This is a genomic window from Bacillus sp. IT-79MI2, from assembly GCF_949768135.1.
Classification (GTDB): domain Bacteria; phylum Bacillota; class Bacilli; order Bacillales; family Bacillaceae_G; genus Bacillus_A; species Bacillus_A pseudomycoides.
Genome location: NZ_CATKPV010000022.1, coordinates 115,344 through 168,037, shown reverse-complemented (window position 1 = coordinate 168,037; position 52,694 = coordinate 115,344). Strand labels below are relative to the sequence as shown.

Sequence of the window (52,694 nt, the reverse complement as noted above, 5' to 3'; positions counted from 1 at the left end):
ATGCTGCTGAACCCCTATCATAAGAGTTCTCTTTTTGATTCTAAAAATTCACACAATATTCAAATGTCATCCCTAAAAATGTTAATATCTGTTATATAATAAAAATGTCCTAGTAGTCTTAAGAAATAGTGATCCCTAGTTTTTCTGATAAGATAGTTTGTTTTGCCCTTCAGTTTACATTATCTTAAAAAGAACTTGTATTTTTTTACAAGTTCTTTTTGTTTCACTACAAAAATAAAAGTATACATTTTAAATCTATTGATAATAATATACAAAATTATGGATATTATAGCCGTTTTTCCCTATACTTAACTATAAAGGAGTGAACATGAATGAAATTTAAGATTAAACAAAATCCTATTCATATGATGATATTTCTATTAACTATTTTCATTTTTATTGCTATGCTTTTCATACAAGGCACTAATAATATTTACCTAAGTTGTATGATTTTGTTAAACATAATCAATTTTTTATTTATTTACAGATCCACTTATAAAATTACTGACAAATCATTAATTATCAAATATTATTTTACAAATACTGAAATACCTTTTGAAGATATCCAGCATATCAAATACCATGGAAAATCATTGAACTCAAAAAATTGGTCAAGACAACGATTAGAAATTATGTATGGATTATTTAATACTTTAACAGTATGTGTACCAAAAAAAGAAGAAGAATTCATTAATTTATTAACAAATAAATGCCCTAACATAAAAATAATAGACAAACCCATTAATCAATAAAAATAATGGCTTGTCTATTATTTTTATATTAAATCTAGAAAATCACGAATGTAAACTTTTAAATAGAAATTTACTTCCAAATACCACAAAAAAGACAGCTTTAAATGAATAAGCTATCTTTTTCATTTCATCTAAGTTTCACTAATTTGTTGGTTTTAAAAACTTAAATACTAATAATAAAAAGCTAAATAAAATAAAAACTTGAGCATCTTGACTAGGATTGCCATTATAACTATCTTGTATCTCAGTAATTAATTCATGTGCTTTCATTTATCTCATCTCCGTTTGTATATTTAATTTATTAAAACAACAAATTTTGTAACAAAAAAGCAACTATATTATATATCTAATCTATCCAATTCAAATATCGTAACTAAACCTATCATTATACCCTTTTTGTATTTTTCTTTGTAACTTAATATTATAATTATAATATACAAACTGGAAATATCCATAAAATCTACCTTAAATTAACCTTAAATAATTAGACTTTTTTATCATTCATGAATGTAAACTTTTTAATATTTGTTTACTTTCACTTCAAAGCGTAACACCACACATCCATCAACTTAATATTTTGAAGTACCCAAAAAAAAAATTTCATCTCACCACAGTTATCTATAAAAATTCAGTTCATTTTTTTGTTTTAGGAAACAATTAATTTCCAATACATGTCTTAATGCGAAAATGTGATATTTCGTGACCTTACCCTCCATATGCAATATTTCATATGATATAAGCTAGTTTTATTGCTATAATGGAATAGGTAAACTCTACAGCATTTTTCGATGTACGGAAAAGCTAATGAAAATGAAAGTTTCAGTAGGTAAAAAGGGAAAAGAATGTTTATCATTCTTTTCCCTCTTTGTCTTTTCGTGCACCTCACATATCTATCGTAAGGGAGTACTTGTATACGATTATTTACTACATTCCTTTTCTTCATATCTCTTTACAACCCGATAAAATGTCGGACTTGTCATATTACATCTTCTCATCGCTTCTAATGCTGAAATGTCACCTTTTTTCCACTCCTCATAAGCAACAATAAATTCATCTGTAATTTTTGTTTTAGGTCTTCCTAAATGTTTTCCTTGTTTTTTGGCTAACTCAATTCCTTCACGTTGACGAGTTTTTATCTTTGTTCGTTCTTCTTCAGCAAGCCAGGACAAAATTTGTAACACAAGATCGGTAATAAAGTTTTCCAAACTAAGCTGCACTTTCGGAAAAGAAAACGAGGAGAATCACAGATGAGATATTTTAAAGGAAAACAATACAAAAAAGATATTATTTTAGTAGCTGTCGGCTACTACTGCCGTTTTTCTCTAAGCTATCGTGATGTATCTGAAATCTTAAAAGAACGTGGTGTTTCAGTTCATCCTACAACCATCATGCGCTGGGTTCATGAATATGGTAACTTGATCTATCAAATATGGAAGAAGAAAAAGAAGCACGTACACTTATCTTGGAAACTAGATGAAACCTATATAAAAGTCAAAGGAAAATGGTTACGTTGTTATTAATGATAAAGGAGATGTTGTGACAGTTGTTCCTGCAAAGAAAAAACAATAAAAACTATTGTATTCTAGCATTATAACTATAACATTTTGGTGCAGAAAGTAGGTTGGAAAATTGGATATTAAATATGATAAATATGAGTTATTAGAAATATTTGAGAGTGAACCTGAAGATTTTATTATTCCTGGTGCTGCAGTATATAAATATAGTAAAGTGGATGATTTAGGATTTGAGTTAGTAATGATTATGTCAGTCTATGAAAATACTGTTAATTTAAAAATGCTCTATAAAGACAGACGTATATTTGATACTAATATGGAGTCTGTAGAACGAGTCTATTCTTATAATGATACGCTTCATATTCAATGTACAGAAGAAAAAAAGGCAATTGAAGTGAGATTCAAGCCTCACTTTGCAATTAATATTAGAGAATTCTAATCACAAAACCGTAGGACTTATCAATTCCTACGGTTTTTATTATTGAATATTTTTCCAAAGTGGTCCCTCATACCCTGAATCGTTTCCGTACCCCTATTACGATTTATTAGTAATTTTTCCTGTTTCTGTTGATAAATATAAAAACACTGCCTAGCACACTTAATGAAAGAACAAAATATAACAATAAATCAGGTAGAAATTCTGAAGAAACAATATCTATCGATTGAAAAACAATAATGGCAATGATACCTAAATATAGGATGTTGTACAACACATTATTTGTTTTATATTGAATTTCTCTCCCTCTTTCGTCGTTTCCTTCATCACTTGATTGAAATTTTATTACATACATCTGACTGATGAATAATAAAACAAATAAGAAAATTTTTAACCACAACATATGTATCACTCCTCCTGATAATCGAACACGTCAGTTATTGGCTTTTCAAATGCATTTGCGATTTTAATGGCAAGAATTAGAGAAGGGTTATATTTATTCTTTTCAAGAGTAGCGATAGTTTGTCGACTAACACCCACCCTTTTTGCCAGTTCTTCTTGAGTCCAACCTTTTTCTGCTCGACAAACTACAATTTTATTATGTAACAATAGCAACACCTCTTGAAAAGATTGTAATTTATTTCTTACAATTCGTAAAGTATTTTTGACAAAATATTTTTTACAATTAAAAATACGCACAAAAAATATACCTTTATACAAAGGGGCAAAGCTTCGCATCTTTTTTATAAACATCGCAACTTTATTTTAAATCCACAACACCCCTTTTAAGGGGGCCTTTGTTCCATCCGTAAAAGTATACTTTTATAGACATATCAAGTGTTCTTTACGTCTTTGAATACGTAGTAATGAAAAATGAACCAAAAGGTGTACCTTTACGAACGAAAAAAGCTCCTTCCACGATTGGTGAAAGGAGTTGTCATATTTTGAAAGGGTATTTTAATTTTAATATATATGGTAAAAAACTTGTATTGATAAAGTATACCTTTAGGAACAAAATAAAAAGAAGAATCAATATTGATTCTTCTTCTTAAAGTTTTTTATGTTACGATATGGGATATATAGGTGAAATAAGGTTCAATTAACAATTAGAGCATTATTGTTAAATTTATGGATAAAAAAGGGTTACCCAAATGTTTGTTTCACTGACTTTTAGATCGTACCCTTTTACATTTAAAATGTAATTTTGAGCCCTATAATGCGTTTTATTTCAAATTCCTATATTTAGTTGTAGTAAGTTGTTATCCTTCTACGTGAAATATTCTAATTTTGCATTTGGAAAAAACTTCTTCATATAGGCATACAGATAAGTTTTTAGATCCTCTTCTTCTTCTTTTTGGTAAATATATTTTCCAATTCCATATTTCCCCCATTTATATCTTCTTTTCTCTTCATCTAATTCTAATTTTGTCATGGGATAGTTTTTTTCAATCACTCTCTTAGCAGGCTTTGTAAAACGATGTTGAATAAATTCAAACGTGATATCATCCCGTGCATCAAGGGGTAATTCGGCATCAAGACGTTCAAACATATGATAGTATCCATCCTGCCAACCTTCATGAAGATAAATTGGAGCTACAATGAATCCGAGTGGATACCCTGCTCTTGCTACTTTTCCTGCTGCCTCAATCCGTTTAGCTAGGGGAGAGGTACCTGGCTCAAAATTTTTAATAACATAATCAGCATTTACACTAAACCGAAATCTTGTTTTTCCGTTATGTTTTGCATCAAGTAAATGATCAACATGATGAAATTTCGTAACAAATCTTAGTTTTCCATAATCGGACTTTCCGAAATGTTCAATTGCACGCTTAAGGGTATGAGTTAAATGATCAATCCCTACAATATCGGATGTACAGGAGGCTTCAAACCTTGTCAGTTCAGGTGCACGTGTTTCTATATATTTGTCGGCAGCTTCTAGAATTTCGTCGACATTTACATAGGTGCGGATATAAGGCTTACTTCCCATCGTTGTTTGTAGATAGCAATAATGACAATGCCCCATACAGCCTGTTGCGAAGGGAATAGCATACTCTGCTGAAGGCTTTGATGTATCAAACTTTAGTGTTTTTCTAATACCGACGACAAGAGTAGATTTTGCTACACGGTACTTTTGAAAATCGTTTTCTCCTGGAAGATCTCTCACTTGATTATGGGAAGTGGTATATCGAATCTCGACATCCATATTTGCAAATTTTTCTTGAAGCTCTCTTCCTAATGGATAATCTAATGCTTTGGGTTCAAAGTATACAAGCTTGGGTATAAATGGACTATTCATTCTAATATCCCCTCTGAAGCATCTCCATAATAGTAATTGTAGGCTTGGTTTGCCTCTTCTTCTGAAGAATAAACAGCCATCTCATTTGATAGTGGATAATAAGTTTCATAAAGAAATAAAGCTAATTCATTTGGATTCACAGGGTTATTTACAACTGCTGCTGCTTGTATATTTGCAACATCCTGGGTGTGGGGATTTCGGTAAAAAACATAGACAATATCTCCAGCATTATAAGTTTTACTTTCGTTAGAAAATTCCATTTCATCACCTTTTCTTTTTATAAAATCTACAGAAAAAAGTTATTCATTACTAAAATTTTGTCTTTAGTGCGTAAATTTATGTTTTCTTTATTATGGAAAAGTTAAATGTACTAATAATATTTTTTAAAAACTAATCAGTACAAATAGTTTTCTAACAATTTAATAGGACTTCGCATATTGATTCGAATCACTTGCTCCGCCATAGAAGATAGGGTACAAGGTATATTATTTTCTAACCACCAAGAGATAACACCAATATAAGCTGCATAAATATAACTTACTATTATTTCCTAAATCATCTCACATATTTTCTAGAAAGGATGACATACTATGTATGTGCTATTACATTAATAGTTCAATTTATTGTTCATTCAATTGGCAGATAATACATGTGTTTATCTTCCAAATTCTTTTCATAAGCTTTTTATTTTTTAAAACTTTAGTGTTTGGAGGTTATAAAAATGAATTTTCCATATTCTAAAAAAGAAGAGAATAGCAATTCTAAAAACTTAAAATCTAATACTTTACAAACCGGTCTTCAACCAGTGGAGCAAGCAATGAATGGATTGTACGGAATGCCAGAAACTGATATTGAAGACAAAGAACATCAAGAAAACGGAAGCTTGAAGAATACTTAGCATTTCAATATTAATTTTATTTTGAATACATATTTCTTTTCCAATAAAAAATCAAGGGGAATCAAAATTCCCTTGGTTTTTTCAATTGTATTATGTTATGAAGCTTTAGGATTTTGCTCACACAAATGATCTGCATATCAAAGATGAATTGATGTGCTGAGCAAGTCCCTTTAGCATTATGAAGGGACTTTTTTAAGTTTATACATACTTGAGGTTCCGCCACATCAACATCAAGTTAAAAAATTGGTTATTTTGAGAAGTTAGCTCATTTTTTTGTTTTGGGGGTGTTTACTTTTCTTAAGTTGATTGGCATGGGCTGAATCCTTATCATAAGAGTTCTCTTTTTGATTCTAAAAATTAACACAATATTCAAATATCATCCCTAAAAATGTTAATATCTGTTATATAATAAAGGTGTCCTAGTAGTCTTAAGACATAGTGATCCCTAGTTTTTCTGATAAGATAGTTTGTTTTGCCCTTCAGTTTACATTATCTTAAAAAGAACTTGTATTTTTTACAAGTTCTTTTTGTTTCACTACAAAAATGAAAGTAAACTTTGAAATAAAAGTTTACTTTCGGTTTTTAAACATTTATAACTAATTTTGTAATAAATTTCTCAATATAGATATAGCTGCTATATATAGTTTTTATATCAAAAATTTAAAAAAATATAATATTATAAGAATTAAGATGGTTTTTGCCTTTTTTTCTCCTTGTGCTAAAGATAAGATCGTGTTCCCCAATCTTATCTTTTTATTTGTAGATTTTTGATACCAAAAAAGGAATCCTTATAATATAATAAGGATTCTGCAACAGGAAATAACAAAAATGTAAATAATAAAAAGAATTACTTATATTATATTACATATAGTATATAATATTGGGAAATTTCCACATAAATCCAGTATGCATTATGTAGAAATTGTAGAAATGGCTTGTTTATAGACCAATTGTTGCTTGCCATGAACCAGCATAAGGACAGAAAATCTATCTATTGCAATTGAATTCATCTCAAGAAATTAACTGGCGGCCCCTCATACCCAGAATCGTTTCCGTACCACATCCATCAACTTAAGAATTTTATAACGCTCCCCAAAACAAAAAATTGTACATTTTCACCTGGAGATGCCAATTTTCTCGTTTTGGGTATTTGCCTTTCTTAGCTTGATAGCGATGGGGTGCTACCCCTAGTAAGAGTTTCTTATATAAAAATCCCTACAAATGTTGTAGGGATTTATGTCTGAGCAAGTTTGTTACATTCTATTAAATATTAAAAAAAGCTTGTTTTATCCAACTGCATTCATGAGTACAATTCTCCAACCATCCGGATCTTCTATCGTCGTTCCCTTCTCTATCCAATACGGATTTTCCAGCTCAACTTCATGATAGCCCATTTTATTTAACCGATTCGTTATTTTTTCAATTTCATCTTTATTAGGCATATAAAAAACTAGTAAATTATCTTTTGTCGGCGCAGGACATGGACTTCCATTAACATGCCTTGTGAACTCTAAATGATACTCTTCATCAGGTAATCCAAACATGACCCCGTCGTATCCTTCATGATTTTGAAACTCCCCTATACGGTTTAAACCCAATCCTGTTTCATAAAAACCTATAACTTCTTCAAATTTATCTGTTGGTCTTGCAAATCTAAACTGAACCCAATTCTTCATGCAATTCCCTCCTTTTAAATTTAAAAAGCCTTACAATAGCTATTATATGTTAGAGATATCCAGATTAAAATCCATCATTCAGGGGAGAGCTATTTAAGATGAAAGACGTATAAATTAATAAACAGTAGGACTTTGGTATGAATTTTATTGGAATTTGATTATATGAATATGGACTTAAAGGTATAGATTAACTCGCTACAATTTTCTTTTTTTGATGTGGTGCCCCATACCCATCAAAAAAAGAAAAATAAACGCCTCCCAAACGAGAAAATGAGCTGACTTTTTAAAGTAACTACCTGCAGAGAAAGAAAATTTTCATTTAGGGGGTATATTAAAACCTTAGCTTTATGGCGATGTGACGGCACCTCATATAGTCGTTTGACAACTTTACATATTTAAATAATTTTCGTTAGCGGAAGTTATTTAAGATTCTAACTTTTTCTTTCTTGTATGTAATTCAGTAATATATCTCGCTCTTTTTCAAATAGCATTTTAAGTTTACATAATATAATTATGGTTTATTATATTGTTTATCTAAATAGCACGTTCGCTCTTCACTTGTTAAAAACTGAAACCATCTCTGCCTAAACTTAATTCGCGCTGCATCTGCGTATACATGTGCTTCTATTCTCAAAGCTTCCGGAATTGGTCTTGGTTGTTGACTTTCTACTACCACTTAATCTTCTTGAAGAACTTTCAAACTATACCGGCTAAAATATGTAGGAACGGAATTTTTCCCGCAAAATTTCTACCTGCTAATCCAAAATTTATTGTTTCTTCTTCATCGTATGTACATTTATAGTGTGAAAATTCAAACTTTAATAGACGCAAATAAAAGAAGAAACCTATATTGTTTCTCCTTTTCCATAAAATATTCTATTTTATAACCAAATTATATTATGAGAGTTTGTTTAATAGTTGATTCAAATCTTGCTTTGTTTTCGTCGCTAATGATTTTATTCGTTTCACATCTATTTTTTCTTTTTCAGCTGCAACAATTAAAGGATACATGCTTTGTCCAATTGTTTTATAATCAGTTGGATGAGTCGCTTCTAACTCTTTTTCGATTACATCCCATTTTTCATTTATTTGCTTCCCTAGTTTATTCACTGTATCTAACTTAGGGTTTGCAGCTAATTGTTTATCCAAACTGTCAATAAGTTGCGCAACTGCTTTCACATTCGTTTTCACAGCCACGCCTTTATTTGTATCCTTATTTGTATCTTTCGTTGCAGTTTTTCCATTAGTAGCCTGGTCTGTTGTTTTTGTACTTGTTTCTTTTTCTTTCGTTTTCTCATTTGTTGTTTTCGCACTACTCTCAGTTCCAGATGATTCTTTGGAATTCTTTTGATCTTTCTCTGTTTTTTCGTTAGTAGATGTGTTTGTTTCTTTCTCATCGTTTTTCATTGTAGATGTTTCATCAGCATTCGTTGTTTTCGCTTCTTCCTGCGCGTTCGTTTGTTCCTTTTTCACTTGATCTTTTTCTGTGGAGGTATTACAAGCTGTAATGGAGAGCATTGTACCAATTGCTAGTGATGCAATTGTTATTTTTTTCATTTTCATAAAAAGCCTCCTATATTTACATTTTTATCCTCCCCTTTACGATTCTATTTATCCATAAAAATCCCTTTTTGTTCTAACCATCATCTTTCCGACAGGAATCTTCATATTTATACGACACTTAACTATGAATCTAATTTTAAAATCCGCGTTTTTTCTACTCTATATAACATGCTTTATACGATACTTTCTCCAATAAAAATCGGAGGATGTATTGACCTATAAAGAACCACAAAAAATAACCCATATATTTACAATTGTGTTTTCACTATCAGAAGTCCCCATTTTCTGACAATACATTTATTTTACACAGAAAATAAATTCATAAAATATTTCTCACTTCGTATTATTTCTCAATATTTTTGTTTACATAATATAATTATAGATTATTAATAAAATCCACCATTCGAATGAATGACCTGTCCTGTTATCCATTTTGCTTCTTCACTTACTAAAAACGGTATTAAACGTGCTACATCCACCGACTCTCCTATTCTTCCAGCAGGAAATCTGGTTACTAAATGTTGTTGCATTTCTTCTGTCATCCACCCTGTATTGGTTGGTCCTGGATCAACAGCGTTTACAGTAATCCCCTTCTTCATTGCAACTGGTGCTACTGAAGTAGTAAAAGCTTCAATCGCTCCTTTCGTTGCTATATAAGCAAGTTCATTCGGCATTGGTCCAAGCGATTGTCCAGAGGTAAGATTGACAATACTTCCACTCGTTTCAAACGTATAATTTTTAATAAATAATGTACTTAATAGCATCGTAGCGCGCACATTTACCGTATAATGTCTATCTAACTGTTCTACATCTAACCCTTCAACATTTGTATCTGTAGAATACGCAGCATTGTTAATCAGAATAGACGGTTCTCCTAATCGTTCTGATACCATATATAATAAACGGTTAGGGGAATAAGACTGCGCTAAATTCACCTCAGCCATTTCACAGAGAACGCCATAATTTTCAATTTCTCTTTTCAATAAAAATGGTTCTTCATCATTCATACTCCATGGCATTGCCTTATCATACCTAGGCCAGTACGTGAAAAAAATATCAATGCCATTTTGAGCAAGTGCCTTACAAATCGCTGCCCCAATTCCATTTAAACGTGTCGCTCCTGTAACAATTGCTATTTTCGTCACTTGTTTCTCCCCCTATTTTGCAAAGTAAAATATACCTTCTAGTAAATTAGAATCATGCGTAATATTCCTTACAAATAAATCCCCTGCATGAATACAGAGGATTTATCGTTTTTTATTTAATATTTGCTAGAATGCGCTCTGCTCCTAATTGTAAACTGCGTGTTACTATTACATTTATAATAGTAAATACGATTAATAGAATGCTAAACATTCCCCACATACCGATTCCAAAGAAGTAGTATAATCCAACAACCCCGCCTACGATTACTAGATCCATCGCAATATTTGCAAGGAAATTCCACAGAGTTGTATACCTGCTTTTAAACAACTTCTGCTCTGAATCCCAATGTATATCCGCCGTTTGAGCGTCCCAACGTGTACCGATTAAATTCGTTAACCAAAGGCCATTTGCACTTAGTAAAAACCATAACAACATAAAGAGTGGTGAAACACCGGCAACAATTGTCATGATAAGACCAAACACAGCTAAAATTGTTATATTTATAAGCCATGCTGTAAAGACTTTTGCAAAAAATATATCTGCTGCCTTTACTGGTAAATAACGATTAACAAACCACGAGCTTCCATCCCTTGAAAAAGACGTTGTAGCAATGACATTACTTCCCATTAAGAATAGTCCTGCACAAAAACCTATGCCAAGAGCTAGACCAGACCATTCTGGCTCTTTTATAAATTTTGTTAACCACTTTAAGTTTCCCTCTTGTACGAAAAGAATAAAGAATAACATAATTGGCATCACGAAAGTTTGCACAATACAATTTATAAAAAATTGTGGTGTTCGGAATAAAATTTTGAACTCTTTTTTTACATAAGCCTTTATATGTGAACTTTGTACAGTCGATTTTTTTAAGTTCTCTGCTGAGATAGCCTCTTTTTTTGCAGTACTCGTCGAAAGTCCGATAACTCCTTTTAAATATGTACGCTGCGCAACATAGAAGAACAACCCAAAAAACGCTAAGGAAATCGCTGCAAAAATCACAACGTATATAATTCCTTTCCAAGAGGCATTTTCTATTAATCCCATTGCACCAAAGTATGTTGTTGGAAAATAATTTGTCATTTGAACGAACAGAGACGATTGGTTATCAGCAAAGTAATTTGCAACCATATCCCCTGATACTGCACTTTTGTTTCTCCACTGAATAAATACATTAATACCTACGACGAATAATAGAGTTAATATTCCGATAAATATATTACTGCGATCTTTATTCTTGGCTATATTTGTATAACGCATAATAACTGTCATTAAGAGTGATGCGAGTACTAATGGAATAACAGGGAAAAATATGTAAATTAATAGTGCATATACATAGTATGTAATAAATGCACCACTTTGCAAACCGTAAACAATAAAGAGTGGAAATAAAATAAAAGATCCCATTACATATTGTGTAATTAATACCGTAATGAATTTCGCCGTAATAATTTGTGATGGTTGTAGTGGTAAAGGTAATAGGGTTTCAACATCATTATTATAATAAAATACAGTTAAAATATTCGTAATACTAATTACAAATACCCATATGCTCGCAACAGCTAATCCCATTCCGATTATCGATGTTTCCTGACCAATTGATTTCATTCCAACATACATTCCATATGTAAGTGGACCAATAAATATAAATCCAGCAAATAGTAGGGCTAAAAATGAAAATGCATACGCCCACCTTTTCTTTTTATCCGTTATAATTTCTGCATAATTTAATTTCAATAATACTTTTGTTAATGTCCAAATTTTATTCATTTCCAGTCATCTCCAAGAACATTTTCTCAAGTGATTCATTGGATTTAAAATGATCTCTCATTTCATTTAAATTTCCTTGGAACTGCAAATTCCCCTTATTAATGATAGCTACGCGATCGCATAATTTCTCAGCTACTTCTAATACGTGTGTAGAGAAAAACACCGTTTTCCCTTTATCTGCATGCTCTCTCATCATCTGTTTTAAAATATATGCTGATTTGGGATCCAGTCCTGTCATCGGTTCATCTAAAATCCATACATCTGGATCATGAAGAAGAACACCGATAATAATAATTTTCTGTCTCATTCCGTGTGAATAGCTCTGAATTTGGTCAGACAAGGCATTATAAAGATCAAATCTCTCTGCTAAAAATTGAATTTTTTCCTGTCTAATTGCATTCGGCACCTCATACATATCAGCCATAAAATTCAAATACTCTATCCCTTTTAATCGCAGAAACATATCTGGACTATCCGGAACATAACCAAATGTTTTCTTTGCCTCCATAGGCTCTTTCATCACATCTTTTCCGTTGATCGAAATTGTTCCTTTATCTATTGCATGAATACCTGTTACCATCTTAATTGTTGTTGATTTCCCAGCACCGTTCGGCCCTAAAAATCCAAAAATTTCTCCACTAGGTACTGTTAAACTTAAATCTTTCACAGCATAGGAAGAACCATTATAACTTTTTGATACATTTACAATCTCAATCATTTTATCCAATCCTTTCCTCATTTACCAATAAACTATATCCCTATTATAGCATATTTTTATTTTTAGATTTTTGTATTTTTTTAGATTAAATATACTCTCACAAAATCTTTTTATAACTTATCTGTGCATTCAGAAAAAGGAATTCACTATTATTCCTATAGTAAGTATATATATTCATTTTGATTTTCCGACATGTAAATCACGGCTATGAAAATAAAAAGGAATCCCCACTCATTTTCTCCATTTGGTTTCACATGGCATGGGGCTAAAAAGACACTGACCGCTTCTATGCAAAGGCGGACGCTCTCTCCCACCTAAAAGGAAAGTTTTATATCGATGTTTCAATCTATATATAGTTCCTTAACCATTAAAATATATATATAAACCTAGACCAACAATTAAAACAACTGCTAACAAAAGGTAAATCATTGTAAGCCTTGTAATATTCCCTTTCGTTGATTTACTATAATTTTCATCTCCATTTTTCCCGACTACTATTGTTCCAACAACAATTACTGCCACAATCAATAAAACAATTAACATCCACTTAATCATGTGTTCCATTTCCCCCTTCCTCTTGCAACTATTTTATAATATTTTTACTATTTATAACTTTTAAATATTAACATTTTTCTGAACTTTAATTATATATATTATTCACTTTTCATTTACCTATTTGTTTTACTTATTCTTACGTTTGGATTCTCTATTTATTTGTACAACAAACCAATTGATGAAATGGAAGATGCGCCATGGCATTCACAACAAAAATAAAAGAATACCACGCCCATTCACATATGACCCCAGACGATTTAGCAAAGCTTATTGGTGTTCGACGCGAAACCATTAGTCATTTGGAAAAGAGAAAATATACCCCTTCTTTACAATTGGCTTATGATATTGCAAAAGCATTGAACGCTTCTATTGAGAAAATATTCATTTTTGATGAAGTATAGTAAATCCCCCTCTCTACTATGACGTAGAAAGCGGGATTTTTGTGAAATTTGCACCTATTGTTGAGAATAGCCCAGTGTAGCTAAAAGAATTCATTAAAAAACCCTTAGTTCCCCGTCTTTCCTACAATCCTTATAATATCGGTTAAATCACGAATTTCATATGTTGGTTTAATGCCTATATTATTTTCCTTGCAACACGGGTTGAACCAGCACGTATCAATCCCGTAATTTATTCCTCCTTGAATATCGGAAGTTAACGAGTCACCGATAATTAATACGCTCTCTTTATCTGTAATCTGCAGCTTTGAAAATGCATAATCAAAAATCCCTCGCACTGGTTTTTGAAATCCCGCCTCTTCCGAAATGATAATATGCTCAAAAGTATCACAGAGAGGCGACCCCTTGATTCTAGATTTCTGCACATCTGTGAACCCATTCGTGATAATAGCTAACCGACAATCAGCAAGCGTATTACACAAGTCTACAGCTCCTGATACCATATGTATTTCCGTCCCTAAATAGCCAAGATATATACTGTTGAATATATCAGCATTTATTTCAAGCTTATGAGCTAGAAATAATCTCCTAAATCTCTCCACTCCCAATTCAGATAAAGTTAGAATCCCCTGCTCTAAATCCCTCCATAATACTCTGTTAATCTCTTTATAGCTGTCTTCATAATCCACCAATCCCGTAGGTAATCCGAAATCTACAAACGTTTTATTTAATGCCTTTTTTTCAGACATACTAAAATCAAATAATGTATCATCCACATCGAATAAGATAACTTTATATTTCATAGGTACCTCCATTACTCACTACTGCTCTAGTTTGAATATATATTTCAATTTCTGTTCATAATCAGAACGTCTATAAACCTACCTATATTTTTTCTCTCTCTTCTACTACATGTTGTGTAGCTGACCCTGGATTTCCCCTTCGAAATTCAGTTCTTTTAATACAGCTTTGTTCATTTATTCTGTCTCATTCTTCATTTAATAAAAATCTTATATTATATACATAATACAGGATTTCCCATCAAAACAATTTACATGTTACTTCTCTTCTAGTAACAATGTTTTCATATTTTCTAGTTGTTCTTTTGTAAAGCCAAGTCCTTTTTCAGCATAGATTTCAATACTGCCAAATTTATGGGTAATTTCATCAATTGCTGCCTGTAAATACTCTGCACGAGCTTCAAACATAGCCCCTAATATCTCTTTACTTTCCTCATTTTGTAACTTTGCACCTAAAAAGGCCATCATTTTTTGATTTAACTTTTCACGGAATCCGTTACTTAATAAATAATCTTGCATCACCGTTTTTTCTGGGACACCAAGAAGAAGTAATAATAAAGCAGAACCAAACCCTGTTCGATCTTTACCAGCTGTACAATGATTAACTAGCGGTAAATTTTCCGGATCTTGAACTAGCTGTAGAAAGCGTACAAATGCTTCATTACCCTCTACAAAGCCTTTATTCATTTCCACTAAATATTCACCTGGTTTTCCAAGCATCGATAAATCTCCGACTTGGAAAAACTCATTAATATTTAAATCTTTTGCTATATCTTGCATGACTGGTAAACAAACTTGACGAACACCAGTGATACTTGGGTTTGGTTTATGCTTTACTTCAAAATCTGTTCGGTAATCACATACTAGTTTTAAGCCAGACTGTTGTAAATAAGCAATATCCCATTCTGTTAATCCTGCTAATTCCTCTGAACGATATAAATTGCCCCACTTTACTTTGTGGCCATCACTTGTTTCATAACCACCTAAATCACGGAAATTAAATGCTCCTTGTAGTGATAACCTACGTTCAGCTACAGTAACTACTTGTCCATTACTTGCTACTAATCGAAAATAAGGACGTGCTTTAGGGCTTGGATCTTCTATCGTACAAGAAGATGCTTTTGATACTCTTAATAAAAATTGTCCATTTTCCTCAATCTTTTCTGATGAAGTACTCCAATAAATAGCAACTTCCTCTACTTCATCTTCCCATAATATGTGTAACTTATTATCTAGATTTCGTTCTACACTTGCTTGTAACCAGCTTTTATGTTGTTTCATAATTTCACCAATGCTTTCTCTATATAATCCGTTAAATCAAGCAATACTCTATTCTATTGTATTACAAATATACTAGTTCTGTCGTGACTATATTTATGACACTCCCTTGTCTTTCTTAGAAATTAAGAAAAGATTTCTTGTACTTTTAAGAATGTTGTAGTTGGAATACCACGAAATACATAGGCAATCTGCTCGTCACCTAAATCTTGATATACGACTGTGCCACGCTGAGGATGTGTATAAAATTCTAGTCCATTTATCATTTGCATTGAACTGTAGTTTTTAATCCATGAAGATGCTGGATAGTAATTACGCTTCACATGGCGACACGCCCAAAGTGCATATAGTTGTTCTTTTACATCCCAGTACACATATTGCATTTCATTATTTCCTAAACCAATAGATTCGATTCGCCAAGAATTTGAGACTGTAATTGGTAAAGAGTTATATTGTATTTCATTTGGTGAAAACCACTTACTACATCTGCTTATTTCACCACCATTTGGTACTCTTGCTTGAAAACTTAATTGATGAAACGGTTTATTGATTTGTTTTTTTGCCTTCTCTAAATCTAATGGTTGCAAACCTTCCAAGAACTTTTCCATTTCTTGTTGTTGCACAAACCCTTCATCAATCGAAATTTCAATCTGCGTTTTCCATTTAGATATGGCATAACTAACTTTCCCTTTATAATTCAGCCCCCTCCAATATACAAGACCATTATACTGAAAGCATTCACCTTGTGCTTGATACATACAACTATCAGGAAATGTTGGCTCCATAATATCTAGAAAAAACTCTTTTACTCGAAATACTCCTGTTCGTGTAAAAACTTGAAACCGAAGTGTTTCCCATTTCTCTCCTTCCCTGCGCTCCGATACATTTTCAATATGCCATCCATCAAATAGCACAACTGGGTATAGCGTAATTATATGTTTAAGTTTTTGTTTTAACATAATAGCCCCCTCCTTCTTGACTACTTCGGGAGATGTTATTATTTATCCTTGCATGAGCAGGATTGTCTGCGAATATATAGAATACTAGGAAGCAAGGTGTTATTAAGGCCAGAGGAGGGACATCCTTGGATATCGTTACATTGCAACAACAACTCGATCTCATTCAACAAAATGACTATACGCAGATTCAGAACATCGATCTGAATGAGTTAAGTTCTCATATGATTGGGCATATTGGAACGACCGATAGCTATGTACGTGATCAATTAATATATAAATGCTTTGCACATTTTATTCAAAATGAATTCCTATCTCATGATAACTTGGAGACTTTGTTAACAACCTGTCTAGGCGATGATTACTTATATCAAGAAATCTCCTCTCCAAATACAGATGATGTTTTTACTCGTTCCTATACCACTTTATTAATAGGATTAATTATACAGTTCGATAATTCTCACTCATTCTTATCACAAGAAACCGTGCAAAAAGTAAAAGAAAAGCTTATTACATATATGAATCTTGAAACAGATTATCGTGGATATGTACAAGATAAAGGCTGGGCTCATAGTGTTGCCCATGCAGCCGATGCCTTTAACGAACTCGTGCACAGCGCACATATTAGCTGTTCCTGTTATGAAGAAATTGCGCATTGCATATTAAATAAAATTTTCATTTACTCTGCCTTATATCATAATAATGAAGATGAAAGAATTGTAACCCCCCTCCTATCTATGCTTTATTATGATTTCTCAAGAGAGCAACTTTTTTCAATTATTTATAAAAAAATAAAACGTTTACCACAATTCAAAAAAAGGCTCTCTTGTCATGAATACTGTATATTATGCGCAAATTTAAAAACTTTTTTACGAACCTTATTTTTCAGAACAAAAATAGACCCAAACCTTTCTTCTGTAGCAAATCGAGCAGAAAAAATGTTAAGAGAATTACATAAGTATTGCTAATTCTAAAGGAGAAAAGAAAATGGGATATATCGAAGACATGCGGAAGCTCGTAGGTAATCACCCGCTTATACTAATTGGTTCACACGTTATTATTGTAAATGAGAAAAATGAGATATTACTTCAACTCCGCACTGATTTTAATATGTGGGGCATTATTGGTGGTGCTCTTGAATATGGAGAAACATTAGAAGAAGCTGCAAACCGAGAAGTATTGGAAGAAACAGGACTTATCATAAAAGATTTAGAACTCTTTCACACCTTTTCAGGACCAAACTTGTTTCAAGTATATCCAAACGGCGATCAAGTATATGGTGTCATGGTTGTTTATATTTGCCGTAATTATGAAGGTGATTTGCAATGTGACCCTAATGAATCAAAAGAATTACGTTTTTTCCCATTGCATACACTCCCACATAATATTGGCGCTGTACCTAAAATGATTATTGATCAATTTCAACAATCATATGCAGCGAAAACAGAAAAATAAGGGAACGCTTATCGTTCCCTCTCATATCCAATCCGCTTTTTAATTTCAGCTAAATTCACCTTCGCGATTTCTCTCGCACGCTTCGCACCTTTTTCTAAAGCTTCATACAATAAGTGAGGCTCATTCATATATCTCTCATACTTCTCTCTCGGTTCTTCTAATTCACGGTTTACAACGTAAAATAGTTCTTTCTTCACTTCCCCCCATCCAATACCTTCTCTATATCGCTCTTGCATACTTCGTATTTCTTCCTCTGTTGCAAATTCCTTATATATCATAAATAATGTCTCAGGTTCTTTCGGTTCATGAGGTAGTGAAGAATCTGTTTTAATTTTAAAAATTAACTTTTTAAGCTTTTCAGGTTCTGCAAATAGCGGAATCACATTCCCATAACTTTTACTCATCTTTCGTCCATCAAGCCCTGGTAAAATGGCTCCTTCTTCTTGGATAATATACTCTGGAAGCCTAAAGGTCTCTCCAAATGTATGATTAAAATACGTCGCAATATCCCGAGCGATTTCAATGTGTTGAATTTGATCTTTTCCAACAGGCACATGACTAGATTGAAATAACAATATATCTGCAGCCATTAAAATTGGATACGTATACAATCCCATATTGACACCTGTATCAATATCAACACCTATTTCTTTATTTTGTTCTATCTTTGCTTTATACGCATGAGCTCGATTCATAAGGCCTTTTGGAGTCAGACAAGCTAAAATCCATGCTAGTTCTAAAATTCCCGGAACTTCAGTTTGTCGATAAAAGATAACTTCTTCTCCAAGCCCTAATGATAACCACGTTGCAGCTACCTCTTTTGTATAATCACGAAAAAGCTTAGGATCTTGTACAGCGTTTAATGCATGGTAATCCGCTATAAAATACAGTGCTTTCCCTTCTTGTTTTTTAGACATGTTTAATGCAGGTTTAATCGCCCCGATATAATTTCCTAAATGCGGGTGGCCAGTTGGCTTAATCCCTGTTAACATTATTTTCTCACTCACACTAGCTCCTCCTTTCCAAAATAAAAGAGCCCCTCATCCTAGAAAAGGACGAGAGACTCCCGCGGTACCACCTTTATTAGCTATAGTCATAGCTCACTTGATGCTTCTTTAACGCGAAGCAAATCGTCTTAGCCTACTCATTTCAGCTAGAAGCTCCCGAGCCCATTCCATATTTATCCCCTACTGATTCCCACCAACCATCAGCTCTCTGTGAAGTTCTAAATATGTACTCTTCTCTATCATCACTTTTTGTTTATTTCTTACATTTTATCACATTTATTTTTCTTACAAACATAAATATTCTGTTTTCTGAAGAAGGAATTTTACCTTTTTTTGTTTAATTATATATAGGTTTGCAGAAAAGGATTCTACAACTTTGGAGGAATTATCATGGTAAAATATATTTCGAAAAACCAGATTTCAAAAAATCCCCTTGCCTACATTATGCTTATGAATCTGGAAAAACTGGTGGTACAACACTTGCAGTCTTAAATGCAGCTAATGAAATTGCAGATGCACTATATTTTAAAAATGAAATTTCATTTTTTGATATTGAAAAAACAATTTATTCTACACTCTAGGCACATCACAACATTGCAAATCCAGATTTAGAAACAGTATTAGACGCCGATCGTTGAGCTCGTGAATATGCAAACGAATTATTAATTAGAAAATGAAAAAAGAGCTAAAACAGAATGCGTCTGTTTTAGCTTTTTTTTTACGTGTTCAATTTAATAAATCTATAGCCATGTGTAACAAGTACCTTTAAAATCGCATATCCAGGAATCGCTAAAATGATACCCATCATCCCAAATAGATTTCCTGCTGTTAAAATAATAAAAATGATTGTAATTGGATGAATATCTAATTTTTTCCCCATTACTTGTGGTGAAATAAACTTTCCTTCTGCCAATTGAACAACCATCATAACAATGATTACCTTTAAGACCATTGCTGGCGAGTCAATAAAAGCAATAATTAAAGCAGGTGTAATTGCAATAATCGGCCCTACATACGGTACAACGTTTACAATCATCGCTAAAACTGCAAGTAACACGGCATATTTAATCCCAATAATTAAATAACCAATTAACAACATAATACCAATAAATAGGCTAACAATAATTTGCCCTCTAATATATGAGCTGATGGCGTAATGCATATCATCTAATATAAGCTTAGCTGAAGATCGTCTTTGTTCTGGAATAAATCTCAAAAAGTATCTTGGTAATTGTTCACCGTCTTTTAAGAGATAGAACAATATAAAAGGAACCATTACAAATGTAAGAACTACTTCTGTAAGTGTACTTAAGAACCCAGTTACATTCCCTGTCACTGATGATAGTGAATTTGTAAAATTTATTGTAGAATCTTTTACAATACTACCTACATCAATATTTAAGCTATCTTGAACCTTTCCAATTATATTACTTTCTCCAAATCTACGTGCTGCCCTTTCAATTTCATGACCGAAATATGGCAAGTTATCTATTAATGCATTTACTTGATCTTTAATAATCGGAATAACTGTTACAACAAGAAAAACAAACAACCCGGTTACAAGTATGTATATAGAAGCAATGGAAATGATTCTAGAAACACCTTTTCTTTCTAAAAGCGAAACAAATGGATGTAAAATATAAAATAGTACACCAGCTAACAACACTGGAAAAAAGATTGTTTTTAAAAAGACAATGAACGGTGTAAATACAAACGAAATTTTTGTTAGTAATAATATATTCACAAATAGTAAGGCAAATCCAAGTAGCACCGCTAAATAATTTTGCTCTTTAAAAAACTTTTTCAGTTTATCTCTCTTTCGTAAATTTATTTTCTCCAAATATACCACCTCTCTAAGTATGAAAAACCCTTAAAAAGGGCTTTATGAGACAATCAGTAATATATTTCTATTTACATGTAGCTTTTACTACAAATGATACACTTAAAGCCGATACAATTGCACCTAATAAACCAATAATAATATTACCAAACATGCCATGAAGAAATCCCTTCCCTTATCTGTTGCAATACTTATAATAGCCCCAACGAAAAATGTGATAATCCATCCCATTTTCCGTTCTCTTTTTCTATTAAGATGTTGATTTATAATTAAATATAAAAGGAGATTTACTACAATAACACGAAATTATGTACATACATTGTATCCAAAAAAACTAAATTCTGTCAAACAACATGGAGATTATAAGTATATTAAAATATCTTTTTTTCATTCTAAATTAGGATTTTAGCACTATTCGATGTGAATTGTATCTTATTTCAAGACAAAAACCAACCTACGTTCCCTCTTTCAGAAAGGAGATCAACAAATGATTTTTAAAATGAATCCTGCTTCTATTGAAGTTGCATCCGCTATTTTAGCAATCCAAATTCCTGCTTATCAGGTGGAAGCAAAATACATTAACAGTGTAGCAATCCCACGTTTATATGATACTGTGAAAGACATTCAAAATTGTAATGAGACATTTTATGGATACATCTTTGAAAATAAACTAATAGGTTTTATTTCTTTTGTAAATGAAGGAACAATTATTGATATCCATCGCCTAGTTGTATCACCCGACTATTTCCATAGAAGAATTGCAACAAAGTTACTCCTTCATTTATTTAGCGCATCCCCTGATACAAGTAAATATATTGTACAAACAGGGAAAGCAAACACCCCTGCCCTTTCTCTATATAAAAAACACGGCTTTGTTGAAGTAAACGACATTGTAGTACCCGACGGAATCGTCCTTACTCAATTAGAAAAAGACAGAAAAAAATAAATAGTTTGACTTATTTGTTTTATTATGCTATTTTTTACTTTATAAAACCTTTTGCTTAATCCAAATTTTGGAACGGGGGAACCATTTATGTAGCCTATGCTACTTGGGGCGAATCTTTTTTAAGTAGGGGAACTCTCACTTCCCGAGTCCGACAGCTAACCTCGTAAGCGTAATGGGAGAGGGAAGGTGCTTTTTACCTATGTTACACAGTATCCCTCCTTAACTATAAAGTGTATGGAATCGTTATCACAAAAAACTATATTTATAGTAAAGGAGACTTGTACAATGTTACGTTTATCAGATCATGAAATAAAAATGATGGAGCAACGCCTCCGATTGGAGCAACAGCGTACGTATCAAGCAAACAAAATTGTAGATAGTTTACATCACAAATACTTTTTTCAACATATTTTTCAGCCGAAAAGATAAATTAACATGCTAAAATTGCTAATAGGTAAAGGTAGAAACGTTGTAAATAAAAAAACTTTACTAAGTTAGCCCTTTTATGTTCTTTCTTTAAGTGAAAAAACATTATTCGATTTATTCAAAAAAAACAAAACTTCATTACCATGTGTAATGAAGTTTTGTTTGCTACTGAATCACTTAGAACATACGTCCTTTTAGTGCTCATATAATTTCTCTTTCTTACTAAGCTTCCTTATTACAATTATATAGGCGCAAAACAAAGCACACTTTATAAACAAGAGACTGCAAAGTTTGTAACATACGACCCTATGCTGCAGTTACTGAATTTCCTTTCTGCTCTCTCCTATTCTTTTTCTTATACCACCACATATATATTCCAGTAAACATTAAAATAGATGGAGTAAGTCCACCGATTACATATAAGACTTTTGTAAATATTCCACCAAATGTCCCTGTATGTAACGGAAGATGCCAAGTTTGATAGGTAAGTCCACGATCTACATTGGGATCCATCTTTGCGATTACTTTTCCACTATACTGGTCCATCCACACCTTTACATTCCCGTTTCCTGGATCATACGAACGGCTCATACGAATTTCGATAGCCCCTTCTGCCTTTCCTTGTTTCACCTTCTCCGGAATTCTCACTTGCATAATTGTTCCTTCTGGCACTTCTTTTTCAGCTGTATGTAATAATCGATCAAGAGGAAGCTTTCCACCTGAAAGGGGTTTAGAAATTAGCTGTTCTTTCGCTGGCATCACAGTAGCCTTTGCACCAAACCATCCAAAAATAGTTTTATCATACACAAAAAGACCACCCGTTAACGAAACGATAAGTAAAAATGGAACAGAAACAGCACCAATAACTCTATGTAGATCAAATTGCTTTACATATTGATTCCTGCTTTGACGAATAATAAATCCACGCATCCATTTTCTGATTCCAGGCCACCATAAATATAACCCTGATAAAATAATAAAAAAGAAAATAAATCCAATTATACCTACAATCTCTTTCCCCTTAAAATCATTAAGAAGTAAATGATAATGAAGTTCACCTACTTGATTAAAAAATGCTTTTTCTCCTAATTCTCCATTAATTTTACCGCTACCTGGATCAATATAAATTTCTTGTTTTTCTTTTCCTTCTTTCACTCGAAATAAGTAAACACCTTGGGCACTTGGTTCATCAGGTGTATACACACGTTGAATATCACCTTTTGGGTGTTCTGCTGCTATAGTTTGAATTGCTTTCTCATAAGTAACCTTTTCCCCTTCTGTTACTCTGTATAAATCAGGATGTAATATACGATTTAGCTCGTGTTCAAAAACAAGTAAACTTCCTGTCAATCCAATTAGTACAATAAACATCCCAGCTATCATACTAAGGTATAGATGAATCTTCCTAATCACCTTTCGTACTTTCATACATATCCCCCTTAATTTATGAAAATCAAATTAATATTAAAGAGAATAATTATCATTGTCAATAACGAAAAGTTAGTTTACTTTTTCTTTTTAACCAGTTACATATTTCTTCAAAAATGAGTAATCCATAAATAGACAAATAAAGAAAGAGAAAATTGAAATATACATTCCGTTTCTCTCTTTCTTTGTTTAGCTAACAATTTGATAATGTATCAATCTATAAGTACTGTTTTAGAAATAATTCTTCATTAGCTCACTCATCCAATTCGGAACACGAACATTCTCTCTCACATCAAATGCAGCAATATATGGTTTTACATCTAAAATAGCTGTTTGATCATTAGCATCTAACCCTTTTACTGTAATAATATTGTTTTTAATTTCTAATATTTCAACAGTAGTAATTCCAATTGGATTCGGACGATACTTTGTCCTTTGTGCAAAACATCCCTTTTCATCAAAGTCACTTAATCCTCTTGGTCTTCTAATCCATGATTTGTCGTTTTCTTCCTGAAAATCATTCATATAGAAAATAATAGTGGCATGAGAATATTCATCAAGGCCAATTAATCCTTCAATATATTCTGGGTATATCCTAATATTAGAAATAACATTTCCCCAATTACTATATACTTTTTCATCGATAGAAGAATGTACCTCTCCAATTTTCACCATATTAATATTACTCATTATTTACACCTTCTTTTTTATACAGTAACTTATTTTCTTGCTTTAACAATTAAAGTCGTCGGTAACATTCACATCATATAACCTGAGCGTCCTTTTCTCTTCGCCCGATAATTTTTCACTTTCGCAATCGTACCACACGCTCTCCCATCTTTACCTCCAGCATACATACCACACCAACGTTTACTCCCATTACGAGAATAATCATAAAAAACCCAGCGGCAATCTGGACATGCTTTTAACCGGCTCCATCTCTTTTGATCAATAGCAACCAAAATACTTTGTAAAATCATCGTATACAAATTTTCTTCTCCAATTGGTTCATATGCAACAGAATCCATATTCTCTGTCACACATACTCGAAACGGATACTTTCCAAACCATTCTTGTAGTGTCCCTTTCTCCTCAACCACGAAACGAATTCCATCTCTAAATTGCTTCAGCTCATCCAACGTACCAAAAGAGAGTTCCTCATCAAAATGGTTTCTCATAAATTGAAGTACATCATCTATTGTATTAAGCTCATCTACCTGCTTCCTTGTATCATTTGGAATTCTCCATGTATTTAAAAAATTTCTTACAACTTCTAATTGTCCTGGTGCCTCTTGGCCGTGACTCAAATTCATTCACCATCTTTCTAAAATTTACTTTTTTCTGACTTTATGTATAATTATAATATAAAACAGTTAACCATTAAAAATTTTTAACGGTTACATTCCAGGAGGGATTTTATGAAAAACTTTTCAATACCCATACGTTTTATACTCATTTCTTCCTTTTTCATGGCATTTGGATACTTTGCTGTGTATGCCTTTCTCGCTATTTATTTATCAAGTTTTTTATACTTTTCTGCCATGCAAGTAGGAACAATTTTAACAATTATGACTATCACATCACGAGTTATCCCTTTATTTTCTGGTATCATTGCCGACAAAGTAGGCTATATGATTATGATGATATCTGGTTTACTATTAAGAGGCATTGGCTTTATTTGTTTAGGGATATTTTCAGAGTTTCATACTATTTCAATTTCTGCTTCACTAATTGGGTTCGGAACTGCATTTTATGAACCCGCTGCACGCGCTGTATTTGCCTCACAACCTGCTCGTATCCGAAAAGATTTATTTACATACTTAAATCTCGCTTTTAACAGCGGAGCTATTATCGGCCCAATTGCTGGCAGCCTGTTACTCATATGGAATCCTTTGTATCCATTTATACTTACTGGATCACTCATGTTATTATTTGCTGTCCTTTTTTATCCTCTTAGAAGTCACTTTCAAGTCTCTACGGAAAATGTACAGCTCTTATCTGGATTTAAAGCCGTTATTGAAAATAAACATTTTCTCTCATTCTCAGGCATCATGATTTTCTTTTACATTATGTTCACTCAACTTACTGTTGCTCTTCCTCTTCATATGACCAACATCAGTCATAATGAAAAATTAGGAGGAATTGTTATTACAATGAATGCTATTACAGGCGTTTTATTTATGATTGCTTTTAGGAAAATCTTTCACAAATACACTACACTATCGATTGTAAAATATGGCGTTCTATTAATGGGAATTTCTTTTTTACTAATCCCCTTATTTCAAGATCCGTATTGGCTATTTGTTTGTGTTATTTTATTTACAATTGGTGAAACACTTGTATTACCTAATGCTGACATTACAATCGCGAATTACAGTAATGAATCTTATACAGCTACATATTTTGGTTTTTACCAGCTATCTCTCGCTGCCGGATTTATGATTGGAAACTATACAGGAACATGGCTTACATCACAGATGCAAGAGACATATACACCTTGGTTTATTTTGGGAACACTTGGTGTTATAGGTTTTATTTTGCTTCATATTTTAAAAAATATGGAGCAAAAACACGAAAAAGAGATGATTCATACAGGATTATAAACGTATATAATGCAATGAAAAGCACCGTCCAGTCTATTGAACGGTGCTTTTCATAAAAAATTATAATTTTTTAACATTTTAGAATTAGTCAATTTAACACCTTTACGTTCTACGGTTTGTGAACAAACCATTTTGTAGCCTCCAAGTTCAAAAAATGGCTTAGCTGTAATACTTGCTTCTGTATCAATTTCTAAAAGATTTAATTTCTTCGTCTCAGATTCAAGCATATCAACTAAAGCTGTGGCTATACCTTGTCCTTGATAATCTTTATGAACATACAGTCTATCTAAGTGTCCATTATGCAGTGAACTTTATTTCAAATCCATAATAATATCCAGTATAAAAAACACCTTTTAGTAAAACTAAAAGATGTTTTTTTGTGAAACCATTAATGAATATCATGTTTTTTGAAATTACCGCCTTTTACTTCTGCTACGTCATATACGGTAATAAAGGCATTTTCATCAATTTCATGAATGAGTTCTTTCATTTTACTTTCTTCTAAACGGTTAATGACACAAGTGATTTCTTTAAATTGTTCCTTTGAATAACCGCCGTAAACTTCATTATACGTTGCACTTCGACCTAAGCGATCTCGAATTGTTTCTACCATTAATTCAGGTTCCTTTGTGATAATTTTAAAGGTTTTAGAACCACTTAAACCTACTTCAACGATGTGAATTACTTTAGAGGCAATAAAGTAAGCAATTGCCGAAAGAATAGCTCCTTGAAGACCAAATACTGTTGAGACAAAAATAAAGACAAACATGTTTAAAAATAAGATGAGATCACTTGTCCCAAAAGGTAATTTTCGAGAAAGTAATACGGCTAACATATCAATTCCATCTAATGCGCCACCATTACGCAATGCTAACCCCATACCAAAGCCGATGATAATCCCACCAACAACGGTAATTAACAATGTATCACCTTGAATAATAGTTGGTACTTGGTGCATAAGGACAGTACCGATTGCTAGTGAAGCAATACCGATAACCGAATAAACAGCAAAACTTTTACCAATTTGCTTATATCCTAACCAAACAAAAGGGATATTAATGACTGCAATTAGAATTCCTAATGGTAATCCAAATAGTTCTGAGCTAACGATACTTAAGCCCGTCACACCACCATCTGATACGTTGTTTGGGATTAATACTGATTCTAGTCCATACGCTGTTATAAATGCCCCAATAATAATCATTAATGCTCGTAAAACGATTTTTAGTTTATGGGGCTTGTTCTTTTTGATTGTACTCATATAATTTCCTCGCTTCAAACTTTTTTCCTTTTCATTACTACACATTTTTTAATCAGTTAAACTCATTCCTAATAACTATTCTAACACATTTCCATCAGAATATTTCTTGAAGTATTTTGCCTCTTTAAGTAATTTTTTTCACAATCTCTTCTAAAATGTAAAAAAGATATCCAATTTTCTTTTAAGCTGTTATTCAACAAAGTGGCCCGATTGTGGAATTACAGAACGGGCATATTATTAAATCAATCCTATTATTTGTATGTTGGATAAACTCATTAATTTCCTCCTCAGATATCTACAATTCAGTTTTAATTGCAATTAAACCGAAGAACTCAGTTTTTTGCAGAGGTTATTATCAAGTGAAATAGTATTATGTTGGTTTGAAATAAAGTTTGGTCAAAAATACCCCGCAAGCCAGCATTATGCAATAAATAAAAAGCATTCATTTTGAAAAAAGATTTAATCAAAACACGCTCTTAATATTTTCAGTTGGTTCACTCTTTTATAAAAAAGTCTGATCATTCCCTATCTATGTTGCTTCACAATCGCGCCCTTTAATGGAATAACTATCTTAAAATCACTTAATTCTTAATTAACTATAGATTTAGTTGAATAAGAAAACATAGTTATAGTTTGGTTAGTTAATTTTGTCCCTTTGAACCTGTCCAATTTGACGTCATCACATGTTATTTATCTATATTGGAAATAACTGCTCCAGTCATGGCATCAATGTACTGGATGGAGGTCCTGGAATGACAATCACACGCTTGATAAACAAGGATATAGGATTCTGTTTCACTATCATAATTTTTGTTCCAAGCTAATTCAAAATCCAAATGATTGATAAATATTTCACTTGCTTCTTTTTTAGAAATAACCGGTTCAACAGGGATTTGGCTCAATTGTTCCATATCAAAACGCGGTCCACTATAATGATCAACCTGTCCTGTTTGACGATTAACAACAACCATAACTAATTCAAGTTGAATTGGTATACCATGACCGTTATGCATATGGAATGTAAATGATTCTTTCATTGAAGAATCATCCTCTTCTTCCTCGTTTTCTCGAACAATCAGTTGTAGATATCGATAATAATCTGGAACAATCATTTGTAAAAACGCAATGGCTTTTTGATAACATGCCTCACGACTAAGTTTAAGATCGCCACTTCGTTCATTAAACCACATAAAGCTTCTGATTTTACCAGTTTTCTTTGAAATGAAGGCTTTAACTGTATCTTCTGACTGTCTTTTGAAAAAGCCATTTATAGATAAATCTCCTTCCTTCATCTCCCAGTCCCGATCACGCCACACTATGCCCGTTTCTTCTCCCATATCTACTTCACGAATGACTTCCATCCTCTCGGTAATACCAATGATATCTTCAATAGATAAATCTTTTCGTAAGGTCGTACTCGAAGGAGGAGTAAGCAAGACATATGTTTGCGGAGCGTCTTCGTCATGTATAATCGTTAACGTTGGTTTCAAAACGCCAGCTTTATATTTCATAAAAAATTGCTCAGGTTCGTACACAAGACGGAGTCCATCTACTGCTACATCATGAGTAGCAGTATACAACTTTGCAATTGTCAGTTGAAAATTAAGTCTATTTTGTACGTGTTCAACCAGTTTTTCTTTTGAAATCAACGTTTTCGGAATATCAGGAATCCTTTTCACACCTTCATATGTAAAGTTAACAATATTCCCCGCGAGGTCTATATCAATATAACAACCAGCATGTTCTAACGGTAAGTCCATTACGATTTGTTCATAGTAAAAACGGTCTGCACAAGTAATTTCTTTTGTTTTATAGTATGTTAAATCTTTTAATGCTTCAGGATAATGGCTAAGTAAGAATTGTTCGGCACATTCTCTTTTTTCCTCTATATTTAAAGGCATCACATCTGAATTTTTATCGTTATTATCAATTGATAAACCAGTCAAATTACCAGATAAATCCAGGTTAATAGTAATACCCTCATCTTGTTCTTCGTTTGTCCATGAAAACATAGCCTCCCCTTCTCCATTCTCTCGCTCAACATACTCCTCTATGAGAGGTTGAAAATGACTAGGAATTTGGACCATCGATATTGCACGTTTCTTTAATTCTTCTCTTAGCAAGCAAGCCACCTCTGTATTTTTGATATTTCTTTCTCTTTCTCCACTATTTTAATTTTACATTACTTAAAAGAATTGATATACTTTCTTGCATTTTTCTGCTTCTTTGAATAACGTCAGTATAATAACTACTTCGAAACCTTTTCAAAAAATCCCTGCATATTCCACAAAATGGCCCTATAATAGAATAATAAAAATAGAGAAACAGATACAACTTAGCTTATTTTTCTTCAAGTAACGCCCCCGTTGCTTGAAGAAAGTATAAAAATTTAAGGTATTACACCTGAAAAATCCCCTTTTAACACTTCTTTTTCATTCTGATTTTTACATAAAAAAGATGCAATAATAACTGTTCTATTATTTTCTTGCCTTTCGTATTTTTCAATTTTCACTTCACAACTTATTGTATCCCCCGAAAATACAGGTCTTAAAAACTCAAAATTCATAGTACGAGCCAGTACGTTATGATCCCCACCAACTTTTGTTGGTAAAGTTGCCGTTTATAAACCTTGAACTACAAGTCTACCCTGTTCATCTGGGGTTATATGATGAATCCCTTCATCACCTGAAAGCTCTGTAAATAATTCAACATCCCTTACTGTAAAAGTCCGTTCAAATGTAATTATATCTCCTACTTTTAATGGCATATGAATCTCCTTCTGAAGGTTTTATACTGTACACTTAATAATAATCAGAATATTACAACAATACCAAACGATATTCAATAACCCATCCGTTAGTGAAAAAGCGTCTCTGCATGCAGACGGTAGCCTGTTAGTTATACAAGCACGTACTTAAATTTTTCTAAGGGAAATACTAAATATTGAGGTGAGTTCAGTTCATTCTATTGAAGTCTTATCTTGTTGTGAGAAAATCTTGAGGTTTCCAATCTATCGGCTTTATGCTCTTATTCATCCATTTCTTTTGTGCTGCTTGGTATGGGATGGCAGCGATTAAATGATTATTGTGCCAGCTTACTGCTCCGGAACGAATCATTTCATCGAGTAGTATTTGAATAAATTCTTCTAGCTGAAGCTGGAAAGAGTAGCGTGCAAAATCTTGGAACCAACCACACTTTAGTAGGTAGTTATCGATTTCTTCTTTTGCCAATCCGTTTTTAAGGATTAATGTGAATGAAAAAATCCTCTTGCAGGCATGCCATGAAACTTTTTCTGGCATCCTGAGCCACTTTTCAAACCGTTCCCTTGCTGCATCAATAGCAGCGAGAGGATTCTCCATTTGAGGTCCATGTCCTGAATATGCCTGTTGAATCCGGAGCATGGACAATCCTTCCAAACTTTCAATAGATCGTTGGATGGATGCCACACCCTCTCGAAAAATATTTAACCATCGATATCATTTTTGTGAAAAAGATCTCCGCAAATTAATATCTCTTCTACAGGTTCATATAAAGAAATATGCCCTAATGTATGTCCTGGTGTGTACAAGAACTTTCAAGGTTCTACTTCCTGTATTAATCTCATCGTTATCTGAGAGCTTTGTATCGACTCGATAAGGTTCTACAGGCTGCTCTAACCATTCTGCACTACAGGCTTCAGGGTCACAAGAATTAATTAAATCGGCGTCCCATTTATGAGCAGCAATCGTAACAGCATAATTTTTTTGAAGATGATAATTGCCTCCTACATGGTCACTATGCTAGTGCGTGTTTACAATAAGATGTAACTCTTCTGGAGAAACGCCTGTTTCTTTAATTAATTGCTCTGTCTCTTTCGCATCACTTCTGCATAACGATCTTCCATTATCGGGCGTATTTCTTATAAAAGAATTGCGTCTTTATTAAGAATCAAAAACCATGAGTGATTTCAATAGCAGCTGTCTCCACGGGAGGAAAGACCTCGATAACGATGTGAGAAACTAAGACATCAATGTTATAGTCAGTATTTTTAGGAAAAAAACAAGTCTAGAGTTCCCTTTTTTATAGGAAGCTCGAGCATTCGACCCACTGATAAAGGGAAACCCAAAGGGCATACTAAGATTATATTTAAAATGGGAGGATATAAATTTGAGTACAATAGAGAATGCATTATCTATCTTCGCCTTAGGCGGCTTGAATGAAATCGGGAAAAATATGTATGCAATCGAATATTCAAACGATATCGTGATTATCGACTGTGGCAATAAGTTTCCAGATGAAAGTTTATTAGGAATTGATTTGATTATCCCTGATATAGCTTACTTAGTAGAAAATAAAGATAAAGTCAGGGCTTTAATTGTCACACATGGACATGAAGATCATATCGGGGGGATCCCGTTCTTCTTAAAAAAATTGAATGTACCCGTTTATGCCACACGCTTCACACTAGGATTAATTGAAATCAAATTAAAAGAACATAAACTTCTAAGAGAAAGCGAACTTGTTGAAATCAACTCAAACTCAAACTTGACAATCGGAGAAATGAGTGTAAGCTTTTTCAAAGTGACCCATAGTATTCCTGATTGCTTGGGAATGGTCTTTCACACACCAGAGGGTAATATTGTACATACGGGGGACTTCAAGTTCGATTTAACCCCTGCGAATAATGAGAATTCGGATATTCATAAAATGGCTGAAATCGGCAAAGAAGGAGTCTTGCTTCTATTGTCTGAGAGTACCAATGCAGAACGTCCTGGTTTGACCCCATCGGAACAAATGGTAGGTGAACATGTGGAAGCAGCTTTCATGAAAGCCGAACGCAAAGTTATTCTTTCTACCTTTGCTTCAAATATTAGTCGCGTTCAGCAAGTCGTGAATGCAGCGCAAAAAACAAATCGAAAACTTGCGTTGCTTGGACGAAGTATGGTTAAGGTCGTAGCGGTTGCTATGGAACGTGGTTATTTAACAGTTCCATATGGAATGTTAATTGACCCACATGAAATCAATGAAATGGCTCCTGAAAGGGTGGCTATTTTATGCACGGGGAGTCAAGGAGAACCATTGGCTGCTCTTGCTCGCCTGTCCACTGGAAACTTTCGCGGTGTCGACATTTTACCTGAAGATACGGTTATCTTTGCAGCAGGTCCAATACCCGGGAATGAACGAAATGTCACGAGTATCGTAGACAACTTATTTGCACTTGGAGCCAAAGTGATTTATGGATCAGGAAGTACATCCGGAATGCATGTTTCTGGCCATGGTTATCAAGAAGATTTAAAACTAATGCTTACATTAATGAAACCAAAATATTTTATTCCCATTCACGGTGAATTTAGAATGCTACACCATCACCGTTTGTTAGGTGAATCCGTTGGAGTAGAGCAAGGAAACACGTTTATCATCAATAATGGCGATGTCGTCGATATTGAACATACCATTGCCCGTCAGACCCGGAAAATACCGGTTGGGAATACCTACGTAGACGGGGGGGATGTCGATAATATTGGGGAAGTTGTGTTACGAGACCGCAAACAACTTTCAGAGGATGGGATGCTCATGATTGTTTTAACTATGAGCAAAGCGGAAGGAAAACTGATTTCTGAACCCGATACCATTTCTCGTGGATTTGTGGATAGAGATTTCTCGGAACTCCGAAGAGACGTTAATCGACTTACTATAAAAACTGTTAACGAGCTACAAGAAGCAAATAGAAACCAATGGAATGTAATAAAAAAACAAATAAAAAAATCAATACGACAATATGTATATACACATACTAAGAAAAAGCCAATGATTGTTCCTATACTTATTGAAATCTAATAGGGGGAAAGTTTCAAAAAAATGAATTAATTGATCTTCAACAATTGGGCGCAATTCTTGTCCTGTTATAAAAATGTTTTAGACCGAACATCGTTGGTCTGATTAGATTTCTCTATTCTTATTTTTCTAATTTAATAAAATAAAGATTTAGACTGCGGACTAAGTTTCATTTCGTGAAAAAAGTTTTTATTAAAATAAAGTATTAGACTGAATAGCAGATATGCGATTTTTATACGAGAAATATGTAAAGTGACAATAAAATTATTTAATTTTAAAACCTCAAACACGCATAACCCCATGCTGATTTTAGGATGGGGTTAAAATAAAATTGTTTAATTTTTTTAAGGTCTTGAATTTTATGTTGGATGTCCTCTAATTTAAGAACAGTGAAATCATATATGTCACGGCACTTTGCTTCATTGCGATCGACACCCCCTAGCAATTTGTCAATTTCATTTAAGGTAAATCCCAATTCCTGCGTCCGTTTTATGAAATTCAAATGATCGACCGTTTGTAGGGAATACACTCGGTATCCTTTTTCGGTACGATTAGGCTCTGGAATTAAGCCTAATCGTTCATAGAATCGAATGGTCTCCTTGTTAACGCCACACTTTTCAGCCAGTTCTCCAATACGATATTGCATCTATCTCACCTCATATAAAGTATAAACCCTGTACCATAGTACAGGGTCAAGGGAAGTATTATTTACTATATTATCGATCTACTTTCTTAAAATAAACTGTCATTTTTCAATAAGCCTTACTCAACAATATGGCCCAATTGTTGAACAAGAAAAAATCCTGCATATTCACACAGGATTTTTAATCAAACTTTATTATAAATGATCAATCTTTATTATAAATAATCGAACTTTGTTTTAAATAATCTATCTTTTTTATAAAACAACATAAACGATATTTAATGCTTGTTACGGGACTTTGTTTTTGATAATGAGTTTCGGAACTGGTTTTTGACCATCTTTCTGTTAGTTTCGTTAGAACTCAATAAAGTTCCTTAAACGTCCGTTTTTGACTCCTATTGTTAAATCCTTGTTATATGTAAACGACAAATAGACCTAAAGATATAATAAAATTGATTTTTTAGGTCTATTTGTCGTTTACGTTAATAAAAGAAAAAACGGGCTTGTTAGACAACCCGTTTTTTCTTTTAGCTCTTTTTTCTTTTCGGTAAGTCAGGAGCCTTCTTTATCGTGTCAACAACATGCATGACCGCGAAATATGGATGTTTTAAAATCATTTTCGGTCCGCTCTTCTTCATAACATCCTTAACGAAATCTTTCATATCTGGTTTATAACAATGAATTTTGCAATTTTGACATGCTGGCTTCTTCTCTTGAAATGGACATTTTGATAAACGAAAATAAGCATACTCTTTTAACTTCTGACATTCTTCACATATAGTATCTTGTTCATGTTCGTTTTTACAATACATATCAATCATAATGCTAATTGTTTTCTCTTCACGTTCAATTCGATTCATGGCTAGCGCCTCCCGTTCCAAAGTCTCTCCGCTTTGATTGTAAGACTTTTTTAGAGGGTTTCCATGAATTTTTATTGACAGTTTTTCTAATGTTTATCTCTTTCCTACGAATTATTAATGGAGAATGTCCCTACCAATCATAACCAACAGTAAAAGCGAACGCATTAAGATTTAAATAAACATCTTTCTTTTTCTTACGAGCTTCGGATGCTTAAACCACTGGAACAACAAGCGTCCACTCGATTCTTCCACGCTATTGATTGATCTGTTTTGACATGGAACTGATTCTATTGGTAGGTGGGGACAGTTTGACGCTTACGAACCATGACAAATGGAAAACATTCTTTTCCCGTGCTCAAAATAAACAACTCATTCTATCTGGTCGTAAAGATGCGAAACACGAAAATTTTGTATTCCAGTATGTGATCGAGAAACAGGAATTATGGATGACGACAAGTACAGGAAAACCGGTTATGTTTCCAGCGGTTACGTTCCCGTATGGACAAGAAATCATTGAAGAAGTGATCATAACTCAATTACAGTGTAAAAATAAGAAAAAAAACGGTAAACCGATTGCGTGGTCTGTGGAAGACCATGGTGAATATTACATTGCAAAATGTTTAGTCGATGTACCGGAAAATCCAAACACAAATTATAGTAAAGCAGATGGTGTTATTGGTGTAGATTGCAATCTTGAGCATTTTGCGTGGGCAAATGTAACAAAGGATGGAAATTATAAAGGAAGTGGTTCCCTCCATTTTTCGATTCTAGGTAAATCCACCGGACAAATCACAAAGATCATCGAAGTGGAAGCCATTCGCTTAGTTGACTTAGCGAAGCGGTATAATAAGCCGAAAGAAGCCTTACAGATCGAGCGATTAGACGTATTTGAAAGTGAAAAGAAAAAGCTAAGAAAATTGTTTGCATAAAGAAAAAAGAACACCTTGTCTCAGTCTCTTACACTTGTTACCAGAGTAGATAACAAGTCTAGGAACTGGATGCATGACAAAGTGTTCTACACCTCGATATAAGAAAAAAGTAGCTGTACCTGTTTTCCACGGAAGATAGAATAGGTCGTCTTACATAAGGACACTACGGAATTTCTATATCGTTGTATCCTCTTTGTTGAACGAGAGGAAGTGTTTTGAAATAGTAGAATCCCCCGCCTCAAGCTCGTGTAGAGGTAGGTGGGGGTAGTTCAATGAACTGTTTAACTTCCTTAAATGCCCTTGTTCCTACATCCAAAGAATTAACTGTAAACTAGTTCTTTTTGGCTTAGATCAAGCGTCTGCGCTGTTGAAGTATGAATCTCTTGGAAAATCTCTGGGTTTTCCGCTAGTGACACGCCATAAGAAGGAATCATTTCTTTTATTTTCAGTTCCCACTCTTTCATACGTTGTGGGAAGCATTTTTCTAATACCTCAAGCATAACGTGAACAGCAGTAGAAGCACCCGGAGAAGCGCCGAGCAATGCAGCTATCGAGCCATCAGCGGCACTAACAACTTCCGTACCAAATTGAAGTGTTCCTTTACCACCGGCATCAGTATCTTTGATAACTTGCACACGTTGGCCCGCTACCACTATACCCCAATCCTCGCTTTTGGCGTTCGGAATAAACTCGCGTAATTCTTCCATGCGCTTTTCATTCGATAACATAACTTGCTGGATCAAGTATTTTGTCAATGACATCTCTTTTACGCCTGCCGCCATCATAGTGAGGACATTATTTGGTTTTACGGAACCTATCAAATCAAAATTCGAACCAGTTTTTAAGAACTTTGGTGAGAAGCCGGCAAACGGTCCAAACAGCAATGTTTTTTTGTTGTCAATATATCTTGTATCAAGATGCGGAACAGACATTGGCGGAGCACCAACCTTAGCCTTACCGTATACTTTCGCATGATGCTGCGCTGCAACTTCCGGATTGTTACATACCATAAATAATCCGCTTACCGGGAACCCTCCAATATGTTTTGACTCAGGAATACCGGTTTTTTGTAGTAAAGGCAGACTTCCGCCCCCACCGCCGATAAAGACGAATTTTGCAGTATGGTATTCGATTTTACCACTATCCATATCATGCACTTTCACTTCCCATGATCCGTCGCTAGCACGTTTAATATTCTCGACACTATGTTTGTAGTTTATTTCGACATTTTTACTCTGCAAGTGGTCAAACAACATACGTGTTAAAGCACCAAAGTTGACATCCGTTCCAGAATCGATTTTTGTTGCCGCTATTGGCTCATTCGATGTACGCCCTTCCATAATAAGCGGCATCCACTCCTTCAGCTTTTCATGGTCATCAGAAAATTCCATCCCTTGAAACAGCGGACTATTTGAAAGCGCTTCAAAACGTTTTTTCAAAAACGTTACATTTTTTTCCCCTTGTACCATACTCATATGAGGTATTGGCATGATAAAGTCTTGCGGATTACGAATCAGATTACTATTTACAAGATAAGACCAAAATTGTCTTGAAAGCTGAAACTGTTCATTAATTTTGATAGCTTTGCGAATATCTATAGATCCATCAGATTTTTCGGATGTATAGTTCAGTTCACAAAGTGCAGCGTGGCCCGTTCCCGCATTATTCCATTCGTTAGAACTTTCTTCTCCTGCGTTTGCGAGTTTCTCGAACACTTTGATTTCCCATTCAGGTGCTAACTCTTTCAGTAATGATCCCAAAGTCGCGCTCATGATTCCGGCACCAATTAAGATAACGTCTGTTTTTTGCTGCATGTTGCTCATGATAATCTCTCCATCCCCTATATTAGCAAAAAAGAGTAGGTGCATCTGCTTAAAGGTCGCAAAAAGCAAAGCGTCGCCTAGACCCCTCTACCTAGGAACCTATCTCTCCTGCCTCAAATATAACCATCTCATACTCTATTATAATAATTAATAGACTAAAATATCTAGTATTATCTGATAATTATTAACTATTCAAGAGAGAATATAGATTTTTTACAAAAATAAATTCTACTTTTCTACATAAAAAGGTGGAATTTATTGATTTTTTATTAGACTTAAAGAAGTGAATGTTTTTCGTTACTTATTCCGGAAAAATCCTCGTTAGTTCAACAAAAACCAGTTTCTCTTCAAGTGCAACTATGTTTATCTTATATCCTTTATACTCTTCTTAGTTCACTGATTTAGTGATAAAATCATAAACTTTTTTCAAGTTTGTCTTAAAATATGTAGTAAAGTACCAGTCTTGATAAGCTTTTGATACTAAAATATCATCAATACTTTTTTACTTTGAACGTTTTCTGCCACCAATGCAATAATATCTTTTATGTAACCTTTCACCTTTGGATAAAATATATTTATAGCATTACAAACCATATAATCCACGATAAAGAAAAACTATATAAGGTTACACATTATATATCTATTGGTACATCATTTATCTAAAGTGATGTACTTTTTTCTTTTATAAACCTCTTTATTCGCCTTCTTATGATTTCCTATTTCAGAACATATTCATTATAATAAGAGAGAAAAAGCTTTTTCCAATTCTTCCAAAACCTCTGTGTAATGTCGAATCCCAGGGTATTGTTGTGGAGAAAGTGCTTTTGACTTTATTGGAAAATCATGAATGAATTCCAGGTCCTTATACTCCTTTAAATGCAGTTGATTCAATGCAGTTAGAACGTCACTTTTGTTTTCACTCCATACTCGAAAGGTTTTAAAACTTGTCACAAAAATTTCATTATAGGATGTACCATCTTCAGTCGCAATTCCAAATTGGAGAAATCCATCATTTGTAAGTTCAAATTTATATTCTTTGAAAAGATTCATGATTCGGTCAGATTCAGTAAAGCGACTAAGAACGGGCTCTTCCCCTTTCATTCCTACAATTCCATAAGCTATCCCTTCTTTAATCATTGTATTAACTAATGTTACAAACAAGTGCCAAATTCTATCAGCATCAATATTGATTTCGGTAAAATACTGAAACTTTCCACCTTCAATCTCTCTCATCTTGTATCCTTCCACAATGTTCGCTCTCGCCCGTTTTTGTTGTATAGTATCGTAATCATCCCCACTTGGATAATCAATTCGATCTGGTATTCGATCTGGTATTTGTAAGCCTAACGGTAATTTATACACGTTTTTCCCTCCTCGTCTTCAATAAATATCATTATGTTGGAATAAAATGGTTTATAGATCCTTAATATATTCTCTTTTGGTAATTCAAATCCCTTCTCCAATTAACTGATCATATTCTTTCATACATCTTCGCATATGCGATTTTCAGCTGTTCCCGCGATTCCTTATCTTCTTGATCACTGTAACGAAAAAATGATGTCTAGAACAAAATATCTCTTGAGTATTTAAAAATAAAAGATGACGATGCGAAACAAATATCAAATTTATTTAAAACTTTCTTTTTCAGCTATTCTATCAACAAGTCACCCTTCCATACTACAACCATTTATGTTGTAGTGGCAAATAAGCTCTTTTGTGGCAAAAAAAAGAATAGATCACTCAGATTGCTTCTGCCTGCATCTATCCTTTTCTTTTTATACAATGTGTAACACTATTAAATTCAGAAGAAATTAGCTATTTTTTTATGAAGCATGATCTTTCTTCTTCATTAATGCTCGTTTTTTCATCGCTTTTGTTAAGTAGCCACCTTTGAAAGAACGAATCTCATAGGAAGACATAAACGCCTTCGGTGCAATTCGATTAATAATTTCCAATAGCTCTTTCTCACGAGAGCGCTTCGCAACGATATCTAGGCGGTAACGGATAGAATTAATCCCTTCTCCCTCAAATACAGTTACGCCAAACCCAGCATGTCTTAATTCATCTACCAACTCATTACAACGATCTAGTAAACTAACTTGGTATGTAATATACCCAATTGCCAATTTATTTTCTATATAACCGCCTAATAAAAGTCCGGCACTAAAACCGATCACATAGGCTATAATATTCATCCAATTTGATAAATCTTGAAATACAATTCCTAAACTTACAATATAGATTGCACCTTCTAGTAATCCCACACCAGCAGCGGATCTTGTTTGATTCTTTACAAGCAAAATCGTCCTGATCGTTAAAACTGGAACATAAATAATTTGAAGTACAAAAATAAGTAGCGCTTGTAACATTTGCATCCACCTCTTTCAAAAAGTCTTTTGTCATAATAACATATATAACCTTTAGAAAGCGATGGGTTTTCTAAATTTTTTTATTTTCCCATGAAAAAATAAGAAAATAAAAAAAGAACCGTTTTCGGTTCCCTTTTATCTTCTTATTTTGAATCCTGTGTAACCCTTTTTCTTTTTTCCTCTTCTTCTCTTACTAACTGCATATTCGCATACGCTAAATTCGCAATCATTAAAAAGTGACCACCTAAAATGCCCGTACCAAATGCCCACATTTCCATTTCATGTTCAATTTCATACATAATGATCGCACCTAGTATCGCAGCTGCAAAACGATTTAAAATTCCTAATCCAGGCGCACGTTGTTTTAATACAATACTTTTCCCAATCTTTTCAACTCGTCTGGCTAACAACCAAAGACAGTATGCACTTACAGCTAATCCGATCCCGAATCCAGTAACTTGCTTTGAAAAAGGCGTTATCGTCCATAGAAGTAGTAAACCACTAAAAATCATATATAATTGTAGTTTGTATACTCGTAACGCAACTTCAATCAAAATATCCGCTCCTTGTTTCAAGTTTTGCGATAGGTAAAAAAGAAAGCAGCAACCTACACAGTTGCTGCTTTCTCTTGTTGATGATCAATTTTTCGAATTTCAATGCGTTTAATTTGATATGCATCTTTTTCAAGAACTTTAAACTCATATCCCTCTGCTTCGACACATTGTCCCTCTTCAATTTCATGATTCTGCATCATAATCCATCCACCAATTGTATCCACATCTTCTTCCTCAATGTGTAGGCCAAATAAATCTTTCACTTCTGTAATTAACACTTTTCCATCAACAATTTTATGATGTTCATTTACGTGTTGAATTGGTGGATGTTCATCTTCATCATATTCATCACGAATTTCGCCGACGATTTCTTCCAATATATCTTCAAGCGTTACGATTCCGGCTGTACCTCCGTACTCATCATATAATACAGCCATTGGAATTCGCTTTTTCTGCATTTGCAGAAGTAAATCATGAATTGGAGTTGTTTCCATCACTTCAATAATCGGACGCATATACGTACGAATAGATGATAAATCTTCTGTATCGCCTTTCATATATCGAATAAAAAAGTCTTTTACGTTGACCATACCGATAATATCATCTTTATCTTCTCCAAAGATTGGATAACGTGTGTATCGTTCGCTTTGGATAATTTTCATGTGTTCTTCTACTGAATCTTCGAGATAGAAACCGACGATTTCTGTCCGTGGTACCATAATCTCTTTCGCAATGCGATTATCAAATTCAAAGATATTATTTACATACTTATATTCTGCTTGATTAATTTCTCCACTTTCATAGCTCTCTGAAAGAATCAGACGTAACTCTTCTTCCGTATGTGCTACTTCATGTTCAGAAGCTGGTTTCAAACCGAATAAGCCAGTTACGACACGCGCTGAACTATTTAGTATCCAAATAAAAGGATACATCACTTTGTAGAACATCATTAAAGGTCCAGCAAATAATAAAGTTACTCTTTCAGCCTTTTGAATTGCCATTGTTTTCGGAGCTAATTCCCCTACTACAACGTGCAAATACGTCATTGTCATAAATGCAAGGCCAAAAGTCAATACTTGTGAAATAGAAGGGTTTAAGTTCCATTTCTCAAATAATGGATGCAATAGCTTTTCTATTGTCGGTTCACCTAACCAACCAAGTCCCATTGCCGTTACTGTAATTCCTAACTGACAAGCAGATAAATATTCATCTAAATTTGTTGTTACCTTTTTTGCTGCTAACGCACCGCGTTTTCCTTCCGCAACAAGCTGATCTATACGACTTGAACGTACCTTAACAATCGCAAACTCTGCTGCTACGAAAAATCCAGTAAATGCGATTAAAAACGCAACCATGACTAAATTAAATATTTCCAATGAATCCCCTTAGTAAAAAAACTAAGGTGTTCACCTCCTGTATACTTATAATGTTTTCTTATTCTCTGTTTCTTTAGAAAACATAGCCCTATACAGAAATTAAAAGAGTTGGATCCAACTTTAACTATAAAAATAGTATCAGTGTTTGTATTAAAGCTGTCGTTTGACCCGATAAAGATTTCGATATTTTTTCACGTTGTGAATCTGTTAACCCATCTAACAGAGGTTTCAACTGTGTTAGCTCTGTTTCTAATCGATGGATGTGGTTTGTCACTTCATTCACTTGTTTCGAAACGTGTTCATTGATACCGAGCAGCTTCTTCCTCTCCTCGATCCTCTCTTTAATCTCACAAAGCGGCATATGCATTTCCTTGCATTTCTCAATAAATTGTAATGTTTCAAATGCTGTTTCATCGTAATAGCGATAATTAGATTGAGATCGCTCCGCTTTTAAGATACCTAGATTCGTATAATAATCAATCGTTCGTTTCGATACGTGAGCCAAGTGAGCCAACTGTCCGATTCGATACACCTTCCCAACGATTTTTCCCTCCCCATTTATGTTAAGAACATCATACAACACATAAACTGTACAGTCAAACGTGACGGTTTATTATTCACAATATATGCAAAGAAGATCCGCTATATGTTGCAGATCTCCTTCTTCCTATATTTCTTTTTCTTTATTATGAGTAGCTTCTACACACTCTGCTAAACGTTCAATCTGATCCATCCAACCTGTTAATTTATATAAAATACGATAGAATAGATTGCTAGGTGTATACTCAACAATTAATGTAAGAAGTGTGCCTTCCTCTTCTTCCAATATGTATGTTGTAGTAGAATATCCTTGTTTCATCTCACCGCCAAGAGTAATGATATACGGTGCTTCATATTCTAAAAATTCCACTTCCGACTCAAATATTTTGTTACCCATTTTTTGAACGGAAATAAATGTATCTCCTACACGTGAATGTTCTTTCACTCGCTCTAACGGATAACGATTTTCAATTAAAAATGTATTCCATTCCTTCGTTTTTTCATCATCTTTTACATATTCAAATACGACACATCAATTGGTGCTTGAATTAAAACTTCAATAGCAAAACTCATTCATTTTCTCCTTTTACATACCCTTATTTCTCTATATATTTTGCGGCAAAATGATTATGCCATATTTTACCCAGTGAAATACAAGGGTTATTTTACTATTATTTCTCTTATTTAGAGTTTCATGAGTTTGAATTTATAATTTATAACACAAGGGCGAAAAGAATTGAGTTATATTTTTATTCATATTTCATCATATTAATTTTCAAAATACATCTTTTGCTTTAACCGTACATTTACTTTCGGAATCCAACCAACTTCTTCACATTCTATTTTCTTGCACCATAGCCAACCATTTAATTCCTTTAAACCAATGAGAATATCTCCTTTTTCTACATTTAATTCTTTCGCCGTATATGTTTCAAGCACAATACCAGAATCATTGTTTTCACATGTTATTATTTGCTCTGGAACCCATCCCGCCAGACCACTATGCTCAGCACGGCAATATACCCAATTGTTCCAGTTTTCTGGCCCTGAATATACATTCCCAACCCGCACTTGATCTCCTTTTTCTAAACTGATTGGTTCTGGATAATTACTAGCGTGAGACTGAATCACAACATATTTCATTTTACCCTCCAATAATCTGAAAATTAAGTTATACTTTTATTATAAAACTTATTTATGATAAACAAATACAAAATATTGAGAGGAGAAATTCTTATGTACTACAACAACCTATTTGAAAACGATCAACCTGTAATCCGTCTATAATCTAAGACGGGCATACGTATTTTTTATAAAAAACATGCCTCGTCTTAGGATTCCCTATTTTACAATCCTATAAATAGACGGAGGTATTTCACAATGAAACAAACAATTTTAGGCGCTATATGTTTATCACTTGCAGCAAGTATTTGGGGTGGTATGTATGTTGTTAGTAAATATGTACTAGACTTTGTTCCGCCTCTCACACTTGTCTGGCTTCGCTTTATTATTGCCTTTGTAGTTTTGTACATGATTTTAAAAACGACAAAACGAAAACAAAAAACAACGATACAAATAAACACAAAAGATTGGCTACTCTTTGCTTGGATTGGCTTCATCGGCTACTTTGTTTCAATTACGTGCCAATTTGTTGGAACAAAATTATCAGATGCGCACACAGGCTCTTTAGTTACATCGGCCACTCCAGCATTTATGGTCGTGTTTGCTACATTGATTTTGAAAGAAAAGTTAACGACTCGCAGAATACTCTCTACCGCCTTAGCTACAATAGGCGTCACAATTGTTATTGGGTGGGATATAGAAGTAGGCTCTTATTTTATTGGCACAATCATTTTAGTGGGGGCTGCGATTACATGGGCTCTACTATCTATTTATGTAAAGATTGCTTCTCAACAATTTTCATCCTTAGTCATTACAACGTACGCAATCTTCTTTTCACTATTTTTCATTACACCCTGTATGATTTGGGAATTACAATCTAATCCAATTGGGGACTTAAATACCACTATTATTTTAGGTATTTTATATTTAGGAATCATCTCGACCGCTGGAGCCTTTTTTCTTTGGAATAAAGGACTTGAGTTAATGGATGCCAGCATCGGTTCATTGTTTTTCTTTTTTCAGCCTATTGTTGGCTCATTATTAGGCTGGTTACTTTTAAATGAAACGTTGAATCGGAACTTTTTTATTGGTGGTGCTCTTATTATATTTAGTGTGGCAATAACTACACTCGAAAAGAAAAAATAACAATAACACAGTCTATAAAAAATATAACGGGTTCGGTTTTGAAGTACAAAATTTTATTTCGCAACTGAACTAGCGTTATAAATCTCAAATTTTTCAACATTAAAAACGCAGAGAAAAAAGCAGAAGAATTATCATTTCCTTCTGCTTTTTTAGCTTAATATCTAACATATTCCTTTATTGATTTACATTAATCCTTTTTCCAATAAATAAAAATTTTAGGAAGCGCAGATCTGAACTGCCCCCCAATTGTCACACACAATCAACAAAAATAATAGGTCCAAACCATATGCGATTTGGACCTAAAATAAATGCTCTAATTAAGTTTTTGTACTCTTAAAGCAAACCCGTTATAAAAAATATAGCCTGTGTTTTTTAGTATTTATGAAGATAAAATTTATATTTTTCTCAAGCAGACCAGTGCGCTGGACGAGAAAGTAAACTTGGTAATTTCGTGTTTGCGTCCCCTTTCGCTGCATTAATCTGGACTTGAGTTAGAAAAATAGTGTCTGTTAGATTTGCTCCGCTTAAGTCAGCATCTCGTAAATCAGCACCGATAAAGTCAGCCATTCTTAAATCAGCACATCGAAGATCAGCAGCAATGAGGTATGCCCCTCTTAAATTCGCTCCCCTCAAATTTGCTTTTTTAAGGTTTGCCCCCATAAGATCCGCTCCTCGGTGGTCAGGTCTCTTATTTTTTTTGGAGCCTTTATACTCGTGACGTGACTCCATCCATACTAGTTCGCTCGTCCTTAAAAGAAGAGTATTTACATCTGCTCGGTGTAATGGAACATTTATTTTCATTAGTAAATCTGGACTAAGCCTTGAAAGTCGTTCTGTCTCCTCAATCGCGTCACGAATCTCCCCATAAATCGGACTTGTCACCTTTAACGTTAAAGCTTCATTCAAATACCAAAGCATCTCATGGAGTTGATGCATAATTGGAAAAACATCATACATCTTTTTCGCGTGTTCTGGGCCTTCTCTCCAGTCGACACCTTCGAAAGTCACCTTTGAAACCTTTTGCCCTGCACCGAAACATTCAAAAACGGTACATCCTTTAAATCCGCTCTTCCTAAGATTTTTATGAATGCTACACCGAAAGTCTAATTGCAGGTTTGAACAAGGTTTCCCAGCATCTTTATTCACTGCAAAATCTGCTGAAACTGCGAATGGTAGTGCAACACAACACAAACCAAAGCAGTTCTCACAGTCGGCTCGTAAACTGTGAAAACTCACATCATTTTTTGAATCAAAATGATTATTATTCTGTAACAAAACATGTACCCCCTGTTGTTGTATTACTTGTTTAACTTTATATAGATAAGTACTTAAAAAATACCTTCCGACAATTACATAGTAGTTCCTGTAAACATCTTAAAGAGAACTTTACCAATCCTTTCATTTCGTGCAATCAAATATATCGCTCTTTGTTTTTGAAAATCTCGAATGGGTAAAGAACGCAGCGGAAGTGAATTTAAAGACTTTGCTACTTCACTTCCAAATGAACCAGTATTTCAAAAAAATGTGAATAGCGCTTTTATCAGAACCAATTTAGAAGCATATTTACGAGAACACAATTATGAAACTGCCGTCATTATCGGTTTAACAACGGACTATTGCGTATCCACTTCAGCACGTATGGCTGGTAATTTAGGTTTTTCAACTTATGGCGTTTCAGATGCGACAGCTACATTTGGTAGAATCTCATATGATGGAAATTATCATCATGCAGAAGATATCCATCAGCTTGCATTAGTAAGTCTTCATGAAATGTTTGCTACCGTTTTAACAACTAACAAACTTATAGATTTTCTTTAAATCCCCCTTAATGACTCTTTAAAAGTCACTAAACAATCAATTTCAAAATAAAATAGCACATTTCATTGCAAATGCTAAATTAACTTCTAATTATATTTTCATACGAAAAGGATATATTCATCATTTTATATTATCATTAAATTATAAACTTTCATAGAATAGGAGGAACTACTATGGCATTAGAAATGAAAACAAACTGTCAAACTTGCAACACTTCACTTCAAACGGATTCGGAAGCTTATATTTGTACTTACGAATGTACATTTTGCGCACCGTGCACAGAAAAAACGCATCAAGTGTGTCCAAACTGCGGTGGTGAATTAGTGCGTAGACCAAGAAAAAAACAATAAAAGCAAAGCTACTCGTAGCTTTGCTTTTTCTTTACCATATTTATTTAAAAATCTCTTTTAATTGATTCCCAATTAACTCAGATAAATATTCATAACCAGCAGCACTAAAATGTAATCCATCTCGCTCTTCATTTTCTACGAACTTCTTATAATCTAATTCTTCAATCATATGAGTATGTAAATCAAGAAAATGACTTCCTGTTTGTTCTGATACTTCTTCCACCACTTTTGCATACTGTCCTAATACTTCATTTGTTCTTGCATGCTGTCTTTCCTCATCCACTGGTGCTGGGCTAATTAGCAGCACCTTTTCTGGTGAGATTTTTTTCACAATCTTAATTAGATTCTCTTCATATTCTTGTAGTGATACTTGTTTATGAAATGCTGCATCATTCGCACCAAAAAAGACCGTTACAAATGTCGGCTTATAAGATAGGACATCCTCTTCTATTCTTTTTAAAGCATCAAACGTATTGTCACCAGGAACACCTGCATTTTCTACTTTCCAATTCGAAAACTGCTCTTGTAAACGTGGTGTTAATCTCTGTGTTCCATTCCAAAATGTTTCGTCAGCTGTAATACTATCACCAAAGCATACTAATGTGTTCATTTCTATATCTCCCTTTTATGTATGAAACAATTTGCCTTCTAACGCTGCAATATAACGCTGTGCCGAACGCTGAACAGCTTCATCCGCATCATCCTTTACTACTCGGTGAAAAGCGTTGTATAAACGATTAAAAGGCAGTGACTTTACTCTTTTAGCCATCTCTTCTACTTTATTCGCTGGTAACGGAATTAAATTTGGATAGCTGTACATAAAGCTCACCCACTGCTGATCCGCTACAACTTGAATAATATCCCCTGTTAATAAAATCCCTTTTCCATCATTCCCTTGTGACCAATGTAAAACAGAACCACCTTTAAAATGTCCCCCTAGACGATGTATAGTGAGTCCATCAGCTAATTGCAATGATTCTCCTGACCAAAAAACAATATGTTTACTTGAACGCGTCACCCACTGTTTATCATCTTCATGTATATAGATTGGTACATCAAATCTTTCCGCCCATTCTACTTGAGTAGAATAATAGTGTGGATGGGATAACGCAAGCGCATCTAATCCTCCTAGTTCATTCACTTTCTCAATTGTGGCTTCATCGAAATAAGTAATACAATCCCATAACAAATTATACGATTCTGTTTTTACCAAATAAGTTGTTTGACCAATCGCAAATTCTGGTTTTGTTGTAATGCTATAAAGCCCTGTTTCTTCCTCAATGATTTCATTTTTATATGCATTACTCTCTTGTAAATCCTCCAGTGTTGTCCAAGATTGACCTTTCGGATTAATATACTGTCTCTCCTCATTGCAAATCATACAATTCACTGGTTCCTCTACACTTGCTGCATATTGTACGCCGCATGTTGTACAAATAAAGTTTTTCATAATCATTCTCCTACCCCCATTTGTTTTCTGTTAAACTTTCATCGTTAACGAATGTGATTCATCCAATAACACCAAGCTTTTAAGTAAGCTTCTAAATCTTCAGGATGATGTCTCATACAAGCATCTAACCTGCAATATAAAACAATTACGACTTCTTCATATAAAATGTTTCTCGCCCTATTATGAAAAGCACTCTTTTCTACTACCTCACCTATCATTTCCTTCGTCAAATCTTCTGGCGTCGAACAAAATGCATAAATCAAATCATATATTGGATCCCCCAAAACTGGCAAAGGATCAATCACACCATACAATTTATTTTCTCTACATATAAAATTATGAAATCCACAATCACCATGTAATAGAAATGGTTGATTACTATATGCCTTTCTATTTGGACTATGTACCAATTTAAGAACAGTATGAAAATCTTCTTCTGCTATATAGGATCTTACATTCTCACGGGCCTCCATCACCCTTTCTAAAAGAAAATCTTGCCAAGAGTGTACCGGTTCTTCTTTCCATCCCCACTGATCCATACTCATAGCTGTTTTATATCTATCAATCACTTTCTGTACAAGTGTACAAAGAATATCTCTTTTATCCCCAGCATGATAACTTGTGGAACCAGGGATAAATGAATAGGCCATATATCTATTGAGCGGGTCTACATACAAAAGCTTAGGAAATATACTTTCGTTTTCATAAAAATCAAGAAAATACGCTTCTTCTTCAATGACTTTTGGTTCATTCAACTTTACAACACACTGCTCTTTTCCTTCTAGAAGATACAGTCTACTTGTAGTACCGCCAGTTAATTTTTTGGACCCTTTCGGATAATCAACAATCACTTCATTAACAACCAACTGTTCAATAATTTCTGAAATCTTCACTTTTCCCACCCTTATTCTACATCCTTACTTAAATATCACTACTTATAGATGAAATGACTTTATTACTATTTGACAAATACAAGAAAAAATCTTTAAAAATCTTTATATTATAGAAAAAGCAATCTTCATCCTTTTGGAACCAATAATGCAGCAACTAATATTTCATCATAAATCTCATTCCACTTTGGGTAATATACTGTAACCTCGCTTGGTCTCACAAATATTCTTCTATTTGATTCATACTCTCCATTAAAATCATGCACTTCTGTAATATCCATCCGATAAAACGGTTGATATCCTATTTTGGGATATGAATCATTTTCATTCCAATTCGGATTTTCACTATGGTCTACAATGATATATCCAAGCAAGGTACAGTTCCCTTCCACATACGCTTCTTCCCACGCCTCCCTCTGAAAACATTCTTCTGGCGTTTCATCCTTTTCAATATGCCCTCCAGGAAAATCCCAACTACGATTATGATGATCTATTAATACAACTTTATTTTTATAAAAACAAAAACCATGGACACTCGTAATACCTTTATAGTCTGGTAATATATTAGCTTTTTTCCATGTTAATTTAACTTTTGATTCTCCATAGTATGTGTATATCGTTGTCATCCGCTGCCTTCCCTTCACTCCAAATGCTCTTCATATAATCTAGTAATTTCTAATGCCCGATTCAGCTCTTTTAATTTATAAGCTAAACTTTCCACCCCAAAAACTTCCGTAAACGTATGACTACCAACAATAAGATTGATTCCCTTAAATTTTGCATATTGAACTGTATATAACGTTTTCTCTCCCGTTATATATGTATCGCAACCTTTTTCCAATGCTCTTTTTATAATATTTGTGCTGTTCCTGCCCCCGTCAAAATTGCTACTCGTTTTACTGGTTGATTGTGATCTTCCCACGCTTTTACTTTCTCTTCTAGTCTTTCTTCGACTCTTGCTACTAGACTCGAAAATGGAATAGCGGATTCATATTCTCCAATTCCAGGGAGCTCTTCTTCCTCATATGAAGAATACTCAAGTATTTTATCAATTTTAATTTCGTTAAATAACGAAATACAAGTTCCAAAGTTCACAAAGTCTAAAGGCAAGTGTATCCAAAAATGATTGATTTCATATTCTTTTAATTTCCCAACACAAGCCTCTTCCATACCGAATAAAAAGCTCCACGGCGCATGATGTGTAACAATCATATCGACTTACTTTACTCGTGCTTCTTCGATTGTTTCCAGCGTTAGGTTCGTTGTATAACCTATTTTATGGAATTCATCTTTACTAATATGGGTGAAGCCATATTCATCATCACCATATTTATGAAGATGCTCTCCAAATAACATTTCAATCGATTTTTTAAACTCTGCTATATTCATTTCAATTCTCCTTTTCACACTTCTTTCCCTAATACATATTTTATTTTCATGTAATGAAAACCTGCTTCGAATTAGAAGTATGAAACAATGAGCCTTTCTTGTATTCCCGCCAACTTTTAATTTTGATAAATACGGGCATGCTATAAAAAAACACCTGTATATATAGGAGGACATTTATGAAACCTGATTTTTTACAAGCCGTACACGAAGCCATTGGTAATGTCGAACATATCCACATTGAAGAAAGCGGAGCAGACAGCTTACTGATTCATCATGATGATGTGAGACAGTTAAAACAGGTTGCCGAAACGTTAGAAAATAGCAATTTTCATTCTGTAATGAGACAAAATGGAAATGCCTCTTTTATTGAAGTTTTAAACAGATAAAAAAGTTCGGTATATGACCGGACTTTTTTCATACTTTTAAATTAAAATTTGAAACTCATTTACATACACGGCAGTTCCAGAAATCTCAATTTGGAGTGAATCATCTTTCTGGTTCTTTATTACATAAACTGCGATCCGACCATCTTTATTCATTTCTTGTCCTTGTTCAACAATTAATGTCATTTCACCATCAAAATCTTGCTTCAAAAATTTAGCATAATAAGCCCCCATTACACCAGAAGCAGTTCCCGTCACTGAATCTTCTATCGTCCCGGAATAAGGTGATGAAAAATGCCGACCATGCATATGCGCTACTTCATCATAAGTTTCTAAGCAAAGAGGATGAATCGATGCCTTTGGTACTTCTTTTAGAATAGATGGAAACTCTTCATTATTTGGTTTCATTCTTTGAAAGGCATCCAACGTTTTAATAGGGACTAGCAAAGTCCAAATTCCAGTACTCCCATAAACAATTGGTAGCTTTTCATCTAAATCCATTTCATGAAGTCCAATGCTGTGAGCTAATTCTTCAGTGGAACCATCAAACTTTTGAAACTGTGGCGCTGTTTGTCTCATTTTAATAAATGATTCTCCATTTTCATCTATATCTATATGTACTGGTAAAACCCCTGCTTTCGTTTCTATTGTGAGATTTCGTTTCCCCTTCAGTAGCCCTCTTTCGTGAAGTGCATATATAGTTCCCACTGTCGCATGTCCGCAAAGATTCATTTCATGCCCTGGTGTAAAATAACGGATTCTTACATCAGCCACATTGGAAGGAAGCACAAAAGAGGTTTCATTAAATCCTACTTTTTCTGCAATCAGCTGCATTTCATCATCTGTCAATCGTTCTGCGTCTATTACAAGACCAGCTGGATTTCCCATATTCGGCTTTGTACTAAATGCATCATAATGGAAAACTTTTATTTCCTTCATTTTCTCATCTCCTGAATTTATTTAAATATTTTGCAATACAATTCCGTTTCTGTCCTTATAGAGCATCCGTTTTTCCAAAAAACCTTTTGCATTTTTTCATTTGTCATATGAGTACTTCCAATATAATAAGTAGCCCCCATCTGTTCTAACATGTATAAAGATTGAAGATGGATATGAGCACTAAGTCCTTTTCCACGTTCCTCCGGCAATAGTCCAAAATAAAATAATCGACCTTCATTCTTCGTACCAGGTTCAATATGAGGAATGGATATTCCAATCGGTTGCTCCTTTTCATAAAAAGCAATACATGATTTTTGCCAATCCTCACCTAATTCTGCTTGTATAGCGTAAAAATGTTCATCGATATTAAGAATTGATGATTTATTATCCGAATCTGACATACATCGCTCCCAAAGCGACTTAAATTCCGCTTCAGACAACGTCCTTTCGGCTATAGAGCGAAAATCATATTGTTTTTCTGGAGCTACGATATCCGTAAGCTTGCGAAACACTTCTATTTTCGCTGCATAGAGCTGAAAACCAAGTTCACGTAACACTTTTACACTCGGAGTATAACTGT

General features: G+C 33.8%; 53 protein-coding genes, 11 pseudogenes, 1 riboswitch and 1 other annotated feature (1 of these 66 only partly in view). Of the genes and pseudogenes, 18 read left to right on the top strand and 46 right to left on the bottom strand.

The genetic code is table 11. The features are described 5' to 3' along the window. The first annotated feature begins 332 nt into the window (after positions 1 to 332). The gene (locus ACM6HU_RS02005; protein WP_016115443.1) at positions 333 to 752 is read left to right on the top strand and encodes a PH domain-containing protein; all 420 of its coding nucleotides are present in this window, start codon (positions 333 to 335) and stop codon (positions 750 to 752) included. Positions 753 to 893: 141 nt separating this feature from the next. Here ACM6HU_RS02005 and ACM6HU_RS02000 read toward each other — a convergent pair whose 3' ends face one another. Both ACM6HU_RS02000 and ACM6HU_RS01995 read right to left on the bottom strand, forming a co-directional pair. Continuing rightward, positions 894 to 1,022: a hypothetical protein gene (locus ACM6HU_RS02000; RefSeq protein WP_275857877.1), complete on the bottom strand. Its 129-nt coding sequence runs from the start codon at positions 1,020 to 1,022 to the stop codon at positions 894 to 896. Positions 1,023 to 1,669: 647 nt separating this feature from the next. Further along, positions 1,670 to 1,960, bottom strand: a pseudogene (locus tag ACM6HU_RS01995) (recombinase family protein); the annotation flags it as partial. A gap of 39 nt (positions 1,961 to 1,999) precedes the next feature. Here ACM6HU_RS01995 and ACM6HU_RS01990 point away from each other — a divergent pair. Together ACM6HU_RS01990 and ACM6HU_RS01985 are read left to right on the top strand one after the other, a co-directional pair. Then, positions 2,000 to 2,269 (top strand): annotated as a pseudogene (locus ACM6HU_RS01990) (IS6 family transposase); the annotation flags it as partial. 112 nt (positions 2,270 to 2,381) lie between these two features. Continuing rightward, entirely contained in the window at positions 2,382 to 2,705 is a 324-nt protein-coding gene (locus ACM6HU_RS01985) for a hypothetical protein (RefSeq protein WP_016115446.1), read from the top strand. Between the two features lie 106 nt (positions 2,706 to 2,811). On the opposite strand, the gene ACM6HU_RS01980 is transcribed toward ACM6HU_RS01985, so the two are convergent. From ACM6HU_RS01980 to ACM6HU_RS01965, 4 genes are all read right to left on the bottom strand, one after another. Beyond that, on the bottom strand, positions 2,812 to 3,105 hold the full coding sequence (locus tag ACM6HU_RS01980) for a hypothetical protein (RefSeq protein WP_016115447.1): 294 nt from the start codon (positions 3,103 to 3,105) through the stop codon (positions 2,812 to 2,814). A gap of 5 nt (positions 3,106 to 3,110) precedes the next feature. Further along, positions 3,111 to 3,311, bottom strand: coding sequence for a helix-turn-helix transcriptional regulator (locus tag ACM6HU_RS01975; protein WP_016115448.1), 201 nt, complete (start codon positions 3,309 to 3,311; stop codon positions 3,111 to 3,113). A gap of 658 nt (positions 3,312 to 3,969) precedes the next feature. Then, entirely contained in the window at positions 3,970 to 4,998 is a 1,029-nt protein-coding gene (gene splB, locus ACM6HU_RS01970) for a spore photoproduct lyase (protein ID WP_016115449.1), read from the bottom strand. Next, complete coding sequence (locus tag ACM6HU_RS01965; RefSeq protein ID WP_016115450.1) at positions 4,995 to 5,258, bottom strand: transcriptional regulator SplA; 264 nt, start codon at positions 5,256 to 5,258, stop codon at positions 4,995 to 4,997. Before ACM6HU_RS01965 ends, splB begins: the two co-directional genes overlap by 4 nt. A gap of 461 nt (positions 5,259 to 5,719) precedes the next feature. Here ACM6HU_RS01965 and ACM6HU_RS01960 point away from each other — a divergent pair, with 461 nt between their 5' ends. Further along, the gene (locus ACM6HU_RS01960) at positions 5,720 to 5,896 is read left to right on the top strand and encodes a DUF4021 family protein (protein ID WP_016115451.1); all 177 of its coding nucleotides are present in this window, start codon (positions 5,720 to 5,722) and stop codon (positions 5,894 to 5,896) included. A gap of 911 nt (positions 5,897 to 6,807) precedes the next feature. Here the strand turns inward: ACM6HU_RS01960 and ACM6HU_RS01955 are convergent. From ACM6HU_RS01955 to ACM6HU_RS01920, 8 genes and pseudogenes are all read right to left on the bottom strand, one after another. Next, positions 6,808 to 6,897 (bottom strand): annotated as a pseudogene (locus ACM6HU_RS01955) (RNA chaperone Hfq); the annotation flags it as partial. 285 nt (positions 6,898 to 7,182) lie between these two features. Beyond that, positions 7,183 to 7,572: a VOC family protein gene (locus ACM6HU_RS01950; RefSeq protein WP_016115452.1), complete on the bottom strand. Its 390-nt coding sequence runs from the start codon at positions 7,570 to 7,572 to the stop codon at positions 7,183 to 7,185. 511 nt (positions 7,573 to 8,083) lie between these two features. Continuing rightward, positions 8,084 to 8,248 (bottom strand): hypothetical protein, encoded by a 165-nt coding sequence (locus ACM6HU_RS01945; RefSeq protein WP_170927968.1) that lies wholly within the window; start codon positions 8,246 to 8,248, stop codon positions 8,084 to 8,086. Between the two features lie 221 nt (positions 8,249 to 8,469). Continuing rightward, a complete protein-coding gene (locus ACM6HU_RS01940) occupies positions 8,470 to 9,135 on the bottom strand; it encodes a hypothetical protein (protein ID WP_016115453.1) in 666 nt (221 codons plus the stop codon). A gap of 386 nt (positions 9,136 to 9,521) precedes the next feature. Continuing rightward, positions 9,522 to 10,280: an SDR family oxidoreductase gene (locus ACM6HU_RS01935; protein WP_016115454.1), complete on the bottom strand. Its 759-nt coding sequence runs from the start codon at positions 10,278 to 10,280 to the stop codon at positions 9,522 to 9,524. A gap of 112 nt (positions 10,281 to 10,392) precedes the next feature. After that, complete coding sequence (locus ACM6HU_RS01930; RefSeq protein ID WP_016115455.1) at positions 10,393 to 12,048, bottom strand: putative ABC transporter permease subunit; 1,656 nt, start codon at positions 12,046 to 12,048, stop codon at positions 10,393 to 10,395. Beyond that, the gene (locus ACM6HU_RS01925; RefSeq protein ID WP_016115456.1) at positions 12,041 to 12,766 is read right to left on the bottom strand and encodes an ABC transporter ATP-binding protein; all 726 of its coding nucleotides are present in this window, start codon (positions 12,764 to 12,766) and stop codon (positions 12,041 to 12,043) included. Before ACM6HU_RS01925 ends, ACM6HU_RS01930 begins: the two co-directional genes overlap by 8 nt. A gap of 360 nt (positions 12,767 to 13,126) precedes the next feature. Further along, positions 13,127 to 13,321: a hypothetical protein gene (locus ACM6HU_RS01920; RefSeq protein WP_033671327.1), complete on the bottom strand. Its 195-nt coding sequence runs from the start codon at positions 13,319 to 13,321 to the stop codon at positions 13,127 to 13,129. Positions 13,322 to 13,518: 197 nt separating this feature from the next. Here ACM6HU_RS01920 and ACM6HU_RS01915 point away from each other — a divergent pair, with 197 nt between their 5' ends. After that, positions 13,519 to 13,722, top strand: coding sequence for a helix-turn-helix transcriptional regulator (locus tag ACM6HU_RS01915; RefSeq protein ID WP_016115458.1), 204 nt, complete (start codon positions 13,519 to 13,521; stop codon positions 13,720 to 13,722). Positions 13,723 to 13,826: 104 nt separating this feature from the next. On the opposite strand, the gene ACM6HU_RS01910 is transcribed toward ACM6HU_RS01915, so the two are convergent. The 3 genes from ACM6HU_RS01910 to ACM6HU_RS01900 form a co-directional block, all read right to left on the bottom strand. Then, a complete protein-coding gene (locus ACM6HU_RS01910) occupies positions 13,827 to 14,522 on the bottom strand; it encodes a YjjG family noncanonical pyrimidine nucleotidase (RefSeq protein ID WP_016115459.1) in 696 nt (231 codons plus the stop codon). A gap of 255 nt (positions 14,523 to 14,777) precedes the next feature. Further along, positions 14,778 to 15,800, bottom strand: coding sequence for a tyrosine-protein phosphatase (locus tag ACM6HU_RS01905; RefSeq protein ID WP_016115460.1), 1,023 nt, complete (start codon positions 15,798 to 15,800; stop codon positions 14,778 to 14,780). A gap of 122 nt (positions 15,801 to 15,922) precedes the next feature. Then, positions 15,923 to 16,756, bottom strand: a complete 834-nt coding sequence (locus tag ACM6HU_RS01900) for a hypothetical protein (RefSeq protein ID WP_016115461.1) — start codon at positions 16,754 to 16,756, stop codon at positions 15,923 to 15,925. 125 nt (positions 16,757 to 16,881) lie between these two features. Here ACM6HU_RS01900 and ACM6HU_RS01895 point away from each other — a divergent pair, with 125 nt between their 5' ends. Then, on the top strand, positions 16,882 to 17,721 hold the full coding sequence (locus ACM6HU_RS01895) for a DUF2785 domain-containing protein (RefSeq protein WP_016115462.1): 840 nt from the start codon (positions 16,882 to 16,884) through the stop codon (positions 17,719 to 17,721). Positions 17,722 to 17,740: 19 nt separating this feature from the next. Beyond that, positions 17,741 to 18,208 carry an NUDIX hydrolase gene (locus ACM6HU_RS01890; RefSeq protein ID WP_016115463.1) on the top strand — a complete coding sequence of 156 codons (468 nt, stop codon included), beginning with the start codon at positions 17,741 to 17,743 and terminating at the stop codon, positions 18,206 to 18,208. 8 nt (positions 18,209 to 18,216) lie between these two features. On the opposite strand, the gene ACM6HU_RS01885 is transcribed toward ACM6HU_RS01890, so the two are convergent. After that, positions 18,217 to 19,215 carry a tryptophan--tRNA ligase gene (locus ACM6HU_RS01885; RefSeq protein ID WP_016115464.1) on the bottom strand — a complete coding sequence of 333 codons (999 nt, stop codon included), beginning with the start codon at positions 19,213 to 19,215 and terminating at the stop codon, positions 18,217 to 18,219. 41 nt (positions 19,216 to 19,256) lie between these two features. Further along, positions 19,257 to 19,467: a binding site (T-box leader), on the bottom strand. A gap of 140 nt (positions 19,468 to 19,607) precedes the next feature. Here ACM6HU_RS01885 and ACM6HU_RS01880 point away from each other — a divergent pair. Continuing rightward, positions 19,608 to 19,853: pseudogene (locus ACM6HU_RS01880) on the top strand (1-deoxy-D-xylulose 5-phosphate reductoisomerase); the annotation flags it as partial. 80 nt (positions 19,854 to 19,933) lie between these two features. On the opposite strand, the gene ACM6HU_RS01875 reads toward ACM6HU_RS01880, so the two are convergent. Continuing rightward, positions 19,934 to 21,055: an AI-2E family transporter gene (locus tag ACM6HU_RS01875; protein WP_016115465.1), complete on the bottom strand. Its 1,122-nt coding sequence runs from the start codon at positions 21,053 to 21,055 to the stop codon at positions 19,934 to 19,936. Between the two features lie 487 nt (positions 21,056 to 21,542). On the opposite strand from ACM6HU_RS01875, the gene ACM6HU_RS01870 reads away from it, so the two are divergent. Together ACM6HU_RS01870 and ACM6HU_RS01865 are read left to right on the top strand one after the other, a co-directional pair. Next, a complete protein-coding gene (locus ACM6HU_RS01870) occupies positions 21,543 to 22,001 on the top strand; it encodes a GNAT family N-acetyltransferase (RefSeq protein WP_016115466.1) in 459 nt (152 codons plus the stop codon). A gap of 42 nt (positions 22,002 to 22,043) precedes the next feature. Continuing rightward, a riboswitch (cyclic di-AMP (ydaO/yuaA leader) is annotated at positions 22,044 to 22,187 on the top strand. Between the two features lie 99 nt (positions 22,188 to 22,286). After that, positions 22,287 to 22,430: a hypothetical protein gene (locus tag ACM6HU_RS01865; protein ID WP_003198661.1), complete on the top strand. Its 144-nt coding sequence runs from the start codon at positions 22,287 to 22,289 to the stop codon at positions 22,428 to 22,430. A 303-nt stretch (positions 22,431 to 22,733) separates the two neighbouring features. Here ACM6HU_RS01865 and ACM6HU_RS01860 read toward each other — a convergent pair whose 3' ends face one another. The 3 genes from ACM6HU_RS01860 to ACM6HU_RS01850 all read right to left on the bottom strand — a co-directional run bounded on the left by ACM6HU_RS01860 (position 22,734) and on the right by ACM6HU_RS01850 (position 25,168). After that, positions 22,734 to 23,855, bottom strand: a complete 1,122-nt coding sequence (locus ACM6HU_RS01860) for a PepSY-associated TM helix domain-containing protein (protein ID WP_016133098.1) — start codon at positions 23,853 to 23,855, stop codon at positions 22,734 to 22,736. A gap of 231 nt (positions 23,856 to 24,086) precedes the next feature. After that, positions 24,087 to 24,545 (bottom strand): tRNA (N6-threonylcarbamoyladenosine(37)-N6)-methyltransferase TrmO, encoded by a 459-nt coding sequence (gene tsaA / locus ACM6HU_RS01855; RefSeq protein WP_016115468.1) that lies wholly within the window; start codon positions 24,543 to 24,545, stop codon positions 24,087 to 24,089. A 68-nt stretch (positions 24,546 to 24,613) separates the two neighbouring features. Further along, entirely contained in the window at positions 24,614 to 25,168 is a 555-nt protein-coding gene (locus ACM6HU_RS01850) for a CGNR zinc finger domain-containing protein (protein WP_016115469.1), read from the bottom strand. A 105-nt stretch (positions 25,169 to 25,273) separates the two neighbouring features. On the opposite strand from ACM6HU_RS01850, the gene ACM6HU_RS01845 reads away from it, so the two are divergent. Further along, complete coding sequence (locus ACM6HU_RS01845) at positions 25,274 to 26,458, top strand: MDR family MFS transporter (RefSeq protein WP_016115470.1); 1,185 nt, start codon at positions 25,274 to 25,276, stop codon at positions 26,456 to 26,458. A 50-nt stretch (positions 26,459 to 26,508) separates the two neighbouring features. Here ACM6HU_RS01845 and ACM6HU_RS01840 read toward each other — a convergent pair. Together ACM6HU_RS01840 and ACM6HU_RS01835 are read right to left on the bottom strand one after the other, a co-directional pair. After that, positions 26,509 to 26,760: pseudogene (locus ACM6HU_RS01840) on the bottom strand (GNAT family N-acetyltransferase); the annotation flags it as partial. 86 nt (positions 26,761 to 26,846) lie between these two features. Then, positions 26,847 to 27,719: a YitT family protein gene (locus tag ACM6HU_RS01835; RefSeq protein WP_016115471.1), complete on the bottom strand. Its 873-nt coding sequence runs from the start codon at positions 27,717 to 27,719 to the stop codon at positions 26,847 to 26,849. Between the two features lie 236 nt (positions 27,720 to 27,955). Between ACM6HU_RS01835 and ACM6HU_RS01830 the strand changes: the two are divergent. Next, positions 27,956 to 28,087: pseudogene (locus ACM6HU_RS01830) on the top strand (DUF3267 domain-containing protein); the annotation flags it as partial. 318 nt (positions 28,088 to 28,405) lie between these two features. On the opposite strand, the gene ACM6HU_RS01825 reads toward ACM6HU_RS01830, so the two are convergent. The 4 genes and pseudogenes from ACM6HU_RS01825 to ACM6HU_RS01810 all read right to left on the bottom strand — a co-directional run bounded on the left by ACM6HU_RS01825 (position 28,406) and on the right by ACM6HU_RS01810 (position 31,287). Continuing rightward, positions 28,406 to 29,842, bottom strand: coding sequence for a YcdB/YcdC domain-containing protein (locus tag ACM6HU_RS01825; protein ID WP_016115472.1), 1,437 nt, complete (start codon positions 29,840 to 29,842; stop codon positions 28,406 to 28,408). Between the two features lie 266 nt (positions 29,843 to 30,108). Then, positions 30,109 to 30,486: pseudogene (locus ACM6HU_RS01820) on the bottom strand (MaoC family dehydratase N-terminal domain-containing protein). 208 nt (positions 30,487 to 30,694) lie between these two features. Then, positions 30,695 to 31,120 carry a hypothetical protein gene (locus ACM6HU_RS01815; protein WP_016115474.1) on the bottom strand — a complete coding sequence of 142 codons (426 nt, stop codon included), beginning with the start codon at positions 31,118 to 31,120 and terminating at the stop codon, positions 30,695 to 30,697. A gap of 62 nt (positions 31,121 to 31,182) precedes the next feature. Continuing rightward, a complete protein-coding gene (locus ACM6HU_RS01810) occupies positions 31,183 to 31,287 on the bottom strand; it encodes an MBL fold metallo-hydrolase (RefSeq protein WP_340861714.1) in 105 nt (34 codons plus the stop codon). A 578-nt stretch (positions 31,288 to 31,865) separates the two neighbouring features. On the opposite strand from ACM6HU_RS01810, the gene ACM6HU_RS01805 reads away from it, so the two are divergent. Beyond that, a complete protein-coding gene (locus ACM6HU_RS01805; RefSeq protein WP_016115475.1) occupies positions 31,866 to 33,536 on the top strand; it encodes a ribonuclease J in 1,671 nt (556 codons plus the stop codon). Positions 33,537 to 33,807: 271 nt separating this feature from the next. On the opposite strand, the gene ACM6HU_RS01800 is transcribed toward ACM6HU_RS01805, so the two are convergent. Continuing rightward, positions 33,808 to 34,179 (bottom strand): MerR family transcriptional regulator, encoded by a 372-nt coding sequence (locus ACM6HU_RS01800; protein ID WP_016115476.1) that lies wholly within the window; start codon positions 34,177 to 34,179, stop codon positions 33,808 to 33,810. A 524-nt stretch (positions 34,180 to 34,703) separates the two neighbouring features. Then, a complete protein-coding gene (locus ACM6HU_RS01795; protein WP_016115477.1) occupies positions 34,704 to 35,036 on the bottom strand; it encodes a nitrous oxide-stimulated promoter family protein in 333 nt (110 codons plus the stop codon). A 320-nt stretch (positions 35,037 to 35,356) separates the two neighbouring features. Between ACM6HU_RS01795 and ACM6HU_RS01790 the strand changes: the two are divergent. Continuing rightward, a pseudogene (locus ACM6HU_RS01790) lies at positions 35,357 to 35,965 on the top strand (hypothetical protein); the annotation flags it as partial. Between the two features lie 320 nt (positions 35,966 to 36,285). Here the strand turns inward: ACM6HU_RS01790 and ACM6HU_RS01785 are convergent. The 8 genes and pseudogenes from ACM6HU_RS01785 to ACM6HU_RS01750 form a co-directional block, all read right to left on the bottom strand. Further along, positions 36,286 to 37,833 carry a malate:quinone oxidoreductase gene (locus tag ACM6HU_RS01785; RefSeq protein ID WP_077295080.1) on the bottom strand — a complete coding sequence of 516 codons (1,548 nt, stop codon included), beginning with the start codon at positions 37,831 to 37,833 and terminating at the stop codon, positions 36,286 to 36,288. A 690-nt stretch (positions 37,834 to 38,523) separates the two neighbouring features. Further along, entirely contained in the window at positions 38,524 to 39,150 is a 627-nt protein-coding gene (locus ACM6HU_RS01780) for a hypothetical protein (RefSeq protein WP_016115480.1), read from the bottom strand. Positions 39,151 to 39,611: 461 nt separating this feature from the next. Further along, a complete protein-coding gene (locus ACM6HU_RS01775; protein WP_016115481.1) occupies positions 39,612 to 40,157 on the bottom strand; it encodes a DUF2179 domain-containing protein in 546 nt (181 codons plus the stop codon). A gap of 143 nt (positions 40,158 to 40,300) precedes the next feature. Further along, complete coding sequence (locus ACM6HU_RS01770) at positions 40,301 to 40,711, bottom strand: ATP synthase subunit I (RefSeq protein ID WP_016115482.1); 411 nt, start codon at positions 40,709 to 40,711, stop codon at positions 40,301 to 40,303. 53 nt (positions 40,712 to 40,764) lie between these two features. Further along, a complete protein-coding gene (locus ACM6HU_RS01765) occupies positions 40,765 to 42,087 on the bottom strand; it encodes a hemolysin family protein (RefSeq protein ID WP_016115483.1) in 1,323 nt (440 codons plus the stop codon). 124 nt (positions 42,088 to 42,211) lie between these two features. Further along, on the bottom strand, positions 42,212 to 42,619 hold the full coding sequence (locus tag ACM6HU_RS01760) for a MerR family transcriptional regulator (RefSeq protein WP_018766274.1): 408 nt from the start codon (positions 42,617 to 42,619) through the stop codon (positions 42,212 to 42,214). Positions 42,620 to 42,754: 135 nt separating this feature from the next. After that, positions 42,755 to 43,200: pseudogene (locus ACM6HU_RS01755) on the bottom strand (SRPBCC family protein). A 195-nt stretch (positions 43,201 to 43,395) separates the two neighbouring features. Continuing rightward, positions 43,396 to 43,770 (bottom strand): SH3 domain-containing protein, encoded by a 375-nt coding sequence (locus tag ACM6HU_RS01750; RefSeq protein WP_016115486.1) that lies wholly within the window; start codon positions 43,768 to 43,770, stop codon positions 43,396 to 43,398. Positions 43,771 to 44,007: 237 nt separating this feature from the next. On the opposite strand from ACM6HU_RS01750, the gene ACM6HU_RS01745 reads away from it, so the two are divergent. Further along, positions 44,008 to 44,895 (top strand): DMT family transporter, encoded by an 888-nt coding sequence (locus ACM6HU_RS01745; RefSeq protein ID WP_275857882.1) that lies wholly within the window; start codon positions 44,008 to 44,010, stop codon positions 44,893 to 44,895. A 405-nt stretch (positions 44,896 to 45,300) separates the two neighbouring features. Here the strand turns inward: ACM6HU_RS01745 and ACM6HU_RS01740 are convergent, their stop codons facing one another. Beyond that, a complete protein-coding gene (locus ACM6HU_RS01740) occupies positions 45,301 to 46,170 on the bottom strand; it encodes a pentapeptide repeat-containing protein (RefSeq protein ID WP_275857883.1) in 870 nt (289 codons plus the stop codon). Between the two features lie 177 nt (positions 46,171 to 46,347). Between ACM6HU_RS01740 and ACM6HU_RS01735 the strand changes: the two are divergent. Both ACM6HU_RS01735 and ACM6HU_RS01730 read left to right on the top strand, forming a co-directional pair. Then, a pseudogene (locus ACM6HU_RS01735) lies at positions 46,348 to 46,713 on the top strand (cysteine hydrolase family protein); the annotation flags it as partial. 173 nt (positions 46,714 to 46,886) lie between these two features. Then, positions 46,887 to 47,063: a DUF1272 domain-containing protein gene (locus ACM6HU_RS01730; protein WP_275857884.1), complete on the top strand. Its 177-nt coding sequence runs from the start codon at positions 46,887 to 46,889 to the stop codon at positions 47,061 to 47,063. 40 nt (positions 47,064 to 47,103) lie between these two features. Here ACM6HU_RS01730 and ACM6HU_RS01725 read toward each other — a convergent pair whose 3' ends face one another. From ACM6HU_RS01725 to ACM6HU_RS01705, 5 genes and pseudogenes are all read right to left on the bottom strand, one after another. After that, positions 47,104 to 47,673: an SGNH/GDSL hydrolase family protein gene (locus tag ACM6HU_RS01725; RefSeq protein WP_275857885.1), complete on the bottom strand. Its 570-nt coding sequence runs from the start codon at positions 47,671 to 47,673 to the stop codon at positions 47,104 to 47,106. Positions 47,674 to 47,688: 15 nt separating this feature from the next. Further along, complete coding sequence (locus tag ACM6HU_RS01720; RefSeq protein WP_275857912.1) at positions 47,689 to 48,513, bottom strand: MBL fold metallo-hydrolase; 825 nt, start codon at positions 48,511 to 48,513, stop codon at positions 47,689 to 47,691. A 44-nt stretch (positions 48,514 to 48,557) separates the two neighbouring features. Beyond that, complete coding sequence (locus tag ACM6HU_RS01715; protein ID WP_016131736.1) at positions 48,558 to 49,406, bottom strand: aminoglycoside phosphotransferase family protein; 849 nt, start codon at positions 49,404 to 49,406, stop codon at positions 48,558 to 48,560. A gap of 125 nt (positions 49,407 to 49,531) precedes the next feature. Next, a complete protein-coding gene (locus tag ACM6HU_RS01710; RefSeq protein WP_016131737.1) occupies positions 49,532 to 50,029 on the bottom strand; it encodes an NUDIX hydrolase in 498 nt (165 codons plus the stop codon). Positions 50,030 to 50,043: 14 nt separating this feature from the next. Continuing rightward, a pseudogene (locus ACM6HU_RS01705) lies at positions 50,044 to 50,792 on the bottom strand (Nif3-like dinuclear metal center hexameric protein). A gap of 176 nt (positions 50,793 to 50,968) precedes the next feature. Between ACM6HU_RS01705 and ACM6HU_RS01700 the strand changes: the two are divergent. Beyond that, positions 50,969 to 51,178 carry a hypothetical protein gene (locus ACM6HU_RS01700; protein ID WP_016115497.1) on the top strand — a complete coding sequence of 70 codons (210 nt, stop codon included), beginning with the start codon at positions 50,969 to 50,971 and terminating at the stop codon, positions 51,176 to 51,178. Positions 51,179 to 51,214: 36 nt separating this feature from the next. Here ACM6HU_RS01700 and ACM6HU_RS01695 read toward each other — a convergent pair whose 3' ends face one another. Next, entirely contained in the window at positions 51,215 to 52,114 is a 900-nt protein-coding gene (locus tag ACM6HU_RS01695; protein WP_016115498.1) for a PhzF family phenazine biosynthesis protein, read from the bottom strand. Positions 52,115 to 52,131: 17 nt separating this feature from the next. Beyond that, a protein-coding gene (locus ACM6HU_RS01690) for a GNAT family N-acetyltransferase (protein ID WP_016115499.1) crosses the window boundary here: on the bottom strand, positions 52,132 to 52,694 show its 3' portion. It continues 205 nt past the right edge of the window; the window shows 563 of its 768 coding nt (coding positions 206-768); the start codon falls outside the window, past its right edge; its stop codon occupies positions 52,132 to 52,134.

What these genes read in the sequence shown, in the direction of transcription:
- ACM6HU_RS01890 (WP_016115463.1), top strand. Translation starts at nt 17,741, where the DNA reads ATGGGATATATCGAAGACATGCGGAAGCTCGTAGGTAATCACCCGCTT.
- ACM6HU_RS01845 (WP_016115470.1), top strand. Translation starts at nt 25,274, where the DNA reads ATGAAAAACTTTTCAATACCCATACGTTTTATACTCATTTCTTCCTTT.
- ACM6HU_RS01720 (WP_275857912.1), bottom strand. Translation starts at nt 48,513, where the DNA reads ATGAAAAACTTTATTTGTACAACATGCGGCGTACAATATGCAGCAAGT.
- ACM6HU_RS02000 (WP_275857877.1), bottom strand. Translation starts at nt 1,022, where the DNA reads ATGAAAGCACATGAATTAATTACTGAGATACAAGATAGTTATAATGGC.
- ACM6HU_RS01965 (WP_016115450.1), bottom strand. Translation starts at nt 5,258, where the DNA reads ATGGAATTTTCTAACGAAAGTAAAACTTATAATGCTGGAGATATTGTC.
- ACM6HU_RS01930 (WP_016115455.1), bottom strand. Translation starts at nt 12,048, where the DNA reads ATGAATAAAATTTGGACATTAACAAAAGTATTATTGAAATTAAATTAT.
- ACM6HU_RS01915 (WP_016115458.1), top strand. Translation starts at nt 13,519, where the DNA reads ATGGCATTCACAACAAAAATAAAAGAATACCACGCCCATTCACATATG.
- ACM6HU_RS01750 (WP_016115486.1), bottom strand. Translation starts at nt 43,770, where the DNA reads ATGAAATATGTTGTGATTCAGTCTCACGCTAGTAATTATCCAGAACCA.
- ACM6HU_RS02005 (WP_016115443.1), top strand. Translation starts at nt 333, where the DNA reads ATGAAATTTAAGATTAAACAAAATCCTATTCATATGATGATATTTCTA.
- ACM6HU_RS01710 (WP_016131737.1), bottom strand. Translation starts at nt 50,029, where the DNA reads ATGACAACGATATACACATACTATGGAGAATCAAAAGTTAAATTAACA.
- ACM6HU_RS01850 (WP_016115469.1), bottom strand. Translation starts at nt 25,168, where the DNA reads ATGAATTTGAGTCACGGCCAAGAGGCACCAGGACAATTAGAAGTTGTA.
- ACM6HU_RS01815 (WP_016115474.1), bottom strand. Translation starts at nt 31,120, where the DNA reads ATGCTCCGGATTCAACAGGCATATTCAGGACATGGACCTCAAATGGAG.
- ACM6HU_RS01745 (WP_275857882.1), top strand. Translation starts at nt 44,008, where the DNA reads ATGAAACAAACAATTTTAGGCGCTATATGTTTATCACTTGCAGCAAGT.
- ACM6HU_RS01835 (WP_016115471.1), bottom strand. Translation starts at nt 27,719, where the DNA reads ATGAGTACAATCAAAAAGAACAAGCCCCATAAACTAAAAATCGTTTTA.
- ACM6HU_RS01940 (WP_016115453.1), bottom strand. Translation starts at nt 9,135, where the DNA reads ATGAAAATGAAAAAAATAACAATTGCATCACTAGCAATTGGTACAATG.
- ACM6HU_RS01920 (WP_033671327.1), bottom strand. Translation starts at nt 13,321, where the DNA reads ATGATTAAGTGGATGTTAATTGTTTTATTGATTGTGGCAGTAATTGTT.
- ACM6HU_RS01795 (WP_016115477.1), bottom strand. Translation starts at nt 35,036, where the DNA reads ATGAATCGAATTGAACGTGAAGAGAAAACAATTAGCATTATGATTGAT.
- ACM6HU_RS01725 (WP_275857885.1), bottom strand. Translation starts at nt 47,673, where the DNA reads ATGAACACATTAGTATGCTTTGGTGATAGTATTACAGCTGACGAAACA.
- splB (WP_016115449.1), bottom strand. Translation starts at nt 4,998, where the DNA reads ATGAATAGTCCATTTATACCCAAGCTTGTATACTTTGAACCCAAAGCA.
- ACM6HU_RS01700 (WP_016115497.1), top strand. Translation starts at nt 50,969, where the DNA reads ATGAAACCTGATTTTTTACAAGCCGTACACGAAGCCATTGGTAATGTC.
- ACM6HU_RS01925 (WP_016115456.1), bottom strand. Translation starts at nt 12,766, where the DNA reads ATGATTGAGATTGTAAATGTATCAAAAAGTTATAATGGTTCTTCCTAT.
- ACM6HU_RS01905 (WP_016115460.1), bottom strand. Translation starts at nt 15,800, where the DNA reads ATGAAACAACATAAAAGCTGGTTACAAGCAAGTGTAGAACGAAATCTA.
- ACM6HU_RS01980 (WP_016115447.1), bottom strand. Translation starts at nt 3,105, where the DNA reads ATGTTGTGGTTAAAAATTTTCTTATTTGTTTTATTATTCATCAGTCAG.
- ACM6HU_RS01785 (WP_077295080.1), bottom strand. Translation starts at nt 37,833, where the DNA reads ATGCACCTACTCTTTTTTGCTAATATAGGGGATGGAGAGATTATCATG.
- ACM6HU_RS01950 (WP_016115452.1), bottom strand. Translation starts at nt 7,572, where the DNA reads ATGAAGAATTGGGTTCAGTTTAGATTTGCAAGACCAACAGATAAATTT.
- ACM6HU_RS01775 (WP_016115481.1), bottom strand. Translation starts at nt 40,157, where the DNA reads ATGTTACAAGCGCTACTTATTTTTGTACTTCAAATTATTTATGTTCCA.
- ACM6HU_RS01910 (WP_016115459.1), bottom strand. Translation starts at nt 14,522, where the DNA reads ATGAAATATAAAGTTATCTTATTCGATGTGGATGATACATTATTTGAT.
- ACM6HU_RS01800 (WP_016115476.1), bottom strand. Translation starts at nt 34,179, where the DNA reads ATGCAATATCGTATTGGAGAACTGGCTGAAAAGTGTGGCGTTAACAAG.
- ACM6HU_RS01860 (WP_016133098.1), bottom strand. Translation starts at nt 23,855, where the DNA reads ATGAAAGTACGAAAGGTGATTAGGAAGATTCATCTATACCTTAGTATG.
- ACM6HU_RS01900 (WP_016115461.1), bottom strand. Translation starts at nt 16,756, where the DNA reads ATGTTAAAACAAAAACTTAAACATATAATTACGCTATACCCAGTTGTG.
- ACM6HU_RS01695 (WP_016115498.1), bottom strand. Translation starts at nt 52,114, where the DNA reads ATGAAGGAAATAAAAGTTTTCCATTATGATGCATTTAGTACAAAGCCG.
- ACM6HU_RS01960 (WP_016115451.1), top strand. Translation starts at nt 5,720, where the DNA reads ATGAATTTTCCATATTCTAAAAAAGAAGAGAATAGCAATTCTAAAAAC.
- ACM6HU_RS01865 (WP_003198661.1), top strand. Translation starts at nt 22,287, where the DNA reads ATGTTACGTTTATCAGATCATGAAATAAAAATGATGGAGCAACGCCTC.
- tsaA (WP_016115468.1), bottom strand. Translation starts at nt 24,545, where the DNA reads ATGAGTAATATTAATATGGTGAAAATTGGAGAGGTACATTCTTCTATC.
- ACM6HU_RS01870 (WP_016115466.1), top strand. Translation starts at nt 21,543, where the DNA reads ATGATTTTTAAAATGAATCCTGCTTCTATTGAAGTTGCATCCGCTATT.
- ACM6HU_RS01730 (WP_275857884.1), top strand. Translation starts at nt 46,887, where the DNA reads ATGGCATTAGAAATGAAAACAAACTGTCAAACTTGCAACACTTCACTT.